Genomic DNA, 57,671 nt, shown 5'->3' with positions numbered 1-57,671 from the left:
AGAGAAAAGTAGCGTATCAGGCATGTTAATGTGAAGTTGATCACATTTTACAGCTGAGTGTTTGTCTCGTTATTGTGATTGAATTCACAAAATATTTTTATGCGGATTTCTCTGGATGTGATCGGCGGCAAACTCTGTATCGCCATCCAAATCCAGGACGAGGTCACACGAAAAGCTAAACTCATTTCATATTTTAGTTTATGGCGAAAAGTAAGAACCTGGATTACGCTCATTATGTAAACTTAAGTATATTTATTCTTCATGATATATTTTGTCACGTTTATAAACTTGCATGGAGATATAATAAAAAATCATACTCCTCCGCTCTGAAATATAAGCGCATAAGAATGTGCTTAAAACAAATTAATTTGGTTGCTTACCATTTAATTATTTTAATGAGTTGACGTTGTTTTGAGTGAGGCAAATATGTTTTTAAACTATTTTGCGCTGGGTGTATTGATTTTCGTTTTCCTTGTTATTTTCTATGGAGTCATTGCCATCCACGACATCCCTTATTTGATGGCAAAAAAGCGTAATCATCCCCACGCTGATGCAATCCATACGGCGGGCTGGGTCAGTCTGTTTACACTCCACATTATCTGGCCGTTCCTGTGGATTTGGGCCACGTTGTACCAGCCTGAGCGCGGATGGGGTATGCAAAACCACACGGTGCCAGGCCCGCAGCAACCGGATATTGATGCCCTGTCAAAACGCATTGCCGCACTGGAACAGCAGCTTGCTGCCGCGCCAACTCCCGCTGATAAAACGCCTGCAGATAAAAATATGGCGGAGGGCTAAGTATGGACCTGCTCATTATTTTGACTTACGTGGCGTTTGCGTGGGCAATATTTAAAATATTTCGCATACCGGTTAATCAATGGACGCTGTCTACTGCTGCATTAGGCGGGGTATTTATTGTCGCAGGTTTGATTTTATTAATGAACTACAACCATCCGTATACGTTCACGGCACAGAAAGCAGTCATTTCTATTCCGATTACCCCGCAGGTCACTGGGGTAGTAAGTGAAGTGACGGATAAAAATAATCAGCTCATTAAAAAAGGCGATGTGTTATTTAAACTAGACCCGGTGCGCTATCAGGCCAGAGTCGACAGACTCAAAGCGGATTTGGTGACGGCGACACACAATATTGATGTCCTGAAAGCGCAGCTTTCTGAAGCCGAAGCCAATACGACACGCGTGTCAGCCGAACGCGACAGGCTTTATAAAGATTTCCAGCGCTATCTGAAGGGCAGCCAGGCGAAGGTCAATCCCTTCTCAGAAAGCGACATTGATAACGCGCGGCAAAACTATCTGGCGCAGGATGCGATGGTCAAAGCGTCCATTGCGGATCAAGCGCAAATCAAAAGTCAGTTAGACAGCATGGTTAACGGCGAACAATCGCAAATTGTCTCGCTACGCGCTCAGCTGACGGAAGCCAACTACAATCTCGAACAAACCGTGGTGCGCGCGCCCAGCAACGGCTATGTCACTCAGGTGCTGATCCGTCCGGGGACGTATGCTGCCGCGCTGCCGTTACGTCCGGTGATGGTGTTTATTCCAGAGCAGAAACGTCTCATCGTGGCGCAGTTCCGCCAGAACTCGTTACTGCGCTTGAAACCGGGTGACGAAGCCGAAGTGGTATTCAACGCGCTGCCGGGCCAGGTTTTCAGCGGTAAGCTCACCAGCATTTTGCCGGTTGTACCGGGTGGCTCTTATCAGGCTCAAGGTGCGCTGCAATCTTTAACGGTGACTCCAGGTATGGATGGGGTGATTGGCACGATTGAGCTTGAGCCAAATGCGGATGTCGAAGCGCTGCCGGACGGCATCTATGCGCAAGTGGCCGTCTATTCCGACCATTTCTCCCACGTCTCGGTGATGCGAAAAGTGCTGCTGCGCATGACCAGCTGGATGCATTACCTCTACCTCGATCATTAAGATTCTGCCTTTTTTCGTTGCCTGATCCATACTTACCCTTTTGGGAGCATCAAGGATCAGGCAATGAAACTCATCGGCAGCTACACCAGCCCATTCGTGCGTAAAATTTCGGTTCTCCTGTTGGAAAAGGGCATCACGTTCGAGTTTGTGAATGAACAGCCTTACAACGCAGAGAATGGCGTGGCGCAGTATAACCCGTTGGGTAAAGTTCCAGCGCTGGTCACCGATGATGGCGAATACTGGTTTGACTCTCCGATTATTGCGGAATATATCGAACTGCTCGGCATTGCGCCTGCGATGGTGCCGCGAGAACCGAAAGCCGCGCTCGCCGTGAGGCAAATCGAAGCGCTGGCGGATGGCATTATGGATGCGGCGCTGGCGTCCGTGCGCGAGCAAGCCCGCCCTGCGGCGCAGCAATCCGAAACTGAGCTGTTGCGTCAGCGGGAAAAAATCAGCCGCAGTCTTGACTGGTGCGAACAGCTGCTGCATGACGGCCGTATTAAAACTGATACGCTGAATTTGGCCACGATTGCCATTGCCTGCGCGGTGGGTTATCTCAATTTCCGCCATGTTTCGCCTGGCTGGTGCGTAGAACGTCCGCTGCTGGTCAAACTCGCTGAAACGCTCTTCCAGCGCGAAAGTTTTGCGCGTACAGAACCGCCGAAGGCTTGATGCGGGTTATAACACTTCTCCTCTTTACCCTGTACAATCCCTTTAGACATTGACTCCCTCTCCCGTCGGGAGGGGGATAAATACCCCATTTCCAGGCATGACAATGACGACTCATCATTCTCTCTACAGCCAGATACCTGCGTCCGATCGCCTGCTGCGTGATCCTCGTTTCACTCCCCTTCTTGAACAGTTCGGACATACTCGCGCCGTCGCGTTATTACGTGTGTTACAGGATGAAGCCCGCCAGCATATTCAGGCTGAAAATGCACTGCCGCAGTGGTGTGCCGACTGGCCGCTGGAGGTAGAAAAGCGACTGAAGGCGAAATCGCAGAGCGCATTGCGCCCGGTCATTAATCTCACTGGGACCGTACTTCACACCAATTTAGGTCGTGCGCAACAGGCTGAAGAGGCGATTGAGGCTGTTACCCAGGCGATGCGTTCGCCCGTGACGCTGGAATACGATCTGGATGGCGCAGGCCGTGGTCATCGCGACCGGGCGTTGGCGGATCTGCTGTGCCAGATTACGGGCGCGGAAGATGCCTGCGTCGTGAATAACAACGCGGCGGCAGTGCTGCTGATGCTGGCGGCGACCGCAAGCGGAAAAGAGGTTGTGGTGTCGCGCGGTGAGCTAGTGGAGATTGGCGGGGCGTTTCGCATTCCGGATGTGATGCGCCAGGCCGGTTGCACGCTGCATGAAGTGGGAACGACAAACCGGACGCATGCGAAAGACTATCGCGCTGCGGTAAATGAAAACACCGCGCTGTTGATGAAAGTTCACACCAGTAATTATCAGATTGACGGTTTTACCAAAACCGTTGAAGAGGCGGAACTGGCAGAGATCGGCCGCGAGCTGAACGTGCCGGTGATTGCCGATCTGGGCAGCGGTTCGCTGGTGGATCTCAGTCTGTACGGCTTGCCGAAAGAGCCGATGCCGCAGGAGATGATCGCCGCAGGCGTCAGCCTGGTCAGTTTTTCAGGCGATAAGCTGCTGGGCGGTCCGCAGGCGGGCATTATCGTTGGCAAACGCGAGCTGATTGAAAAGCTACAGCAGCATCCGCTAAAGCGCGCGCTTCGCGCCGATAAAATGACGCTGGCGGCGCTTGAAGCCACGCTGCAACTGTATCTCCATCCAGAAAAACTGGCGGAACGGCTACCCACGTTGCGATTGCTGTCGCGTGATGCGGCGTCTATTCGTGCTCAGGCCGAGTTATTGCGCGCAAAAATCGCTGCGCATTTCGTGGCGTTTGATGTGCATGTCGAATCCTGTCAGTCGCAGATTGGCAGCGGATCGTTACCGGTTGATCGCCTGCCGAGTGCGGCACTGACGTTTACGCCACGCGACGGGCGCGGTAGCCAGCTCGAAGCGCTGTCATCTCGCTGGCGGGCCTTGTCTACGCCGATTATTGGCCGCATCTATGACGGACGGCTGTGGCTGGATCTGCGCTGCCTTGAAGATGAAGAACAGTTTCTGGAGATGTTGCTGAAATGATTATTGCCACTGCCGGTCATGTTGACCACGGGAAAACCACGCTGCTGCAGGCCATCACGGGTGTGAATGCCGATCGCTTGCCCGAAGAGAAAAAACGCGGCATGACCATCGATCTGGGATATGCCTACTGGCCGCAGCCTGATGGCCGGGTGCTGGGTTTTATCGATGTCCCTGGGCACGAGAAATTTCTCTCGAATATGCTGGCAGGCGTTGGCGGAATCGACCATGCACTGCTGGTGGTGGCCTGTGATGACGGCGTGATGGCGCAAACGCGCGAACATCTGACCATATTGCACTTGACCGGAAATCCGCAGCTCACGGTTGCGCTGACGAAAGCGGATCGCGTCGATGAGAGCCGTATTGATGAAGTACGCCAACAGCTTCAGGCGATATTACAGGAATACGGTTTTGCCAATGCGCCCATTTTTGTCACGGTCGCTACAGAAGGGCGGGGAATCGACGAACTTCGCGCACATCTTCAGCAGCTTTCCTCGCGTGAGCAAACCCGCGATCATCGCTTCCGTTTAGCGATTGACCGCGCCTTTACCGTGAAAGGGGCTGGACTGGTCGTCACCGGTACGGCGCTGAGCGGTGAAGTGAAAGTGGGGGACAGCCTGTGGCTGACGGGCGTCAACAAACCGATGCGTGTTAGGGGTCTGCACGCGCAGAATCAGCCATCTGAACAGGCACATGCCGGGCAGCGTATCGCGCTGAACATTGCGGGCGATGCCGAAAAAGAACAGCTCAACCGCGGCGACTGGCTGCTGTCCGACGCCCCACCGGAACCGTCCGAGCGCGTGATTGTTTCTCTGCAAACCCATACGCCGCTGACACAGTGGCAGCCGCTGCACATCCACCATGCCGCCAGCCACGTTACGGGCCGCGTTTCTCTGCTGGAAAACGATCTGGCAGAGCTGGTATTCGATACGCCGCTTTGCCTTGCTGATAATGACCGACTGGTGCTGCGCGATATCTCCGCGCGGACCACGCTGGCGGGGGCACGCGTGGTGACGTTAAACCCACCGCGTCGCGGCAAACGTAAAGCTGAATATCTGCAATGGCTGACGGCGCTCGCGCTGACAGAGACTGATAGCGCTGCGCTGTCGGTTCACCTTGAGCGTGGTGCGGTAAATCTTGCTGATTTTGCCTGGGCGCGCCAACTGAGTGACGACGGGCTGCACCGATTGTCGCAGCAGCCCGATTTTATCCAGGCGGGTAATAATTTACTGAATGCGACTGTCGCCGCGCGCTGGCAGCGTAAAGTGCTGACAACGCTTGCGACTTACCACGAACAGCATCAGGACGAGCCGGGGCCTGGGCGCGAACGGCTGCGCCGTATGGCTCTGCCGATGGAAGATGACGCGCTGGTTCTGCTGTTGATTGAAAAAATGCGTGAAAGCGGCGTCATTCAAAGCCACCACGGTTGGCTGCATCTGCCGGATCACAAAGCGGGCTTTACGCCTGAACAAGACGCGATATGGCAAAAAGCGGCGCCGTTATTTGGTGATGAACCCTGGTGGGTGCGCGATCTGGCCCAGAAAACGGGGACAGAAGAGCAGTTAATGCGCCAGGTATTGCGCCATTCAGCCCAGCAGGGGCTGATTACCGCGATCGTGAAAGATCGCTACTACCGCAACGATCGGATCGTGACGTTTGCTAATTTGATTCGCGAGTTGGATCAGGAAAAGGGATCGACCTGTGCGGCTGACTTCCGCGATCGGCTTAATGTCGGGCGTAAGCTGGCGATTCAAATTCTGGAATATTTTAACCGGATTGGTTTTACGCGTCGTCGTGGTAATGATCATCTATTACGGGATTCGTTATTATTTCCTGAGATAACATCATTCCATAATACAAATTAACAAAAAGATAAGTTTATATACTAAATAATATATTTCGCAGGCTTAAAAATAAAAAGTCTGCGAATATCTACGCAATATTACCGTTCTGATCATGTTTTTATATTCTCATTTTTGTATTCTGCCTTGAACTCTAACACCTTCGAGGTATTACTATGGCAGCATCCGTATTTTATATTCCTTCGGTGAATATTATAGGCCCTGATTCATTAGTTAGCGCAATGGATACTATGCGCGATTACGGCTGGCGTCGCGCCCTGGTTGTGACTGACGCGGTTTTAAAAAAAATGGGGATGGTTGCCGATATTCAAAACGCGCTTCAGGAACGCGATATTGTTAGCGTTGTATTTGATGGCACGCACCCTAATCCAACCACTGCTAATGTCGCTGCCGGGCTGAAAATATTAAAAGAAAATCACTGTGATTGCGTTATTTCGCTCGGCGGTGGTTCTCCACATGATTGCGCGAAAGGCATTGCGCTGGTCGCGGCAAACGGTGGGGATATTCGTGACTATGAGGGCGTCGATCGCTCGGCAAAACCGCAGTTACCCATGATTGCGATTAATACGACGGCCGGCACGGCATCCGAAATGACCCGTTTCTGCATCATTACCGATGAAGTGCGTCACATTAAAATGGCCATTGTCGATAAACACGTCACGCCTGTTTTATCCGTGAATGACTCTTCGCTGATGGTTGGCATGCCGAAATCCCTGACGGCCGCAACCGGCATGGATGCGTTGACCCACGCGATAGAAGCTTATGTTTCCACGGCAGCCACGCCAATTACCGACGCTTGCGCATTAAAAGCGATGACGATGATCGCCGAGAACCTGGCGCACGCGGTAGAAGATGGCAGCAACGCTGCCGCCCGTGAAGCAATGGCCTACGCGCAATTCCTCGCGGGTATGGCGTTTAACAATGCGTCTCTCGGGTATGTGCATGCGATGGCGCATCAGCTGGGCGGTTTTTACGATCTGCCGCACGGCGTGTGCAATGCGATACTGTTGCCACACGTGCAGACGTTTAACTGCAAAGTGGCGGCCTCGCGCCTGCGTGATTGCGCCCAGGCGATGGGTGTTGATGTCAGTCAAATGACAGCAGAGCAGGGCGCACAGGCGTGTATCGCAGAGATTCGCTCTCTGGCGCGTCAGGTGAATATCCCGGCCGGATTGCGTGACCTCAACGTGAAGGAAGCGGACTTCCCGATTCTGGCGACCAACGCGCTAAAAGACGCCTGTGGATTTACTAATCCAGTCCAGGCCACGCATGACGAAATTATGGCGATTTATCGTGCGGCGATGTAATCCGTGATTCCTGTCGTAAAGCTGTAAGCGGCTGGCAAAAAAATCGCCAGTCGTGACTACCCTTGTTAGACACCAACAGCAAGGAGACGGTCATGACGAATAATCCTCCCTCAACGCGTTTGCAGCCTGGCGAGTATGGTTATCCCCTCAAGTTAAAACCCCGTTACGACAACTTCATAGGCGGCGGCTGGGTTGCTCCCGTCGACGGCGAATATTACTCAAACCTGACGCCTGTCACTGGGCAACCGCTGTGCGAAATCGCCAGTTCAGGCAAAAAAGATATCGATCTGGCGCTGGATGCGGCGCATAAAGCGAAAGAGAAGTGGGGACATACCTCGGTTCAGGATCGCGCCGCCATTCTGTTGAAAATTGCCGATCGGATGGAGCAAAACCTCGAGCTGCTGGCAGCGGCTGAAACCTGGGATAACGGCAAACCGATCCGCGAAACCACCGGCGCGGACGTACCGCTGGCTATCGACCACTTCCGTTATTTTGCCTCCTGTATTCGTGCTCAGGAAGGGGGAATCAGCGAAGTAGACAGTGAAACGGTTGCCTACCACTTCCACGAGCCGCTGGGTGTCGTGGGGCAGATTATTCCATGGAACTTCCCGCTGCTGATGGCAAGCTGGAAAATGGCACCCGCGCTGGCGGCGGGCAACTGCGTGATCCTCAAACCGGCGCGCTTAACGCCGCTGTCCGTATTGCTGCTGATGGAAATCATCGGCGACCTGGTTCCGCCGGGTGTGATTAACGTTGTGAACGGGGCGGGCGGCGAAATCGGTGAATATCTGGCGACGTCTAAGCGCATCGCGAAAGTCGCGTTCACAGGCTCCACGGAAGTGGGCCAACAAATCATGCAGTATGCGACTCAAAATATCATTCCGGTCACGCTGGAGTTGGGTGGTAAATCGCCGAACATTTTCTTTGCCGATGTCATGGATGAAGAGGACGCTTTCTTCGACAAAGCGCTGGAAGGGTTTGCGCTGTTTGCCTTTAACCAGGGCGAGGTGTGCACCTGTCCAAGCCGTGCGCTGGTGCAGGAATCCATTTATGAACGCTTTATGGAACGGGCTATTCGTCGGGTGGAATCTATCCGCAGCGGTAATCCTCTGGACAGCGTCACGCAGATGGGGGCGCAGGTTTCTCAGGGACAGCTTGAGACCATCCTCAATTACATTGATATCGGTAAAAAAGAGGGCGCAGATATTCTGACGGGTGGGCGTCGAAAAATGCTTGAAGGCGACCTGAAAGATGGCTTTTACCTTGAGCCAACCATTCTGTTTGGCAAAAATGATATGCGCGTTTTCCAGGAGGAAATATTCGGTCCGGTGCTGGCAGTGACAACGTTTAAAACCATGGAGGATGCGCTGGAGTTGGCCAACGATACGCAATATGGCCTTGGGGCGGGCGTCTGGAGCCGCAACGGTAATCTGGCGTATAAAATGGGGCGCGGAATTCAGGCCGGACGCGTCTGGACAAACTGCTATCACGCCTATCCGGCTCATGCCGCATTTGGCGGATATAAGCAGTCGGGGATTGGGCGCGAAACGCATAAGATGATGCTGAATCATTACCAGCAAACGAAATGTCTGCTGGTCAGCTATTCTGATAAGCCGTTGGGATTGTTCTAATTATCTGGTGAAGGCCGTCCCTGGGCGGCCTGAGAAATATGCGTGCGTAAGCTGTTCAGAACGCCGTCAAGCACGTACTGGACACGCCACGGTTGATACTCTCGCTTACGGAAAATGGCGGTGAGATCGAGCCACCACTCCTCCCGATGCGGGAAGCAGGGAACCAGCGTTCCTTTATTGATCTCCTGCTGCAGGCTTTCTTTCGGCGCGAAGACAATACCTAAATTATTACGCGCTAATTCCAACGCGGTTTGCGTATTATCACAAATATAATTTCCGGTAACTTTGTAGTCGCGTATTTCATTGCTGTCATAAACACAAAATCGCCAAATATTAGCATTATCGACCAGCATTGAATCAATCAAAATACAGGAGTGATGAATTAAATCGTCTGGCCCTTGAATGGGGTGTTGCTTTAAATAGGCTTCAGTGGCGAACGCGGTCACAGAATATTTTGTCAGTACGCTGGCAACTAAATTTTCGTCTTTAGGTTGTGCATAGGTAATTAATATATCGCAATCATCCGGAAAGGACACGCCTTCGGCAAATTCGTTGCGATCAAGATTGTAGGTTTTCAACGCGAGATGAATATCCCCTATATCTTCAATCTCATGTACGACGTGACGCGCAAGATAGGTGATGATTCCGGTAGGGGCATAAATTGTTACGCGGCCGCTCTTTTCGTGTTTGTAATCGGCAATAAAATTAATGAGTTGGCTATTTTTATCCAGTGAAGCATTGACATAGGGCACCAACGCTTCCCCGAACTGAGTCAGCGCCAGCTGTCGCGTTGTCCGTTCGAATACTTTCAGCCCAACACGCATTTCAAAATCGGAAAGATATTTACTGACATTTGCCTGCGCCATGCCTAACAGGGCGGCGGCATCTCCGATACTGTGTGTTGCAGCAATGACGGAAATGATCTTTAACTCACGCAGTTTAATCTGTAAATCATTCATCGTGAAAAGCCATTTATATGATTTTGTATATAATATTATACTATTTGCGCCATTGCATAGATAAATTTGTAACCATTATTATTCGCCTGCTATTTGGCATTTAATGGATTACAGGGAATGAATATCAAAAAGAATTTACTTATCGTCGCGGCATTATTTTCTGCATCTTCAGCCATGGCCAGTGATTTTTCACTGGGTGCGGGGGCGGTATTTAATGAATCGGCTTATAAAGGGTATAACGAGAAAGTTTTAGGAGTTCCTTTAATCAGTTATGAAGGCGATAATTTCTATGTGCGTCAATTTACGGCGGGTTGGGCATTCTGGAAAGATAGCAAAAATGAATTAAGCCTGACGGCTTCATGGATGCCACTGCACTTCGATCCGGATGACAATGACGACCACGCCATGGCAAAACTCGATGAACGTAAAGCCTCTGCGATGCTGGGAGGTGCTTATTACCGTCATGAAAAATGGGGCAGCATGAAGTTTGCTGTCGCGGCGGACGCCATGGATGAAAGCGGTGGTGTGGTCGGCGAAATATCGTATTTCAAGCCGATTCGCATGGACTACCTGACTCTGATTCCATCGGTTGGCGTTCTGTATTATGACGAAAGCTTCAACGATTACTACTACGGTGTTTCAGGTAAAGAGTCACACCGCAGCGGCATGGAACGCTACTCCGCCGGAGATAGCTGGAACCCATACGTGGCTCTGGTTGCCAAATATGAGCTGACGGATACCTTTATCCTGAATGCCAGCGCCGCCTATACCGTATTACCTGATGACGTGAAGAACAGCCCAATGATTGACAAGCAAGACAGTCTCGCGCTGATGACTGGCTTGAGCTGGCGTTTCTAAGCCCCCTGCATTTGCCCTCAAGGATGAGGGCAATCCCACACTCTACCCGGTGGTGCTGTACCTACCCGGCCTGCGAAATACAGCCTGGGTATGTTTAGCGCCACCGGGTTTATTAAGTTGGCTTAAGAGGTCTGTTGAATGCTCATATCTAGTTTTGTTTACATTAATTGGGATTCTGTACTGATGAAAGTGGACGTTTACGAATCTCAAGGCAGCGGAAAGATAATATAAAGCGTATTAGCCTTTCTGACGCCGAAAACATCATTCAAAATGAGTAGTTTGGGAAGTGTTATTTAATTTCCTTACTATATATACAAGCTGGCAGTAGCTTTTAAAATATCTGCAAAAGAATAGATGTCATCTACCGTGCCTATAGGATGACGTGTCTCATTTTTCTCTATATCAAATAACCCTATGTATTTTTGCGATCTGTTAAAGTGCAGTCGGCAGATTGGCTTGCGATTATTATCATCAACAAGTATGCCAAAGTAACTTTTTGTGTCACGTTGAGTAATTCGAGATGCATCCAATACAGTCCTTGTGATCGCTTTGACTACATGATACCCCTCAAGTTCCTCGAGAGTTGTGACCACATCGCTATCATCTTTTTGAGTGTCTTCGTCTTCAGGTAATGCTTCACTTTGTGGCTCTGCGCTAATCGACGGAATTCCAGTGATAGCTGATTTCAATCTTTCGTTAATCTGATCGTTAATATATTGGCTTGCAGCTTTTTTTGTTAGATTTAGGAAAGACTCTCTCACTTTTTGCGTCAATATTCCATCATATACCCTTGAGGCAAAAAATTTTACAAAATCATCTTCTGGATTGTTTAGTTGTGTGTGAATGATTTTCTTAATTTGGCTGACGTATTTTAACTCGCCTGCTGCATTTATTATTGACTCAAGGTCAAAAGAAGCTTTAGTGAGTTTATTTAACTCAGGGATAATGTTTTCATCAATATCTAATAGATCAATTTCTAAAAAATGTTTCTCATCCATTTTATTCGGCGCATCCAAGTCCGTATAAAAGCGGTAGATTTGTCCATTAGTCAAAATGGATATTCGTGCATTAGTAACATGGAAGTATCTAAATAACTGTGAGGCATGATTAATATTCAGGGGTTCTCCTATTTTTTTGCATTCTATAAGTATTTGTACCTCATTGTTTTTAATTATCGCATAATCAATCTTCTCACCTTTTTTTGTTCCCACATCACAAACAAATTCAGGGGTAACCTCGGAAGGATCAAAAACATCATAACCGAGAACGTTATGAATAAATGGCATAACAAATGCTGTTTTTGTTGCTTCTTCAGTAGTAATAGCATTGAGTTGTTGTTTTATTTTAACAGATAAAACGTTGAGTCTCTCAGTAAAGTCCATTCTAAACCCTCAAGATTAGTTGTGTGATAAATGAGATATCATTAAATTTTATTTTTTTCAATAAGGTGTCCTGATGTTTTAGTTTTAATAAATGATTCCGAGGCAATGATCACAATTACGAATTAACAATAAAAATGTACTTACAAAGATAGATACATAAATAATGTTATATATGTAGATGATCACCATGCAGAATGTATCGCCTAAATCTCTTTATAACCTTGACTGGGCGGGCTGTGGACTGTGCCGCTACTGTGATTATTTCCACATAATTGAAATGATTAACATCACAGTGCTCAATTAAATCTCTGGCAAACGACCGTAAACGATGGCAGAAACCACAAATCTGATGCCTTCCCCGTTTAGGATCAAAGCACCCTGTCGTGCTTTTCGGGCACTCTGGTTTTTTTACCTGTTGCGCGGAGTAGGGGATGAACCGGTTTATCGTGGCGAATTCGGAAAAATGCATCGGCTGCCGCACGTGTGAGGTGGCCTGCGTCGTGGCACATCAGCAAGAACAGGACTGCGCGCAGCTTTCAGCAGAGGCTTTTCTCCCGCGAATCCAGGTGGTGAAAGGGGATACCTTTTCGACAGCGGTGACCTGCCATCATTGTGAAGATGCGCCATGTGGCAATGTTTGCCCAACGGGTGCCATTCGGCGTGAGCAGGGCAGAATAGCGGTGGATCAGCGCCAGTGTATTGGATGTAAAAGCTGCGTGATCGCGTGTCCGTTTGGCGCGATGCGTGTCGTGGTGAATCACCACCGTGCACAGGCGATCAAATGTGATTTATGTCATCACAGGACACAAGGACCAGCCTGTGTAGAGGCCTGCCCAACACATGCGCTCTCTTGTGTCGACGTCGCCCAACTGCGTTCTGAGAGATTACAGTAAGTTATTGAAGTTCCACGTCGCCGTTAGGCTGTAGCGCCAGTCGCGGTTGCTACTGTCTGACGGAATGTTTCCGACGGGACGCGCCGCTTCCACTGTTGGCAGAAAGAGAAAACGCGAGCAGGACCGCGACAGCAATAACGCTGATGCGGCTGACGTTATTAGATAGCATCACTTAATAAAATGCCGAGCGACGTATCAGCGAGCATATGTTTTATTTTTTGGGTTGGTTAAGGCCTATAACAATATCAACGGGCAGAAAAAATATATTGTTAGCAAGATGATGGAGATATGCTTGTGGGAATAACCGTCATTTTTCAAAAGCATTATTTGATCGATGCAGCGTAAGTAAAATCAACCATTTTTTAAGTTAATCATGGATATAAGGTGTTATAGGATTAAAGTATTTTATTTTCAACATGAGACCACAAAAAAATAAGGCACTTCAGTTGAAGCGCCTTATGTATGTGCGACTATTTTTCACTCCAGGCGATTTCAATTTCTTCAGCAAGAATTTTAACACCGGCCTCGATCTTTTCTGGGTCCGGGACGTAATTCATACGCATGCACTGGTGAGTGTGCGGCCATGGCTTATCCAGCCCAGGGAAAAAGTAATCGCCGGGCACCATCAATACACCGCGTTTTTTCAGGCGCTGATACAGCAGTTCGGTTGAAATCGGCAGATCTTTAAACCATAACCAAAGGAAAATGGCCCCTTCGGGTTTATGAATAAGACAACGATCTTCGGGAAGATAGCGGCGAATTGTCGCAATCGTTTCGTGAACGCGCTGATAGTAGAACGGCTTAATCACATCATTTGACAGGCGCAGCAGATCGTTACGCTTGATCATTTCACTCATCATTGCTGGGCCAATACCACCAGGTGCGAGGCTAATAATCCCGTTCATGTTGGTAATAGCGGAGATGATTTTTTCATTTGCAATAATAATGCCGCAGCGGCTGCCCGGCAGGCCAAGTTTAGACAGGCTCATGCAAAGGACGATATTCGGGTTCCACAGCGGGCGCGCTTCGCTAAAGATAATGCCCGGGAATGGCACGCCATAAGCATTATCGATCACCAGCGGAATGCCGTGCTGATTCGCCAACACATCCAGCTTCATCAGCTCTTCGTCTGTGATGACGTTGCCCGTTGGGTTGGTCGGTCGCGACACACAAATCATGCCGGTCTCTTCACCAATGTGCAGATGTTCAAAATCGACGTGATACTTGAACTGGCCTTCCGGCAGCAACTCTATATTGGGGCGTGCTGAGACAAACAGGTCCTCTTCCAGCCCGGAATCGGCATAGCCAATGTATTCAGGGGTCAGTGGGAAAAGCACTTTCCGGGTCGTACCGTCTGCGCGTCGTCCTGCGAAAAGATTAAACAAGTAGAAAAATGCGCTCTGGCTGCCATTTGTCAGTGCAATATTCTGTGGTTCGATATCCCAACCCAGTTCATCGCGCAGCATATTTGCCAGAAGCGACAGCAGCTCGGTTTTTCCCTGCGGGCCATCATAATTGCAAAGTGCATCAGCGGCTTTGCCGTTTTGCAGCATCTCCGTCAGCAGGTCCTGAAAATATTCATTCATGGCCGGGATTTGCGCCGGGTTTCCGCCGCCGAGCATGATGGCGCCCGGTGTGCGCAGGCCGTCGTTGAGATCCTCCATCAGGCGGGTAATGCCTGAATGGCGGGTGAATTTATCGCCGAACAGTGAAAAGGTCATAGCAGGTGATCTATCGTACTTATTCTAAGAGTGCGTCACCATAACGCTACAAATGCGCAGGTGCAAATCGTGAAAGGCGAAGCGGATTATTGTTTTGTGCTATGGATTTCTGGTTGGGTGGTCGATTATTCCAGGTGGGTCTCCGCTCTTTTGGGGAGCGGAGACGGAGCGGTTTACTGATTTCCCGCCCACACCACCATCACTTTGTCGGTCTGGTGTTGCCGGGTAAAACCATAGCCCTGTTTCATGGATAGCGTGGTTTGAGTGCCTGCGCCAATGGCGGGATGACGGGCGCGGAACTGCCCCAATATTTGCCAGTGAGCGACCGTTTGCGCCTGGCTGCCGGACACCGCTTGCCAGTTCATATCGGAGCGTGTCCCCTGAAGCGGATCGGAACCGGTCGGGCCAAACGGGCGTTCAGATTCGTCGCCATAGTAGAGTTGTACGGCACCTGGCGCGAGCAACAGCAGTTCGGCTGCACGCTGGCCACCTTCGCGGAACAAGCGCGTGTCGTGAGAAGAGAGATAGCTCAGGACGTTGAAACCCTGCAGTTTTTCGGCCATTTGTTGCCAGGTCAGGTCCATATCAGCCAGACAATTCACCGCTTTTGCTGCTTGTTCCTGATAATCAAAATTGATCATGGCGTCGAAACCATGGCGATAATAGTCGCTTTGCATCACGCCGTGACCCCAGGATTCGCCTGTCATCCAGAACGGAGCGTCATCGAGCTTTTGCTCTGGATTGGCTGTTTTCCAGTCTTTCAGCGCCGCAGTAGCCTGTTCTTTCAGCTGTTGCCAGCCCGCCATTTCGACATGTTTAGCGGTATCCACGCGAAAACCATCAATGCCGTAATCGCGAACCCATTGACTCAGCCAATGGGTTAAATAATCGCGCGGGGTATAACCAGCGATGGCTTTGGCGTGCGTGTCCGGCTTATGCCGATAGAAATTAGGCAGACCGGAAGGCGCAGCGGATTCCGTTTTGAGATCGGGTAAGAAGGCCAGCGACATGGTCAGATCATCGAAACCGGGGTTGTCGTAATCGCCAATGTCGGTGCGGATCCATTTTTTACCCCACCAGTTTTCCCATCCCGCTTTGTCGCTAAAATTAATGTAATCATTAAAGCTGTGCCAGCTTTGCCCCGCGCCTGGCTTCCAGTCGGTCCAGCGCTCGCCCAGCGTTTTTTTCAATTCATCACCCTGGACATACAACGCGCCGAACTGATATTCCTGCATATCCGCAAGGGTGGCGTAGCCGGTGTGATTCATGACCACATCAAAAAGAATGCGTATCCCGCGCTTGTGTGCCTCGTCGACCAGATGGCGTAAATCGTCCTCCTGGCCCATGTTCGCGTCGAGTCGTGTCCAGTCCTGCGTGTAGTAGCCGTGATAGGCGTAATGTGGGAAATCGCCCTTGGTTCCGCCGCCGACCCAGCCATGAATTTGCTCTAACGGCGAGCTTATCCAGAGCGCGTTGACGCCCAGATTTTGCAAATAATCCAGTTTAGTGGTGAGCCCTTTGAGATCGCCGCCGTGGAAAGTCCCAATCTCCTGCATACCGTCTTTGTGTCGGCCATAGCTGTTGTCGTTTGACGGATCCCCGTTTACAAAACGATCCGTCAGGACGAAATAAACGGTGGCGTTTTGCCAGCTAAAGGGCGCTGTTTTTTCAGTTTCGGCGCGCTCAAGCAGCAGTAGGCCATTGCTGTTGGCTGCAGGCTGAAGTGTGATTATACCTTGCTGCACCATAGCGGTTTGCTTGCTGTAGAAGTCTCGTACGACGGAGCCTTCCGGGAATGTATTCGTTACGTCAAGGGTGAGGGGCTTGCCGTCCCATTTAGGACATTGTCGAGTGACGTCCGTGACAGGTTTGTCGGTTACACTTTGCACGGTAAGCATCAGCGTAGGTGTGCCAGAGCGCGTATCAATGCGCATTTGGTAATCCCCTTCGCGGAATAAGCGCCATTGCGGTGGGGTTCCTTCGCACGGTTTAAGCGAGAGCATTTCGTTGAGTTTTACGGCTTCGGTTGGCTGCCAGCACGCATTGTCAAAACTGAGCGTAAGAGGACGCGTACCCTTCGCGAGCGTTGCATGGCCTGTGAAAAGTCCGGTTCCTTCTGCTTTAAACGTAGAGAAATCCGGGGATGACCAGCCAGCGTTTGCCATCGCGGGTAAGAGCAAGAGGGCTAAAGCGGAGCGTTTCATTCCTTTTTCCTGTTGTGGCAATTTTAACCAGTGTGCCACCAGGCGTATGTGCAGGACTCATCCCCAGACGCGATCTTTCAGGTGGAGGGGTAAGGATGAGTGATCTCGCGCAAAATTAGGCTGTTATCTGCGATATCGCACACAAATTTGCAGGAATGATGCTTATATGAGCAAGTTTCAGGTGACATAGTTTCGGAATTAGACTATTTCTTTGGATGCTCTTAAAGGTTATTTTTGCTATGATTTGAGATTCCGCTCTCAATTTTGTGAAAAAAATAAAGGGTTGGAACATAAATATCCGACCAGGAGACCTAATGATATCGACTCCCATACGACGATTTGGGGCTACGATACTCATGTTGCTCACCGTGACTTTTTCAGGTGAGGTGCTTGCTAAAACGCACACGGATACAACGAGTAAGAAAGCCCACGTCATAAAGACGACGACAACAAGCAGTAAGAGTAAGGTTAGCAGTAAGAAAGAGTATTCTCGCAATAGTGTTAAGAGTAGTTCACTGCCTGATTTGCGAAAATACCCTTCCGGGACACCAAGAAAAAAAGCGTTTCTCCGGACGGTAATGCCTTATATTACAAGCCAAAATTCTGCGATTACCGCGGATCGTAACTGGCTGATCTCAAAACAGTACGCTAGCCGCTGGTCGCCGACCGAGCGTACGCGTCTGAAAGAGATCGCTAAACGCTACAATGTGAGCTGGAACGGTAATACTCGTCGTGTTCCGTGGAACTCACTGCTTGAACGCGTAGACATTATTCCAGGCAGCATGGTGGCAACAATGGCTGCTGCGGAGAGTGGTTGGGGGACATCAAAACTGGCCCGCACCAACAATAATCTCTTCGGCATGAAGTGCACCAAAGGCCGCTGTACCAACGCGCCTGGCAAGGTGAAAGGGTATTCGCAGTTCGAATCGGTGAAAGATTCAGTGAATGCCTACGTGGTGAATCTGAACACGCATCCGGCGTACGCTTCATTCCGTAAATCACGCGCTCAGCTGCGTAAAGCCGATCAGGAAGTGACGGCGAGCACGATGATTCACAAGCTGAAAGGTTATTCCACCCAGGGACAGAGCTACAACAATTACTTGTTTGCGATGTACCAGGATAACCAGCGTTTGATTGCCGCCCATATGTAATCCAGTAATCCATAAAAAAGGCCTTCCATCGGAAGGCCTTTTTCTTTACTCAGCCAGCGCTAAATCAGCACCTCGCTGTACCGCTCCCGATACTCTTTCGGCGTGGTGTCATAATCTTTTTTAAACACCGAATAGAAATACTGTAACGATGGATAGCCGCACATCTGCGAAATTTCGTTGATCGACAGCGACGTCGACACTAACAGGCTGCGGGCTTTTTCCAGTTTCTCGGCGTGAATGACCGCATGAATCGTTTCCCCGACCTCTTCTTTGAATCGCTTCTCCAGATTCGAGCGAGAAATGCCCACGGCATCCAGCACCTGATCCACTTTGATACCCTTGCAGGCATGGTTACGGATGTAGTGCATCGCCTGGATCACCGCAGGATCGTTTAAAGAGCGGTAATCGGTAGACCGTCGTTCCACCACGCGGACAGGCGGCACCAGCAGACGCTGCAGCGGCAGGGTTTCGTTATCCAGCAATCGGTGAAGTAATTTCGCGGCCTGATAGCCCATCTGACGCGTTCCCTGCGCGACCGATGACAGCGCGACGCGTGACAAATAACGAGTAAGTTCTTCGTTATCGATGCCAATGACGCACAGTTTTTCAGGAACCGGAATGTGCAAATGGTCGCACACCTGAAGGACATGACGCGCACGCGCGTCTGTGACCGCAATAATACCCGTTTGCGGTGGCAACGTTTGCAGCCAGTCGGCCAGACGGTTTTGCGCGTGTTGCCAGTTTTCAGGTGCGGTCTCCAGCCCTTGATAAACGACGCCACGATACTTTTCCTGGGCCACAATCTGACAAAAAGCGTGTTCACGCTCCATCGCCCATCGCTTACCGCTGGACGCTGGCAAACCATAAAAGGCAAAGCGGTGAACGCCCTTTTCTTTTAAATGCAAAAATGCGCTTTCGACCAGCGCGTAGTTATCGGTCGCGATGTAATGTACCGGCGGATATTTTTCGGGCAAGTGGTAAGAACCGCCGACGCCCACAATGGGGACGTCGACATCGACAAGCATTTTTTGGATATCGGGGTCATCAAAATCTGCGATAACCCCGTCACCTAACCAGTCTTTAATTGTCTCGATGCTGGCACGAAAATCTTCTTCTATGAAGATGTCCCATTCGGATTGCGACGCCTGCAAATATTCACCCACGCCCTCCACGACCTGGCGGTCATAGGCTTTGTTGGCATTGAATAACAACGTAATGCGGTGACGCTTCTCAAACATGGCTTATCTTTCCCAAATTTGTGATTCTCAGGCCCGTCGCTTGGTTGCGGAGTCCATCCAGACCGCCAACAACAGGATGGCGCCCTTAACGATATACTGCCAGAAGGTCGGCACGTCCATCATACTCATTCCGTTATCCAGCGACGCCATAATAAATGCGCCCATCACGGCCCCGGCAACGCTACCGATCCCGCCTGCGAGGCTGGTTCCACCGATGACACAGGCTGCGATGGCATCCAGCTCGGCGATATTCCCGGCTGACGGCGAACCGGCCCCCAAACGTGAACTCAGAATGAGCCCAGCAATCGCTACCATCAGGCCATTGATCGCAAACACCGCCAGCTTAGTCCGTTCGACGTTAATACCTGACAGACGTGCCGCTTCGATGTTGCCGCCGATGGCGTAGATACGGCGACCAAAAGCAGTGCGAGTGGCCATAAACATACCTGCCAGTAACAGCAGCGTCAGTATCAACACGGGCGTTGGCACCCCACGATAATCATTCAGCAACCAGATCGCGCCCAGCACAATGACCGCCGTTAATGCCTGGCGTCCGACGACAGAAGTTGATGCGGGTGCGGCCAGTCCCAGCGCTTCACGGCGCATCCGCGCACGCCATTGCCAGGCGATAAACGCCATGAGACCGATGGCACCGAACGTAAAGCCAAGACCGTCAGAGAGGTAGCTTTGCCCAATTTGCGACATGGACGCGCTGGTGGGGGATACGGTTGTGCCATTGGTAATCCCAATCAGAATCCCGCGAAATGCCAGCATCCCCGCGAGGGTGACGATAAAGGACGGTACTTTGCGGTACGCGACCCACCAGCCGTTCCAGGTGCCGAGCAGCAGACCCAGCACAAGCGTTACGACGATGGTGAGCGGTAACGGCCAGCCTAGCCAGACGTCAAAGATGGCGGCAACGCCACCCAGCAGTCCCATCATCGAGCCCACTGAGAGGTCAATCTCAGCAGAGATAATGACGAAGACCATGCCGACGGCCAGAATGCCGGTAATTGCGGTCTGACGCAGCAGGTTGGAGATGTTACGTGCGCTCAAATATGAGCCGTCGGTCATCCAGGTGAAGAACAGCATGATGGCGATAATGGCCGCGATCATGACGAAAACCTGTAAATTGAGCGCCTTGAGCCCCGAAAACACACCGGGCGTGTGAACAGGGACTTTAAGATCAGACGGGTTGCTTTTCGACATGGCGTTCGCTCCTCAGGGCGGCTTCCATCACCTGTTCTTGCGTCAGGTTTTGGTTGTTCAAATTGGCTTTCAGTTTGCCTTCGTGCATCACAAGAACGCGATCGCTCAGGCCGAGAACTTCAGGTAGCTCAGACGAAATCACAATGACGGCAATGCCCTGCTGTACAAGCTGGTTAATCAGTTTGTAGATTTCGTATTTCGCACCGATATCGATCCCGCGAGTGGGTTCATCAAGAATCAGGATGCGAGGATTGAGCAGCAGGCAGCGGGCCAGAATGGCTTTCTGCTGATTGCCGCCGCTCAGTCGGCCAATCGCCAGTTCAGGCGAAGAGGTTTTGACCTTGAGGCGAGCGAGGGACTGGAGAATACATTGCTGTTCGGCAGCATCGTCCAGGCTGCTCAGCGGACCGGAAAACTGGTCAAGCGCAGCCAGCGTGATATTTTTGCCGACAGCCATTACCGGCACGATGCCGTCTTTTTTACGGTCTTCCGGCACCATCGCAATACCAAGCGCAATCGCCTGCTGACAGTTAGCGATCTGCACCGGTTGGCCGTCGATAAAAATTTTGCCCTCCCAGCGCCCGGGCCATACGCCGAATAGACACTGCACGGCTTCGGTACGCCCGGCGCCGACCAGCCCCGCAATCCCGAGGATTTCCCCGCGGCGCAGTGAGAAAGAGACATCGTTAACGCGTTTAATATGGCGATTGACCGGATGCCAGGCGGTGAGATTTTCAACGCGCAATATTTCATCACCCGTGGCGTGGGGTTCGTTCGGATAAAGGGCGGTGAGTTCGCGGCCCACCATCATTGTGATAATGTCATCTTCGCTCATGCCTGCTGCGTCGCGGGTGCCAATGTGCTGTCCGTCGCGGATAACACAGATGGTGTCCGATATCGCTTTAACCTCGTTAAGCTTGTGCGAAATATAAACGCAGGCAATGCCGTGGTTTTGCAGGTCGCGGATGATGTTTAACAGCACCGCGGTTTCCTGTTCGGTAAGGGATGCGGTCGGCTCATCAAGAATCAACAGGCGCACCTGTTTATTGAGTGCTTTGGCGATTTCAACGAGCTGTTGCTGGCCTAACCCCAAATCGCCAACACGCGTGTCGGGTGAGATAGCAAGGCTGACCTGCGCCAGCAGTTTTTCACAACGCAGCGTCATGGTGTCGTAATCCAGCACCCCGCGACGCGAAAGCTCAGCGCCGAGAAAAATATTCTCCAGCACGGTTAAATTCTTCACCAGCGCGAGTTCCTGGTGAATGATGGCAATACCTTTCCGCTCGGTATCGCGAATATGAGTCGCCTGCAGCGTCTCTCCGGCAAAAACGATTTCGCCCTCGTAACTTCCGTGCGGATAGATACCGCACAGCACTTTCATCAGCGTGGATTTTCCAGAGCCATTTTCACCACACAGCGAGACGATTTCGCCGGGATTCAAGCGCAGGCTCACATTGTCGACGGCTTTCACCGCGCCAAAAGCTTTGGTGATGCTTTTCATTTCCAGTAGATAAGACATAACTGCTCCACAAGACCCGAAGGAATACCCGTACAAGTCGGCATGCCCCTGCAGAACAGGGGCATAGCTGGATTACAATTGGCTCTTACTGTGGAAACCGTCTTTCACAACGGTGGCATCAATGTTGTCTTTGGTGACTTCAATCGGCGTCAACAGACGGGCGGGGACGTCTTTCAGACCGTTATTTAATGAGGAATCTGCCTTTGGCTGTTGACCATTACCCAACTCAACGGCAATTTCAGCTGCCGTATTGGCGAGTTCAGTGATCGGCTTATATACCGTCATGGTTTGGGTGCCATTAAGAATACGTTTTACGCCAGCCAAGTCGGCATCTTGTCCTGAGATAGCGACTTTACCTGCCAGGCCTTGTGCGCTAAGGGCCTGAATTGCCCCACCGGCTGTTGCATCGTTTGACGCGACGACTGCATCAATTTTGTTGTTGTTAGCGGTTAAAGCGTTTTCCATAATTTTGAGGGCGTTTTCTGGCAGCCAGCCGTCAGCCCATTGGTCGCCTACGATTTTAATTTTGCCGTCATCAATATACGGCTTGAGCACTTTCATTTGCCCTTCGCGGAACAATTTGGCGTTGTTATCAACAGGTGAGCCACCCATTAGGAAGTAATTCCCTTCAGGCACTTTTTTGATCAGACTTTGCGCCTGAATTTCACCGACTTTTTCGTTATCAAAGGAAATATAAAAATCGATATCGGCATTATTAATCATACGGTCATACGCCAAAACTTTAATGCCTTCTTGTTTGGCTTCTTTCACAACATTACTTAACACCTGACCGTTGTAAGGAATAATAACCAGCACATCAACGCCGCGGTTAATCATATTTTCGATTTGCGACATTTGTGTTTCTTCATTGCCGTTAGCCGATTGAACAAAAACAGATGCGCCAAGAGATTCTGCTTTTTTAACAAAAATATCGCGATCTTTTTGCCAGCGCTCAAGACGCAGGTCGTCGATAGCCATTCCGATTTTGACTTCTTTCGCATGGCCCGCAACGCTTGTCAGCAGCAGCGAAGCGCAGATTGTAAGGCACAGGTTTCTTATCTTCATAATTATTATTACCTTTTTCTGTAGGGTAGAGATTCAGAGAGAAAAGGATGATTCTTGTCAGATACGCAGCAAATTCTTAACGGGGAGCGACAAACTAGCAATTATAGATTTTTATCTTCTCATTACGATATTTGGTTTATTTGCGAATTTATGACCGTGATCTGATTTTAAAATGCATAACTTATTCATTACACAACATTCTGGAATAATCGCTGAGGAATCGTTTGCTTGCGTATTATTTTTTTTGGGAGCCAGCGCACGTTTGAGCATTCTCTCAATGCCAGTGTGAAATAACGTAATTGAGCAAATCACAATGAATATTCACTATTAGTTTTAGTATCGGTTATTCGCCGCACCTCTTGATTATGGAGTTAAATATGCAAGCTTATTTCGACCAACTCGATCGTGTTCGTTACGAAGGCCCGAAATCCACTAATCCTCTCGCATTTCGTCATTACAATCCCGACGAGCTGGTGCTGGGTAAGCGCATGGAAGATCACCTGCGTTTTGCTGCCTGCTACTGGCATACCTTCTGCTGGAACGGTGCGGATATGTTCGGCGTAGGCTCTTTTGACCGTCCGTGGCAGCAACCCGGCGAAGCGCTGGAGCTGGCGAAGCGCAAAGCGGATGTCGCGTTTGAATTCTTCCACAAGCTGAATGTGCCGTATTACTGCTTCCACGATGTCGATGTTTCCCCGGAAGGCGCCTCGCTGAAAGAGTATCTGAATAACTTTGCCCAGATGGTCGATTACCTGGGAGAAAAACAACAGCAAAGCGGCGTCAAACTGCTGTGGGGCACGGCGAACTGCTTTACCAATCCTCGCTACGGCGCGGGTGCGGCGACCAATCCGGATCCAGAAGTGTTTAGCTGGGCGGCAACGCAGGTCGTGACCGCGATGAATGCCACGCATAAACTCGGCGGTGAAAACTATGTTCTGTGGGGTGGCCGCGAAGGCTACGAAACCCTGCTTAATACCGATCTGCGCCAGGAGCGTGAACAAATCGGCCGCTTCATGCAGATGGTTGTGGAGCACAAACACAAAATTGGTTTCCGTGGCACGTTGCTCATTGAGCCTAAACCGCAGGAACCGACTAAACATCAGTACGATTATGACGTGGCGACCGTCTACGGCTTCCTCAAACAATTTGGTCTGGAAAAAGAGATCAAAGTGAATATCGAAGCGAACCACGCGACGCTGGCGGGGCACTCTTTCCATCACGAAATTGCGTCTGCTATCGCGCTAGGTATCTTTGGCTCTGTCGATGCCAACCGTGGCGATCCGCAGTTGGGCTGGGATACTGACCAGTTCCCAATCAGTGTCGAAGAAAATGCGCTGGTGATGTACGAAATTATCAAAGCGGGCGGCTTTACCACTGGCGGCCTGAACTTTGACGCCAAAGTACGCCGTCAAAGTACGGATAAATACGATCTGTTCTATGGACATATTGGCGCAATGGACACCATGGCGCTGGCGCTGAAAGTGGCGGCCCGCATGATTGAAGATGGCGAGCTGGATAAACGCGTTGCGAAGCGGTATGCCGGCTGGAACAGTGAGCTGGGCCAGCAAATTTTGAAAGGCCAGTTATCGCTTGCTGAGATAGCGAAGTACGCTGAACAGCACAGCCTGGCACCGAGCCATCAGAGCGGTCATCAGGAACTGCTTGAAAACCTGGTGAATCACTACCTGTTCGATAAGTAATCAGCATTGCCCGGTACCCCATTACCGGGCTTCTCTTTTAAGGAGTCACCGCATGTATATCGGGATTGATCTTGGCACGTCGGGTGTGAAAGCCATCCTGTTAAACGAACAGGGCGATGTGTTGGCTACGCAAACTGAAAAGCTGCACGTCTCGCGCCCACACCCGCTATGGTCTGAGCAGGATCCTGAAGAGTGGTGGCAAGCGACGGATCGCGCGATAAAAGCGCTGGGCGAACAGCACAGCTTACGGAATGTGAAAGCGCTGGGCATTGCCGGGCAAATGCACGGCGCGACGCTGCTGGATAAAGAGCATCGCGTTCTGCGTCCGGCGATTTTGTGGAACGACGGTCGCTGCGCTGAAGAGTGCGCCATTCTCGAAGAACGCGTGCCGACTTCTCGCGAGATCACCGGCAACCTGATGATGCCGGGCTTCACTGCGCCAAAACTGCTGTGGGTGCAACGTCATGAGCCTGAGATTTTCCGTCAGGTCGCAAAAGTGCTTCTGCCAAAAGATTATCTGCGTTTTCGTATGACCGGTGACTTTGCCAGCGATATGTCGGACGCGGCAGGCACCATGTGGCTGGATGTTGCTCAGCGCGACTGGAGCGAAGCGATGCTCGCCGCCTGTCAGCTTACGCGTCAGCATATGCCTGCCCTTTTCGAAGGCAGTGAAATGACGGGAACATTACAATCGTCCCTTGCCGAGCGCTGGAATATGCCTGCGGTGCCGCTTGTTGCGGGTGGCGGGGATAATGCGGCGGGTGCCGTCGGCGTTGGAATGGTTGATGCTGGTCAGGCAATGTTATCGCTGGGTACATCGGGCGTCTATTTTGCCGTGAGCGACGGTTATCGTAGCAATCCAGAAAATGCCGTTCACAGCTTCTGCCATGCGTTACCGGGTAAATGGCATTTGATGTCGGTGATGCTGAGTGCCGCTTCATGCCTGGATTGGGCTGCGAAGCTCACGGGTTTTGGCGATGTACTAGCGCTGATCGCCGCTGCACAACAGGCTGATGAAAGTGCCGGTGCCGTCTGGTTTCTGCCGTATCTTTCGGGCGAACGTACCCCGCACAACAACCCGCAGGCGAAAGGCGTTTTCTTTGGCTTAACGCATCAGCACGGTCCGGCGGAACTGGCGCGCGCAGTGCTGGAAGGCGTGGGTTTTGCGTTAGCAGATGGCATGGATGTGGTGCACGATTGCGGACTGAAGCCCCACAGCATTACGCTGATTGGTGGAGGCGCGCGCAGCAGCTACTGGCGGCAGATGTTGGCCGATATCAGTGGATTACAGCTGGACTACCGCACCGGTGGCGATGTGGGGCCCGCGTTGGGGGCCGCGCGTCTGGCGCAAATTGCAATGAATCCAGCAAAACCGCTCGCACAGCTGTTGCCACCATTACCCCTGGAGCAAGAGCATCACCCGGATTCCGTGCGTCATGCGCATTACGCTCAACAGCGCGACGTGTTCCGCAAAATCTATCAGCAGCTTCGGCCATTGATGTCGTGATCCCACGTTGTCCCGATGCGGCGTGAGGATGTCCTTTTTTGGTCTTCTCGTCCGTGCGTCTCCTCGTCAGTATAGGGTTACACCCACTGGCGAGGAGAATCACCATGTCACGTACCGCGTTAATCAACATCGATACTCAGCAGTCATTCCATCACCGTGAATACTGGCAGGAAAAAGGTTTCGCTGAGTTCCAGCAGGCGATGCTGGGGCTTATCGAAGGTTGTGAATCTCATGGCATCCCCGTTGTTGATATCTTTCACGTAGACGATACCGGGCCGTTCTCATTGGAAAGCGGTTTCGTTGAGCCAATGTCCTTTTTACGTCATCAGCCTGCGGTCGTTTTCCAGAAACATGTCCATAATGCCTTTACCGATACCGGCCTTGATCATTGGCTGCGTGAGCGGGATATTAATCATCTGATCATTTGCGGTCTTCGGACGGAACAGTGCTGCGAAACCACGGCGCGAGTCGCGTCCGATTTAGGCTATGCCGTCACTTTTGTCAGTGAAGCCACGCTGACATTCCCGATGACGCACAAGGGCATTACGCTGGATACCGATGACCTTCGCCATCGGACTGAAACGGTGCTGGATGGGCGTTTTGCTGAAATCAAAACCGTAGCGGAGACGCTGGAGTCACTTTGATGAGTACCGATGTCTGGTTTGTGATGTTGCCGGGAGTGTTGTCGTTGGACATGACCGGCCCGGCCGAAACCTTTGCGCTGGCGGGCGATGCGTTTCGCCTGCATTTCGTTGGCCCGCAACCAGAAGTGCTGACATCCATTGGCCTGACGATGAGCGGTATCCAACCGTTACCGGAAGCTCTGCCGGCGGGGAGCCTGCTGATTTTGTCGGGCGTCAGCGATTCCAGCCATCAGTTTTCCACACCTCAGGCGCTAAGCATTCAGCATTGGCTGATGCGCCTGCAGCCCGAGATCCATCGGCATCATATTACCGTGATGTGCGTCTGCTCCGGCGCGCTGCTGGCGGCGAAATCAGGTCTGCTTGATGGAAAACAGTGCACCACCCACCACGACGTCATTGGCCGTCTTCGTGCCGCAGCGCCAGGCGCATTGGTCAAAGAGAATCGTATTTTTGTGCAGGACCAAAACATCTGGACCAGCGCGGGGATTACGTCGGGAATCGATCTGGCGTTGCATATGATTAACCGCCTGTGTGGGCCAGAAAAGGCCCTGGCGGTGGCGCGCGAAATGGTGGTCTGGTTCCGGCGTTCAGGAGACGATCCGCAGCTTTCGCCGTGGCTGCGTTACCGCAATCATCTGCATCCGGCCATTCATCGTGCTCAAGATGCGCTGACGGCGGAGCCGCAAAGGGGCTGGCAACTGGCTGATATCGCGGATCTGGCGCACGTTAGCCCACGCCATTTAACCCGACTTTTTCAGGCACATTTAGGCATTAGCGTGCGCGATTATCTTGAACAGCTGCGGCTGGCGGTTGCTGAGCAGTGGCTAGTGCAAGGACGCGGTGTTGAACACGCGGCCACGGCTGCGGGATTTTCGTCCCCGCGTCAGTTTCATCGCGCCAGACAGCGTATCGCTAGCTGACAAAGCGGCGCGTATCGACTCGCTGTAACAGCATCGACAGGAGCAGGCTAATCAGTAATGTAGCGGTGAAAATCCATACGATGTCCAACAGCGGCCAGCTTTTAAACTCAACACCTCGCGTGCGCAGGGCGTGGATCACCAGCGCGTGAAAACCGTAAATCCCCAGCGAATGACGTGAAATCAACCCCAGCACCGGGAGTGGTCGCGCGTTTAACGTGTTCTTGACCAGCGTGAGCAGAGAAACCGCGCAGATAAACACCATTGGACCGCAGTACACATACCAGGTATCGGCAAAATTCCCACGCCAGCGCAACTCATGTAATGTCCCACGAGAAATCACAAAAACTGCGGTGATAAATAGTGCGGCACAGAGCCACGTCAGCCATGATTTGCGCGTGTCCATCATGCCGATTGCGCGCCCGAGCAGGCCGTAAATCACGTAGTAAAAGGTGTCACCATTGATATAAAGGTTTATGGGCAGCCACTCAAAACCGCCTATCTTTTGCGAGACAGTATTCGGGTTGGCGAGTACGCCAATGACGATCATGAGCGCCAACAGCATTTTACCCCCCACGTTTTTTACCTGAATCAGCGGTGAGACCAGATAAATCACGACGATGGCGAAGAAAAACCACAGGTGATAGAAAACGGGCTTTTGCAGTAAATTTCTGAGCGACAGTTCGCCGTTGATTGATGTAAAAAGGGTGATATAGAGGAGCGCAATGGCACTGTAAAACAGCAAACAAAGCCCGATGCGCAAAAAATGACGCGGCTGCGCGCTGCGCTCGCCAAAGAAGAGAAAACCAGAAATCATGAAAAACAGCGGAACGCTGACGCGGGACGCCGAGTTCAGAATATTCGCGACGTCCCAGTTTACCGGGCTGATACTGTGGGCATTAGTGATATACCAGGTGGTGGTGTGAATCATCACGACCATCAAACAGGCTATTCCTCGCAAATTATCAATCCAGTTAATTTTTGACTGCATCAGTTCCTCTGTTTATGCGGTAAATATGTTCTGACTCGTATTGTGTTCCAGCCTCTCACTGGATAAATCTGAGTTTGAATTATCGGACTTGTGTGAACATCGCGCTATTCGCAGAATGCGGGTCGATCAGCTATAAAAGCTTTACGATTAAAAATAACAGCCAGAAACCACGGCGGTAATAAAAATGATGATGAAGCGTGCTGCGTCACTGATTGTGATTGTTATGCTTGCAGGATGTGGTTCACAAGAAGAAGCACCGGCGCAAAGAGCGCAAAAAAGTAAAGTCAGCCCAGAACGCTCATTAAATATGGAGCAATTGTGCAAGGACCAGGCAGCACATCGGTACAACACGGGCGCGCAAAAAATTGACGTGGCCGGGTTCGAGCAATTTCAGGGCAGCTATGAAATGCGTGGGTATACCACGCGTAAAGAGAGCTTTGTCTGTTCTTTTGATGCGGAAGGGCAGTTTTTACATCTCTCTATGCGTTAACGCGCCTGCGTTCTTGCTGACCAGTGCGCTTGCTGCACTGGCTTGACGCCTTATTTCCCAATTTTCCCTAAACAAACCCGTTTCATACTGTATATCTTGCAGTCAGCGGGTATACTGATCGCTTCCATTCAAAACACACGTATCCAGCACGAAATACTATGCAAAAGTTTGATACCAAGACCTTCCAGGGCCTGATCCTGACTTTACAGGATTACTGGGCTCGTCAGGGCTGCACCATCGTTCAACCTTTGGACATGGAAGTTGGCGCCGGCACTTCACACCCTATGACCAGCTTACGTGCGTTGGGGCCAGAACCCATGGCAACGGCCTATGTGCAGCCATCTCGCCGTCCGACCGATGGTCGTTATGGCGAAAACCCAAACCGCTTACAGCACTATTATCAGTTCCAGGTGGTGATTAAACCTTCCCCGGACAATATTCAGGAACTGTATCTCGGCTCCCTGAAAGAGCTTGGCGTGGACCCGACCATTCACGATATTCGCTTCGTGGAAGATAACTGGGAAAACCCAACGCTGGGTGCCTGGGGTCTCGGCTGGGAAGTGTGGCTGAACGGCATGGAAGTGACGCAGTTCACTTACTTCCAGCAGGTTGGCGGTCTGGAATGTAAACCGATCACAGGTGAAATCACCTACGGTCTGGAACGTCTGGCCATGTACATTCAGGGCGTAGACAGCGTTTACGACCTGGTCTGGAGCGACGGCCCGCTGGGTAAAACCACGTACGGCGACGTGTTCCATCAGAACGAAGTGGAGCAATCCACCTATAACTTCGAATACGCGGATGTGGACTTCCTGTTCACCTGCTTCGAGCAGTACGAGAAAGAAGCGCAGCAATTGCTGGCGCTGGAAACCCCACTGCCGCTGCCAGCCTACGAGCGTATTTTGAAGGCCGCCCACAGCTTCAACCTGCTGGATGCCCGTAAAGCCATCTCCGTGACTGAACGTCAGCGCTACATTTTGCGTATTCGCACGCTGACCAAAGCCGTTGCAGAAGCTTACTACGCGTCCCGTGAAGCCCTTGGCTTCCCGATGTGCAACCGAAATAAATAAGAGGCGGCCATGTCTGATAAAACTTTCCTGGTGGAAATCGGCACTGAAGAGCTGCCACCAAAAGCCCTGCGCAGCCTTGCGGAATCCTTTGCTGCGAACGTAACCGCTGAGCTGGATAACGCTGGCCTGACGCACGGTAAAATCGAATGGTTTGCTGCACCGCGCCGCCTGGCGCTGAAAGTGGCGAATCTGGCGGCTTCTCAGGCGGATCGCGAAGTTGAAAAACGCGGCCCGGCGATTGCCCAGGCGTTTGACGCTGAAGGGAAACCGAGCAAAGCGGCGGAAGGCTGGGCACGTGGTTGCGGTATCACCGTTGACCAGGCCGAGCGTCTGACAACCGATAAAGGCGAATGGCTCCTGTATCGCGCGCACGTTAAAGGCGAAAGCGCAGAGGCGCTGCTGCCAAACATGATTGCAACGTCGCTGGCGAAGCTGCCTATTCCTAAACTGATGCGCTGGGGTGCGTCCGACGTACACTTTGTGCGTCCGGTTCACACGGTGACCCTGCTGCTGGGCGATACCGTTATTCCGGCAACGATTTTGGGTATTCAGTCCGATCGCGTGATTCGCGGCCATCGCTTTATGGGCGAGCCGGAATTCACCATCGACAATGCCGATCAGTATCCGCAAATCCTGCTTGAGCGCGGTAAAGTCATTGCGGATTACGAACTGCGTAAAGCAAAAATCAAAGCGGACGCTGAAGAGGCGGCGAGCAAAATCGGTGGCAACGCCGATCTGAGCGAAAGCCTGCTGGAAGAGGTGACCTCTCTGGTCGAGTGGCCAGTGGTTCTGACGGCGAAGTTTGAAGAGAAATTCCTCGCGGTTCCGGCTGAAGCGCTGGTTTACACCATGAAGGGTGACCAGAAGTACTTCCCGGTTTACGCGGATGACGGCAAACTGCTGCCGAACTTTATCTTCGTGGCGAACATCGAATCCAAAGATCCGATTCAGATTATCTCCGGTAACGAAAAAGTGGTGCGCCCGCGTCTGGCGGATGCAGAGTTCTTCTTTAATACCGACCGCAAAAAGCGTCTGGAAGATCACCTGCCGCGTCTGCAAACCGTTCTGTTCCAGCAACAGTTGGGTACGCTGCGCGACAAGACTGACCGTATCGCGGAGCTGTCCGGCTGGATCGCCCGTGAAATCGGTGCCGACGTGAATCACGCTACCCGCGCAGGTCTGCTGTCCAAATGCGACCTGATGACCAACATGGTGTTCGAGTTTACCGACACCCAGGGCGTGATGGGTATGCACTATGCCCGTCATGACGGCGAAGCCGAAGATGTGGCCGTTGCGTTGAACGAACAGTATCAGCCGCGCTTTGCGGGTGATGATCTGCCGTCTAACCCTGTTGCGTGTGCCGTCGCGATTGCCGACAAAATGGACACCCTCGCGGGTATCTTCGGTATCGGCCAGCATCCGAAAGGCGATAAAGATCCGTTTGCGCTGCGTCGTGCTGCACTGGGTGTGCTGCGTATCATCGTTGAGAAGAACCTGAATCTGGATCTGCAGACCCTCACCGAAGAAGCGGTGCGTCTGTACGGTGACAAGCTGACCAACGCGAAAGTGGTGGATGATGTTATCGACTTTATGCTGGGTCGCTTCCGCGCCTGGTATCAGGACGAAGGTTATACCGTCGACACTATTCAGGCTGTTCTGGCGCGTCGTCCAACCCGTCCGGCAGATTTTGATGCGCGCATGAAGGCGGTTTCGCATTTCCGTACGCTGGAAGCCGCGTCAGCGCTGGCTGCGGCCAACAAACGCGTATCCAACATTCTGGCGAAATCCGATGAAACGCTGAACGAGCGTGTTAACGCTGCGACCCTGAAAGAGCCCGAAGAAATTGCGCTGGCGCTGCAGGTTGTGGTGCTGCGTGACAAGCTGGAGCCATTCTTCGCTGAAGGCCGTTATCAGGAAGCGCTGGTGGAACTGGCTGAACTGCGTGAAGTGATTGATGCCTTCTTCGAGAAAGTGATGGTAAATGTTGAAGATAAAGAGCTTCGCATTAACCGTCTCTCTATGCTCGAAAAATTGCGCGAGTTATTCCTGCGCGTGGCGGATATTTCGCTACTGCAGTAATTCATGTCACGTTAAAAAACCCGCCTCTGATGGCGGGTTTTTTTATGGCCCCTTATTCGATCGCGATCAAACCGATCTCGGTTTTTAGCCAGCGCAGTGCTTTCAGTGTGTCGGCAAAGTAGTCGATCAGCTCGCAGAGTAAGTCTTCCATCACGATAGCCGATTTTGGCTGAAGTGAACCGTTTATCAGTAGCTGGGTGATTTCCTGGTGGTAGCGTCCCAATTGTGTCGCATCAGGTTTAAAGGCTGGCGTGCGAGAAGGTAGGTCTTCTACGGTCAGATTCTCTTTTAAATATTCGGGAATGGGATCGAGGAGTGTCTGTTGCAGCAGTTCCAGACAGGTGGAAAGTCGTGCGCAAAGCGCCATTTATGTTCGGAATCTTCACTCTCGACTAACGCCTCTGTGAAGCGTTCACAGTTATCAGTCAGCTCGATAAATTCGGTGCCATGGTTGAAGGGAAGGGTGAATAACGAGTGAGTCGCAGATATAACAATAAACCTCAGTGAGTTGCGTTTTAACCACCACCAGAGGTTCCAATCTCATAGCGGCGGAACCGAACAGGGTTGGAACTACTGGCCTCACTGACACCAGCGCGCTTTACAGCGCCCCCGCCCGGCCCACCATTGAGATGTAGCAGGCCGCACGACACAAAAAAGCGGTGTCGCCAGTGAAGTGAGTCAGGGTTCCAATCCTGACACCTGATTTTGCAGGTGTGGGGAGAACATACTGCTGACTGAAGCGGGCGACAATCGATATTGTCTATGCAGATGAAGATCTTACCATTTCTGGAAAGATGCTCGCAAAATTTAGCGCGTTAGGGATGAAAAATAGAAAGGCTTTTAAACACAAACCCCCGCAATTGCGGGGGCGATACGAATCTATCTTTAAAGACTATGCGCTTAGCGTTGGGGCCGCCTGTATCAGACGCATCAGCTTTAACTCGGTCATAGAGGGTTTAACACGTTTTGATTCCCACTCTTGCACCGTCGCCACGCTGACACCCATTTCTCTTGCAAAATCAATAGTCTTCAGTCCTGTCCCTTTGCGCAATCGCTCAAATTCTGTAAAGGGATTGGATTTTTGGGACAGGGTTACTGTTTGCGACAGATCCTTAAAAACGATTTGTTCCAGGCTGGTTAACAGCTCAAACATTGTATCTTTAGATTCCATTAAGAACTCCTCATAAATCACACCGCAGGATCATGAACTTCATAGAGCTTGTTAAGAATAGACTGTAAAGGAGGCAACGGATCGTCACGGGCGTGATTAATTGTGCGGTAAGTATTGCCTTACTCGTTTCAGCAAAGCGGATAGTTATGCTAATTACCTGATTAATCATAAGCAGGCTTCGTATGGTATTTTTTTGTAAATCGTCAGAAAGAAACCGGCAATAGCCGTTTTGCATGAAAAGAGTATCTTGCGCGGCGTACCTGGACTATTCTTGTCCACGTCAGGCACGCCAGTGCCAGTATGTGCTTTTTTGGGTGAAAGGAGTAATAAAATGGCGACAGGAAAGTCCTGCTCTCGCTGGTTCGCGCCTGTTGCGGCGTTGTTGATGGTAGTTAGCCTGAGCGGGTGTTTTGATAAAGAAGGCGATCAGCGTAAAGCGTTTATCGATTTTCTTCAGAATAACGTGATGCGCAGTGGTGAGCATTTACCAACGCTGACTGCGGATCAGAAAAAACAGTTTGGCCCCTTCGTTTCCGATTACGCCATCCTTTATGGTTATTCACAACAAGTGAATCAGGCAATGGATTCTGGCCTTCGTCCCGTTGTGGATAGCGTCAATGCGATTCGCGTCCCGCAGGATTACATGACCCAGCGCGAGCCTCTTCGCCAGTCTAACGGTGCGCTTGGCGTGCTGAGCCAGCAGTTGCAGAATGCAAAAATGCAGGCAGATGCGGCGCGATCCGCACTGAAGCAAGGCGAAGATCTGAAGCCTGTATTCGATAAAGTGTACGAGAAAGTGGTGACTAAACCCTCAGATGCGATGCAGCCGTTGATTCCGGCCGCGCAGATATTTAGTCAGCAACTGGTCCAGGTGGGTGATTTTATCTCTCAGCAGGGAACCCAGGTGAGCTTTGTCTCTAACGGCATCCAGTTCCCGACGTCTCAGCAAGCCAGCCAGTACAACACGCTGATTGGGCCGCTAGCCTCGCAGCACCAGGCCTTCAGCCAGGCATGGAGTTCGGCAGTGACCGCGACGGAATAACATAAAAAACCCGCTGAGAAGCGGGTTTTTTATGATTGTTGAAAATAAAACTTGTCATCTCCACCCCACTTATGGTTTTATAGCTTCGTCGGTTTGTTACACAGACCTAAAGCAGTTTAGTTAAGTAAGTAGTCCAGATGAGTTATCCAAAGATACCCTTCGTAGTGACCCTTCCTTCATCGCTTAAAAATCTGTAACACATTCCATCATCGCGCCGGAAGGCAAAACAAATATTTAAAAGGTAAAATCTATGTCTGGTAAAATGACTGGTCTGGTAAAATGGTTCAACGCTGATAAAGGTTTCGGCTTCATCACTCCTGACGATGGCTCTAAAGATGTATTCGTACACTTCTCTGCTATCCAGAACGAAGGCTACAAATCTTTGGACGAAGGCCAGAAAGTTTCCTTCACCATCGAAAGCGGCGCTAAAGGCCCAGCAGCTGGTAACGTTGTAAGCCTGTAAGCTTCCAACTCAGCAGCAAAGAATTTTAAAACCCGCCTCTGGCGGGTTTTTTCGTTTCAGGCATTAACCTGCGGATTCACACAGTTTTTCTCAACGTTTCCGTTGAGTGCGTTGATCAGATTATCCACAGCCGTTGCGGCCATATTGTAGCGGGTTTCATGCGTAGCAGACCCAATGTGCGGCAGGGCAACGACATTCGGCAATGTCAGCAGCGGGGAATCAACCGGCAGCGGCTCTTGCTCAAACACGTCCAGACCGGCAGCATGGATCTCACCGTTCTGCAGCGCCTCAATCAACGCCTTCTCATCCACCACGGGCCCGCGCCCGGCATTAATGAAAATCGCCGACTTCTTCATTTTCTCAAATTCTGCTTTACCGATCAGATGATGCGTCTCATCCGTCAGCGGCAGGATCAGGCAAACATAGTCAGCTTCCTGTAGCAGCGTCTCTAATTCGCAGTAACGTGCGTTGAAACGCTCTTCCGCTTCTCTGTGATGGCGGCGGGCGTTGTACAGAATCGGCATGTTGAAACCGAAATGCGCGCGCTGGGCTAACGCCAGTCCAATGCGGCCCATCCCCACGATCCCCAGCGTTTTGCCATGCACGTCCACACCAAACCAGTCGGGACCAATACTTTTCGTCCATTCGCCCGCTTTTACACGTTCAGCAACTTCTACCACACGGCGCGCCGTGCTTAGGACCAACGCCATCAGCGTATCTGCGACCGTTTCGGTCAGCGCATAAGGCGTGTGCATGAGCAGGATTTTGCGTGCGTTTAAGGCATCGACATCAAAATTGTCGTAACCGACTGAAATGGTGGACGTCGCACGAAGCTTCGGCATTTTTTCCAGCAATGCGGTATCCACTTTTTCGCTTGATCCCAACAATCCTGCTGCGCTGGCGAATACGTCAGCATGCTCTGCGACGGTCTCCGGATTAAGATTCTTCACCTGGGTGACGGTGAAGTGTTCTTCAAGACGTTTTTGCAGATCCTCGGGCAGTGCTTTATACAAAATGACGGACGGCTTCATGCTAATCTCCGTTGATGTTAAAGGGTTCAGGCGTGGCGTGCGCCAGCAGGGACGTGTTGATTATTAGCAGGCTTAACAATCAAAGTAAGCCACACTGAAGCGAAAAGTGCCACCCCCATAAAAATGTACGAGGCGGACGGGCTGCCGGTCGTACCGTTCAGATAACCCACAAACCACGAGCCGAAGAACGATCCCAGCGCGCCCATACTGTTGATGAGCGCCATCGCGCCGCCCGCAACGTTACGCGGCAGCATCTCGGGAATGATGGCGAAGAAAGGACCGTAAGGCGCGTACATCGCGGCTCCTGCGATGACCAGCAGGGTATAAGAAATCCAGAAGTGATCGGGTCCTACTGCCCATGAACCTATAAACGCGAATGCGGCAATCAGCAGCAGCGGCCAAACGAAAAGCTTACGGTTTTGCAGTTTGTCCGATGCCCAGGACACCACAATCATCGCAATAGTCGCCGCCAGATAAGGCACGGATGACAGCCAGCCCACTTCGACCATGCCGAGGTTTTCTCCGCCGCTGCGAATGATGGACGGCAGCCACAGCACAAATCCGTATACACCAATACTCCACGTGAAGTACTGCATGCAAAGGAGCACCACGTTGCGGGAGCGGAATGCTTCGCCGTAGTTACGTACCGGTTTCAGCCCCTGTTGCTCTTTCTCCAGTTCCGCCTGAAGCGCGGCTTTTTCGCTTTCGGAGAGCCATGTCGCCTGCGACGGTTTATCTTTTACCAGCACCCACCAGCAGAAGGCCCAGATAATCGCGGGGATCCCTTCAATGATGAACATATGACGCCAGCCGAATGACTGAATCAGGTAGCCAGAGACGACGGACATCCACAGTACCGTGACCGGGTTACCGAGGATCAGGAAAGTATTGGCGCGCGAACGTTCGGATTTGGTAAACCAGTTGCTGATGTAAATCAGCATCGCAGGCATCACGGCGGCTTCTACCACGCCAAGAATAAACCGAATGGCGGCCAGCGCCGGAATATTGTTGACCATACCGGTGAGCGATGCACAGGCTCCCCACAAAATCAGACACACGAAGATCAGTTTGCGCACGCTGCGGCGTTCGGCATATATCGCGCCTGGGATCTGGAAGAAGAAATAGCCCAGGAAGAACAACGCGCCGAGCAGGGAAGAGACCCCTTTGGTGATCCCCAGATCTTCGGTGATCCCCGCGGCGGAAGCGAAACTGAAATTCGCGCGATCGAGATACGCCAGGCTGTACGTGATAAACACGATCGGCATGATGTACCACCAGCGTTTGACTGCATTGGTCGATTTGTTCATAGACTTGCCTCTGTTGTTGAGGTGACTTCCGCCGCTGTATGTAGGGTACGCGGGGCTGTGTTTTTAATTCGCGGTTGCGAGGATTGATTCCCCTAAGGCTTCCCGCGTCGGTAATCCTTCGCTATCGCCCTGAACCTGAATGGCGAGCGAGCCAATTTTGTTACCGCGTGCGACGGCCTGCGGTAACGTTTTCCCTTCGAGTAGGGCGCTGATCACGCCAACAGCGAAACCATCGCCAGCGCCGACGGTATCGACAACATTCTCGACTTTCATCGCGGCAACCGTCCCTTTTTCACCCTTTTCTGTCTTGAACCATGCACCCTCGGCTCCCGTTTTCAGCACCACGGCTTTCACACCTTGATTTAGATAAAAATCGGCGATCCCTTCTGGGGATGATTCTCCGGTCAAAATCATCCCTTCTTTTATACCAGGCAAAACCCAGTCAGCCTGGAAGGCGAGGTGATTGAGCTGATTAATCATCTCGGCCTCGCTTTTCCACAGCACTGGACGCAGATTGGGATCGAATGAAATCGTCTTACCCTGAGCTTTCATGGTGCTGGCCGCGTGATCGAGTAGCTCATACGAACTGCTCGACAATGCCGCCGCCACTCCGCTCAAATGCAGGTGGCGTGCTGACGAGAAGTACGCAGAGTGATAATCGGCAAGGGAAAGATGACTGGCCGCCGATCCTTTGCGGAAATACTCCACGATGGGATCGGTTCCATTTTCAACTTTAGACTTTAGCTGGAAACCTGTGGCGAAACGGCTGTCGAGCGTGACGCCAGCCGCGTCGATCCCCTCTTTTTTGAGCGAATCTACGACAAATTGACCGAAGCTGTCGTTGCCTACGCGGCTGACCCAGCCGACGTTCATACCCAGGCGCGCCAGTCCGGTCGCCACGTTGAGTTCTGCGCCTGCCACACGTTTGATAAAGTGTTCAACAGCGCTTAACGTACCCGTTTCGGTGGCAACGAACATCGCCATTGCTTCACCGATGGTGATGACGTCCAAAGTCTTAGACATGGCGTGACTCCTCGCGCAGCAGATTGACGTAATGGCGGGTCACTGCGGCTAAATCCGGACCCTCCAGTGGGAATTCAATCCCGCGCGGTGCATCTGCGGGAAGTTGATCCAGAAGCGCCATCCAGCGCGCATCGGCGTTATCCGGCGCGATAGCGCGGTAGTGTTGATTGTGCGGGATGGCCGCTTTGACGTGGATATAGCTCACGGCAGGGGCGAGAAGACGAGCGGCTTCTTCAGGCGAATCGCCCACCCACAACCAGTTGCCCGTATCGAACGTCAGCGTGACGGGCAATTGCATCACCCGACAGGCCGCTTTGAATCGCTGCATCGGTGCCAGTTGGCCACAGTCGGTTTGATCGTTTTCAACCACCAGCGCCATGCCGCTGTCATTGAGTAATTCACGTAATGCTTCCAGCGACGCCTTATCGCGGAAATGGCCCAAAGAAACCTTTAACCACAAGGCATTTAACGCGTTGGCTTCGGCAAGATAACCTGGCAGATCCGGGTTAAGCGTCCCATCGGGCATTAGCAATGCGGCTGGTGCTGAGTAACAGGCCAGCAAGCCAAGCAGCTCGATAGATTGGGCCAGCATGGGAAGGGTTTGCAGCTCTTGCTCGCTGAAGAGTTCGCGACGTATTTCGACACCATCTGCGCCACCCGCTGCGATGACGGGCAGGATGGCCCGCTGGCCGCCTGCCTGACGTACCTGATCCGCACCGTATGCCGCGGTCACGACGATAATTTTTCTGCCCATTGGCTGACTCCCATTCGTAGCTGATAGTTATCACGCTAGATGGAACCGGTTCCAAAGAAAAGCCCAGGTTGTTGAATTTATGATCGCCATCACGAAGGGAATTTAGCGGGAAGTCGAACCGCGTACGATCAGCTCGCCAGAGAAAACCTGCTCGCGAACGGCGTCCGTCATGCCTTCAATACGGCGAACCACCTGTTCTACTGCGGCATAGCCTATCTGCCAGGTCGGCTGTTTAAGCGTGGTGATTCCTACGCCTGCCAGCTCTGCCCATTCCAGTTCGTCAAAGCCTAGCAGGCCAATATCGCTACCCCAGTGGAGGCCAATGCGTTTGAGGGATCGCGCCACCTGGAGCGTGAGTGCCCCGTTGGCAGAAATCACGGCTTTACGCATCCCGCGATGGCGGGTGTGAAATTGACGTAGCGCGTTATCCATCTGGTCGGCTTCATGCAGCGGAATTTCGATATTCTCGGCGATCACGCCGGGATAGCGCGCCAGAGTTGCACGAAAAGCGCTGAGGCGATCGCGACGGGTATTGACCATCCCCAACGGTTCGCTCATAAACAAAATCGCTTCAAAACCTTGCTCGATGAGGTGTTCCGTGGCGGTCGTGGCGGCTTGAGTGTTATCCAGTCCGACAACATCGCAGGCAAATTCCGGTATTTTACGGTCAATGAGTACCATCGGAAGCGCGGACTGCTGCAGACGATTAAGCCCCTCTTCGCGCATACCCACGGCATTGACCACGATACCTTCCACCTGATAGCTGCGCAGCAGATCGAGGTAGTGCAATTCCTGATTCAGCTCGTTATTCGTATTACAGACCAGCGGCGTAAAGCCTTTTTCACGACACGCAGCTTCGATGCCGCTCAGCACATTGACGGAGTAGGGGTTGGTGATATCGGCGATAATCAGGCCGATGAGGCGGGTACGGCCATGCTTTAGCCCGCGAGCCATGAGGCTTGGGCGATAGTCGAGTTCAGCAATAGCATGTTCGATACGGGCCAGCAGCGCGTCGGAAAGCAGATGTTTCTCGCCATTCAGATAGCGTGAAATACTGGTTTTACCGGTTTTTGCAGCTTTCGCCACGTCGCTGATGGTGGACCGTGTTGATTTGCTCATCGCTGATTTCTCTGAATTAAGTGAGAACACCTTAACGTGAAAATCAGCGATGGCAAGTGCTTCATATCGGATGATACAGGCGGCAGATGCCCTCATCCGACCCTCTCCCAGAGGAAGAGGGGAGCACAAAAACTTACTGAATCGGGCTGAGGGTGATTTCGACCCGACGGTTCTGGGCTTTGCCTTCTGCCGTGCTGTTGCTGGCGATTGGATTTGCCGGCCCCATCCCGCTAGTGCGGATGCGGTTGGCCGCCACGCCCTGAGTGATCAGGGAGCTGGCAACGGAGTCCGCGCGCTGCTGAGACAGACGCATATTCAGATCCTGGCTGCCGGTGCTGTCGGTATAGCCGATCACATTGACTGCGGTTTTACTGTACTCTTTCAGGACCATCGCGACGCCCGTCAGGGTGTTCGCCCCGGCAGGTTTCAGCGTGGCACTGCTGCTGTCAAAGGTCACATTGCTCGGCATGTTTAAAATGATGTTGTCGCCATTTCGCGTCACGCTCACGCCGGTTCCCTGCATTTTGTCACGCAGTTTTGCTTCCTGAACATCCATGTAATAACCGGCACCGCCACCCAGCGCCGCTCCCGCCGCTGCACCGATCAGCGCGCCTTTGCCGCGATCTTTCTTCGATGAGGAGAGCACGCCAACACCCGCGCCAACTAATGAGCCGATACCTGCGCCAATGCCGGATTTACCCGCTTCACGCTCGCCGGTGTAAGGGTTTGTTGTGCAGCCAGAAACCGCCAGTGCGCCACTCACCAGAGCGGCAATAACCAATACGCGTTTATTCATCTTATTTCCTTAATCCTTTTTATTCTTTGCCACGACGGACGTGGCGGTTGATTATGACGCCCAGTTATGCAGAAAATTCCGGGGATAACTCTGAAATTTGTGTCAAACCATAAACGGCTTCAAAGAAGGCCGTGAAACCTGCAACAGGCAGCCCAGGAGCGCACGCTTTGACCACCTCAATAAAAACCATTCTGACCGCAGCCCACTGGGGGCCTATGCTGGTTGAAACCGACGGCGAGAACGTGCTGTCTTCACGCGGGGCGCTGCCCACCGATCATCCCAATTCATTACAAACTGCGGTGCGCGATCAGGTGCACAGTAAAACCCGTGTGCGCTGGCCGATGGTGCGTAAAGGTTTTTTAGCGTCGCCGGATAATCCGCAGGGCGTGCGTGGGCAAGATGAATTTGTACGCGTGAGCTGGGACGATGCGCTGGCGCTCATCCACGGGCAACACAAACGCATCCGCGACAGCTACGGCGCGTCGTCTATCTTTGCCGGGTCTTACGGCTGGCGCTCCAACGGCGTGCTGCATAAAGCGGCGACGCTGTTGCAACGCTATATGAGCCTGGCGGGCGGCTACACGGGGCATCTGGGTGATTATTCAACCGGTGCGGCCCAGGCGATCATGCCGTATGTCGTGGGGGGCAATGAGGTGTATCAGCAGCAAACCAGCTGGCCGCTGGTGCTGGAACATACGGACGTCGTGGTGTTGTGGAGCGCCAACCCGCTTAACACGCTGAAGATTGCGTGGAATGCCAGCGATGAGCAGGGCATTGCCTATTTTGATGCGCTGCGTAAAAGCGGTAAGCGGTTGATCTGCATCGATCCTATGCGTTCTGAAACGCTCGATTTTCTTGGGGACAGCGCCGAGTGGATCGCGCCGCATATGGGCACCGATGTCGCGATGATGCTGGGTGTGGCGTATACGCTGGTGGAAAACGGTTGGCATGACGCTGAATTCCTGGCGCGCTGTACAAGCGGTTTCGACACCTTTACGCAATATCTGACCGGTAAATCTGACGGAGTGGCGAAAACCGCTGAATGGGCTGCCGAGATTTGTGGCGTTGATGCCGCTAAAATTCGCGAACTGGCGGCGTTATTCCATCAAAACACCACCATGTTGATGTCGGGCTGGGGAATGCAGCGTCAGCAGTTTGGCGAGCAAAAGCACTGGATGCTGGTGACGCTTGCCGCGATGCTTGGCCAGATTGGTACGCCGGGCGGCGGTTTTGGCCTGTCGTATCACTTTGCCAACGGCGGGAATCCGACACGCCGCGCGGCGGTGCTGGCCTCGATGCAGGGTTCTGTGCAAAACGGGATTGATGCGGTCGATAAAATTCCGGTTGCTCGTATCGTTGAAGCGCTGGAAAACCCAGGCGGTTTTTATCAGCACAACGGCATGGATCGGCATTTCCCGGATATCCGTTTTGTCTGGTGGGCGGGCGGCGCAAACTTTACCCATCATCAGGATACCAACCGCCTGATTCGTGCGTGGCAGAAACCAGAGCTGGTGGTCATTTCAGAGTGCTTCTGGACCGCAGCGGCGAAGCACGCTGATATTGTGCTGCCAGCGACCACCTCATTTGAGCGTAACGATCTGACCATGACTGGCGATTACAGCAATCAGCACATGGTGCCGATGAAGCGTGTGGTTCCGCCGCGTGACGAAGCGCGTGACGATTTTGAGGTGTTTGCAGCATTGAGCGAGCTGTGGGAGCCGGGCGGTCGCGAGCGCTTCACGGAAGGCAAAACGGATCTGGAATGGCTCGAGACGTTTTACCAGATTGCCGGGCAGCGCGGTCAATCACAGGGCGTAACGTTGCCGCCGTTTGCAGAGTTCTGGCAAGAGAATGCTATTTTTGAAATGCCGGAGAGCGAACAGAACGCGCAGTTTGTCCGTTTTGCTGATTTCCGCCGTGACCCGCAGAGTCACCCGCTAAAAACGGAAAGTGGCAAAATCGAGATCTATTCACAGCGTATCGCCAGCTTTAACTATACCGATTGCCCACCCCATCCGATGTGGCTTGAGCCCGATGAGTGGCACGGTAACGCGCAGCCGAAGCAGCTACAGGTGCTGTCCGCGCATCCGGCACATCGTCTGCACAGCCAGCTTAACTATTCGTCACTGCGTGAACAGTACGCCGTGGCGGGACGTGAGCCGATCACCTTGCATCCGGATGACGCCAACGCGCGTGGAATTGCCGACGGTGATGTGGTACGGGTCTGGAACACGCGCGGACAGGTGCTCGCGGGAGCCGTGGTCAGTACGGGGATTAAACCTGGTGTGATCTGTATTCACCAGGGCGCGTGGCCCGATCTGGATCGCGATGAAGGCGGAATTTGTAAAAACGGCGCGGTGAACGTGTTAACCAAAGATCTCCCCAGCTCGAAGCTGGGGAATGGTTGCGCGGGAAATACGGCGCTCGCCTGGGTGGAGAAATATCAGGGACCGGAACTTACGCTGACGGCGTTTGATCCGCCTGCCAGCTCATAATCCACGTCGGGTGTTGCGTCTCTTCCTGCCAGGCGCTGTCTTCAATGCGAAAACCCTGAGCATGGTAGAAATTCACCGCCCGACTGTTTTTCTGGTAAACCTCAAGACTTAAGGACGGGTACGTCTGCTGAACATGCTGAATCAGCGCGTGCCCGATCCCTTTCCCCAGATGGGGCGTGGCGACAAATAGCGCGCCGATGAACTGAAACTGCATGACGCTGATAAAGCCTCTGATTTCACCAGACTCTTCCCAAACCCACGTTTCCGCTGACGGCAGATAAGCATCACGGACCAGCGCTTCGCTTTCAACCCAGTACTGCGCATCGATAAACGGATGCGCATCGGTGGTGCTTTCCAGCCATAAACTCAGCAGCGGCGCGGTGTTCTCACTTTGCCATTTGCGAATCATGTTGTCCTCCAGGATGGCAGAAGCAGCCCGTCACATGATCGTTAACCAGGCCGCACGCTTGCATGAAAGAGTAGCAAATTGTGGTGCCAACAAACTTGAATCCACGTTTTTTCAACGCTTTAGAAAGGGCATCGGATGCAGGCGTGGATGTGTCGATTTCAGCCAGCGTCGCGGACTGGGTGATTTTCGGGGTATGGTCGACAAACGACCAGACAAAATCTGAAAAAGGCTCGCCGTTTTCTTCCATTGCCAGGTATGCACGCGCGTTGCCGATAATGGCTTGAATCTTACCGCGATGACGGATGATACCGGCGTCCAGCACCAGTCTTTCGACATCTTCTTCCGTCATCGCGGCAACGCGTACCGGGTCGAAATGATGGAAGGCGTTACGGTAATTTTCCCGTTTTTTCAAGACGGTAATCCACGATAATCCCGCCTGTTGCCCCTCCAGGCAGATCATCTCAAAGAGATTCTTGCCGTCTTTTTCCGGCACGCCCCACTCTTTATCGTGATAATCGATATAAAGCTGATCCTGGCTTACCCATCCGCAACGTTGCATAGGTTATTTCCCTTATTGATTGTGAATCCGCAAAAATTCAGCCAACCTGGCTTGACGTGAGTGTTAAAAAGACAATATTTAATTAAGGGTTATGCCCTCATATCTCTTCTTAAACAATGACAAATATCGCCGAACTCGGCTCTCTCTGGAGTCGCTTTGATGATGATAAAAAAAATCAGTGGTCGCCATGCTGTTTCTGGCCTGGTGGGTGTATCAGTCTGTTTGTTTTTTTGTAGCACAGCCTCTGCCTGGCAACAGGAATATATCGTTTCAGATGCGCAAAGTCATACGACAGAACGCTATACATGGGACGCCGATCACCAACCGCGCTATGACGATATTCTTGCGGAGCGAATTCGTTCTTCGCAGAACGTACCGGGACTGGCCCTCAATATGCCGGATAATTACCCGGCGGAATCGGCGAGCACCCTGAGCGTGGGGTTGAATATGCCGGTCACCCGCAATACCACAACCGGGCCTGTGGCGGCGTGGCACTACGATGGTTCAACGCAAATGATGTACAACGAGTTTGGTGATAACGGCAGTTCAACGTCGCTCACCGATCCGCTCTGGCACGCCAGCGTTAGCACGCTTGGCTGGCGGGTGGATACGCGCGTGGGTGATTTACGGCCCTGGGCGCAGGTGAGCTATAACCAGCAGTTTGGTGATAACCAATGGAAATCGCAGTCCGGGATGAGCCGACTGCCTACATCATTGCAGTATGACAACTGGATGGACGTGACGGTGGGGGCAGACGTGCTGCTTTATCCCCATCTGGCGGCGTATGCGTCGTTATCCCAGGCGGAAAGTACGATGACAGGCGAAGACTATCTTTATACCCTGGGGGTGAGTGCGAGATTCTAAAATTATTATTTCCGGTAACGCTTCCATAACATCTTGAACACAATAACAGCAAGCCCTGTGGCGATAGCAGTCACTAACAAAGGCGCGTTGCGAAATCTGGCAAGGTCATTCATTCCTGATTTCAGGCATTTCATTCCGTCTCTACTGCATTTCATGCCGTTTCTCCCCTGGCAATAAAGGGATTTGTATATCGTTGTCTGCAGCGAATTCCCTTAATTTCTCTTGCAGGACAACTGCCATGAACACATCAACCTATAACCGCACTCGTTGGCTGACACTCTTCGGCACCATCGTGACGCAATTTGCGTTGGGATCGGTTTATACCTGGAGCCTGTTTAACAGCGCGCTGTCCGACAAACTGGGAGCACCGGTCAGTCAGGTGGCATTTTCCTTCGGCTTGCTGAGCCTGGGGTTAGCGCTTTCGTCTTCCGTCGCAGGCAAATTGCAGGAGCGTTTCGGTGTGAAGCGCGTGACTATGGCCTCCGGTATTATGCTGGGTGTGGGCTTTTTCCTGACTGCGCATTCTAATAGCCTGATGATGCTATGGCTCAGTGCGGGCGTGCTGGTTGGCCTGGCGGACGGTGCGGGCTATCTGTTGACGCTGTCCAACTGCGTGAAATGGTTCCCGGAGCGTAAAGGCTTAATCTCCGCATTCTCAATCGGTTCTTACGGCTTGGGCAGCCTTGGTTTTAAATTTATCGACTCGCATTTACTGGAATCTGTTGGTCTGGAAAAGACATTCATGATCTGGGGCGCAATTGTGCTGGTGATGATTCTTTTCGGTGCCACGCTGATGAAAGATGCGCCTCAGCAGGCAGTCAAAACGGTGAATGGCGTGGTGGAAAATGACTTCACGCTGGCGCAGTCCATGCGTCAACCGCAGTACTGGATGTTGGCCGTGATGTTCCTGACCGCCTGTATGAGTGGCCTGTATGTCATCGGTGTGGCGAAAGATATTGCTCAGGGAATGGTGAAACTGGATGTGGCAACCGCAGCCAATGCAGTGACGGTGATTTCCATTGCTAACCTGTCAGGCCGACTGGTGCTGGGTATCCTGTCTGACAAAATCTCGCGTATCCGTGTCATTACCATGGGACAGGTCGTGTCGTTGGTTGGTATGGCCGCGCTGCTGTTCGCGCCGCTGAATGAAATGACCTTCTTTGCCGCTATCGCCTGCGTTGCCTTTAACTTTGGCGGCACCATTACCGTCTTCCCTTCACTGGTGAGCGAATTCTTTGGCCTGAACAATCTGGCGAAGAATTACGGCGTGATTTATTTAGGGTTTGGGATCGGCAGCATTTGCGGTTCGCTTATCGCGTCGCTGTTTGGCGGCTTCTATGTGACCTTCTGCGTGATATTTGCCTTACTGATTATTTCGCTGGCGCTGTCGACGACGATTCGCCAACCGCAGCGCGAAGTCTATAGTGAGGCGCATGCGTAAACAAACAACGAAAAAGGCCGGGTTTCCGGCCTTTTTTAGCGATGAAATCTAAGGAAAACTTAAGGTTGGATACCTTTAGTTTGTTTTTTTGTAAATATCCGCTTCAATCACACACTCTCCTGCCACTTTTTTCCATCGTTGTGGTCTACTTACCACGCTTTAGACATTTCTGATAATGGATTCCTGAGCGCATATATAGTCTGTTCACTTTTCATATGAAGTGAAGCGGGGTTACTCTCCCTTTTTCCGGGTTGAATGCATGAAATACATCAAATCGATGACACAACAAAAGCTGAGCTTTTTGCTGGCGTTGTACATCGGCCTGTTTATGAATGGTGCTGTTTTTTTCCGTCGGTTTGATGGTTACGCACAAGATTTTACTGTCTGGAAAGGAATCTCCGGAGTGGTTGAACTGGTCGCTACCGTTCTGGTGACGTTCTTCCTGTTACGCCTGCTCTCACTATTTGGTCGACGCATGTGGCGTGTGCTCGCCTCGCTGGTGGTCGTGTTCTCTGCGGGTGCCAGTTATTACATGACTTTCATGAACGTGGTCATTGGCTACGGCATTATTGCCTCGGTCATGACGACGGATATTGACCTCTCGAAAGAGGTGGTGGGCCTGCACTTTATTCTCTGGTTGGTGTGCGTGAGCGCGCTGCCGCTGCTGTTCATCTGGAGCAACCGCTGCCGCTATACTTTGCTTCGGCAAATGCGCACACCTGGGCAACGCATCCGAAGCGTTACGCTGGTGGTGCTGGCGGGATTGATGGTTTGGGGGCCGATTCGCCTGCTGGATGTGAAGCAAAAATACGATGAGCGTACCTCTGGCGTAGATATGCCGAGCTACGGCGGCGTCGTGGCTAACTCCTATCTTCCTTCTAACTGGATATCGGCGCTGGGCCTTTACGCCTGGGCGCAGGTCGACGAATCATCTGATAATAAATCGTTAAAGAATCCCGCCAAATTGTTTACATACCAGGCGCCTAAAGACATCGATGATACCTATTTTATCTTTATTATCGGTGAAACGACGCGCTGGGATCACATGGGCATTCTTGGCTACGATCGTGACACGACACCAAAACTGTCGCAGGAAAAGAACCTGATTGCCTATCGTGGATATTCCTGTGATACCGCCACTAAACTCTCGTTGCGCTGCATGTTTGTGCGCGAAGGCGGGGCGGATGATAACCCTCAGCGTACGCTGAAAGAGCAAAACGTCTTCTCGGTTCTGCGCCAGCTTGGGTTTACGTCCGATCTTTACGCCATGCAGAGCGAAATGTGGTTCTACAGCAACACCATGGCGCAGAACATTGCTTATCGCGAGCAAATCGGTGCCGAGCCGCGTAACCGCGGTAAGAGCGTGGATGACATGCTGCTGATTGACGAAATGAAGAACTCGTTGAATGGCAATCCTGATGGCAAGCACATGATTATCTTGCATACCAAGGGATCACACTTCAACTATACGCAGCGTTATCCGCGTAATTTCGCCAAATGGACGCCGGAGTGCGTAGGTGTGGATAAAGACTGCACCAAAGACGAGCTGGTTAACTCGTTTGATAATTCGGTGCTGTATGTCGATCATTTCATTGATAGCGTAATTGATCAGGTGCGCGATAAGAAAGCCATTGTGTTCTATGCCGCCGACCATGGTGAGTCAATCAATGAGTTTGAGCACTTGCACGGAACCCCGCGTAAAATGGCACCGCCAGAGCAGTTCCGCGTGCCGATGATGGTCTGGATGTCAGATAAATATCTGGAGAACCCGGATAAAGCGAAAATGTTCGCTCAGCTGAAACAAGAGGCAGAAATGAAGGTGCCGCGCCGCCACGTTGAGCTGTACGACACGATTATGGGTTGCCTCGGTTATACCTCGCCGAATGGCGGGATTAACGAAAATAACAACTGGTGTCATATCCCTGATAGTGCAACAAAAGCCACGCAATAACCGGTCTGGCGAGTTTATCGCCAATCGAATGGCTTTTTCATGATAAGGGATTGACGGGAGCGCACCCCAGCAGTAAGATGCGCTCCGCATTCGGCGAGTAGCGCAGCTTGGTAGCGCAACTGGTTTGGGACCAGTGGGTCGGAGGTTCGAATCCTCTCTCGCCGACCACATTTAAAAAAGGGCTAACCGTAAGGTTGGCCCTTTTTGCATTCTGCGAACGTAAAAGGATGAGAACCTCCGAAGGAGGTTTGACTCGCGCGAAGCGAGAGAACGTTGCTTCAGCAACGGCCCGAAGGGCGAGCCGCGAAGCGGCAAGTCATCCTCTCTCGCCGACCACATTTAAAAAAGGGCTAACCGCAAGGTTGGCCCTTTTTGCATTCTGCGAATGGAAAAGCATTAGCCAAATGTGAAACTCACCCTCAAGCGAGGTTTTGCGTTAGGGACTTACCTATGGCAACCTGTCAAAACAGACCTTACCTCTCGTTTACCCCTGCCTGTTAACGATTTTGTGACATAATCCATTGTATTTTTTTATATATAGATTGATCTTTTTTCGCGTTGCTTATGGATAACCTCAGCATTTTCCGCTGTGCGTTTTAACGTTCATGGCATTAAGTGCTCAGATAATCGCCATTCTGTAAGAAAATTTACGCGATATGAATAAATGTTAATCACTGATTGTTGCGAAATATGAAGAGGTTTGTGCTGCAAGATGGCGAGTAGCATAAATTTCCCTGCTGAAAATAGATGCCTGGAGTTTTTTTAATCTTTGTTTGCCGTTTCTCACCCTCAACGTAAATCCCCGCCACCTGTATTGACGTTTTCACATTCTGTTGACAGATTGTAGGGCACGAGGGGCATTTCAGGGACGATCTGCGCTGCAACTCTGTCGCTCTTCTGAAAGGATTCTCCATCCCTTATAACGCCTTCGGGCATCACCGACCGGACCGGGTAAATAATAAATAAAGGTCAGGCGGCGTAACACAACAAAGCAAAACATCACATTGGAGCAGAATAATGAGTATTTCCTTGAAGAAGTCAGGGATGCTGAAGCTTGGTCTGAGCCTGGTTGCTCTGACCGTCGCGGCAAGCGTAAATGCGAAAACCCTGGTTTACTGTTCTGAAGGCTCGCCGGAAGGCTTTAACCCACAGCTCTTCACCTCGGGTACCACGTACGACGCAAGCTCTGTGCCTATCTATAACCGTCTGGTTGAATTCAAAATCGGTACCACGGAAGTTATTCCGGGTCTGGCGGAGAAATGGGAAGTCAGCGAAGACGGCAAAACCTATACCTTCCACCTGCGTCAGGGCGTGAAGTGGCAGGATAGCAAAGATTTTAAACCCACTCGCGATCTGACTGCCGACGACATTGTGTTCTCATTTGATCGTCAGAAAAATGCCCAGAACCCGTACCATAAAGTGTCTGGCGGCAGCTACGAATACTTCGAAGGTATGGGTCTGCCAGACCTGATTACCGAAGTGAAAAAAGTTGACGATAAAACCGTTCAGTTTGTTCTGAGCCGTCCGGAAGCACCATTCCTGGCTGACCTGGCAATGGACTTCGCGTCTATTCTGTCGAAAGAATATGCGGATAACATGCTGAAAGCGGGCACGCCGGAAAAAGTGGATCTGAATCCAATCGGTACCGGTCCGTTCCAGCTGCTGCAATACCAGAAAGACTCGCGCATTCTGTACAAAGCGTTCGAAGGTTACTGGGGTACTAAGCCGCAGATCGACCGTCTGGTCTTCTCCATCACGCCTGACGCCTCTGTGCGTTACGCAAAACTGCAGAAAAACGAATGCCAGGTTATGCCATACCCGAACCCGGCTGATATCGCGCGTATGAAGCAGGACAAAAACATCAACCTGCTGGAGCAGGCGGGCCTGAACGTAGGCTACCTGTCCTTCAACACCGAGAAGAAACCGTTTGATGACGTGAAAGTGCGTCAGGCGCTGACTTACGCGGTAAACAAAGAAGCCATCATCAAGGCGGTTTATCAGGGTGCTGGCGTTGCCGCGAAAAACCTGATTCCACCAACCATGTGGGGTTATAACGACGACGTTAAGGATTACACTTACGACGTTGAGAAAGCGAAAGCACTGCTGAAAGAAGCGGGTCAGGATAAAGGCTTTACCGTTGAGCTGTGGGCGATGCCTGTACAGCGTCCATACAACCCGAACGCTCGCCGTATGGCTGAGATGGTTCAGGCTGACTGGGCTAAAATCGGCGTTCAGGCCAAAATCGTGACCTACGAGTGGGGCGAGTATCTGAAGCGTGCTAAAGCCGGTGAGCACCAGGCGGTGATGATGGGTTGGACCGGGGACAATGGGGATCCGGATAACTTCTTCGCGACCCTGTTCAGCTGTGATGCAGCAAAACAAGGCTCCAACTACTCTCGCTGGTGCTACAAGCCGTTTGAAGATCTGATTCAGCCGGCGCGTGCGACCGACGACCACAACAAGCGTATCGAACTGTACAAACAGGCTCAGGTAGTGATGCATGACCAGGCTCCGGCGCTGATCGTGGCTCACTCCACCGTGTACGAGCCAGTGCGTAAAGAAGTGAAAGGCTACGTGGTAGATCCACTGGGCAAACACCACTTCGAAAACGTATCGGTTGAATAATAAGTAGGGTGTCCCCCTCTCCTGATGGGAGAGGGTCGGGGTGAGAGGGATTTAACCGTTCCTCTCACCCTTATCGTCTCCCAAGAGGAGAGGATATTTACATTTGTGAGCAATAAAGACGTCACGCTTTTGATGGTGCGTCATTACAGAGAATCCGGGTTATGTTGCAGTTCATCCTCCGACGTCTGGGACTTGTCATCCCCACGTTTATCGGTATCACCCTTCTCACTTTTGCCTTCGTCCATATGATCCCCGGCGACCCGGTAATGATTATGGCAGGTGAGCGTGGTATCTCCCCTGAACGCCATGCGCAGCTGTTGGCCGAACTCGGCCTGAACAAGCCGCTGTGGCAGCAGTACCTCAATTACATTTGGGGCGTGCTGCACGGTGATTTAGGGATTTCGCTGAAAAGCCGTCTTCCTGTGTGGGACGAGTTTGTGCCGCGTTTTAAAGCGACGCTTGAACTCGGTGTCTGCGCCATGATGTTTGCCGTCGCTGTCGGTATTCCAGTCGGCGTACTGGCTGCCGTGAAGCGTGGCTCTATTTTCGATCACACCGCCGTTGGCCTCGCGCTGACCGGTTATTCCATGCCTATCTTCTGGTGGGGCATGATGATGATCATGTTGGTCTCAGTCCAATGGAACCTGACACCGGTTTCCGGGCGCGTCAGCGATATGGTCTTCCTGGATGATTCGAATCCGCTTACCGGTTTTATGCTGATCGACACCGCCATCTGGGGTGACGAGGGCAACTTCATTGATGCCGTCGCGCATATGATTTTGCCTGCGATAGTGCTGGGAACCATTCCACTGGCGGTCATCGTGCGTATGACGCGTTCTTCCATGCTGGAAGTGCTGGGCGAGGATTATATCCGCACCGCTCGCGCCAAAGGGTTGACCCGTATGCGCGTCATCATCGTTCACGCCTTACGTAACGCGATGCTGCCCGTGGTGACCGTTATCGGTCTGCAGGTGGGGACGTTGCTCGCAGGGGCGATTTTGACCGAAACCATTTTCTCCTGGCCTGGCCTGGGGCGCTGGCTGATCGATGCGCTGCAACGCCGTGACTATCCGGTAGTGCAGGGCGGCGTGTTGCTGGTGGCGACGATGATTATCCTCGTCAACCTGCTGGTCGATCTGCTTTACGGCGTGGTGAACCCGCGTATTCGTCATAAGAAGTAAGGGGCCATCATGTCACAAGTTACTCAAAATAAAGTTATTGCTGCCCCGGTGCCTATGACGCCGCTGCAGGAGTTCTGGCACTACTTCAAGCGTAACAAAGGCGCGGTGGTCGGTTTGGTGTATGTCATCATCATGCTGATCATTGCGGTTTTCGCGAATTTCCTGGCACCGTATAACCCGGCGGACCAGTTCCGGGACGTGCTGCTTTCTCCGCCAGCCTGGCAGGACGGCGGGACGTTTGCGCATCTTCTGGGAACGGATGATGTGGGCCGTGATGTGCTATCTCGCCTGATGTACGGTGCACGTTTGTCGCTGCTGGTTGGCTGTCTGGTGGTGGTACTGTCGCTGATTCTGGGCGTTATCCTCGGGCTGATTGCCGGTTACTTCGGTGGTCTGATCGACAACATCATCATGCGTGTCGTTGATATCATGCTGGCGCTGCCAAGTCTGTTGCTAGCCCTGGTGCTGGTGGCGGTGTTCGGGCCCTCGATAGGCAACGCCGCGCTGGCGCTGACGTTCGTCGCGTTACCGCACTATGTGCGATTAACCCGAGCGGCGGTGCTGGTCGAAGTGAACCGCGATTACGTAACCGCGTCTCGCGTTGCGGGCGCGGGCGCGCTGCGTCAGATGTTCATCAATATTCTCCCAAACTGCCTTGCACCGCTGATCGTTCAGGCGTCGCTTGGTTTCTCTAACGCCATTCTCGATATGGCTGCTCTTGGCTTCCTGGGCATGGGTGCGCAACCGCCAACACCGGAGTGGGGCACCATGCTCGCCGATGTGTTGCAGTTCGCGCAAAGCGCCTGGTGGGTCGTCACCTTCCCGGGTCTGGCGATTCTGCTCACGGTGCTGGCATTTAACCTGATGGGTGATGGTCTGCGTGATGCACTTGACCCCAAACTGAAGCAGTAAGAGGCACGAGATGGCGTTATTAAATGTAGATAAATTATCGGTGCACTTCGGTGACGTTGGCTCCGAATTTCGTGCCGTAGACCGTATCAGCTACAGCGTGAATCAAGGTGAAGTGGTCGGTATTGTGGGGGAGTCTGGTTCCGGTAAATCGGTCAGCTCGCTGGCGATCATGGGACTGATTGACTATCCAGGCCGCGTGATGGCGGAAAGCCTTGAGTTTAACGGTCAGGACCTGAAGCGTATCTCCGAGAAGCAGCGCCGCCAGTTGGTGGGTGCCGAAGTGGCGATGATCTTCCAGGACCCAATGACCAGCCTGAACCCTTGTTACACCGTCGGTTTCCAGATTATGGAAGCGATTAAAGTGCATCAAGGCGGCAATAAGAAAACCCGTCTTCAGCGTGCGATTGACCTGCTCACGCAGGTGGGAATTCCCGATCCGGCCTCACGTCTGGATGTCTATCCGCATCAGCTTTCGGGCGGTATGAGCCAGCGCGTAATGATCGCCATGGCGATTGCGTGTCGACCAAAACTGCTGATTGCCGATGAACCTACGACGGCACTGGATGTGACCATTCAGGCGCAAATCATTGAACTTCTGCTGGAGTTACAGCAGAAAGAGAATATGGCGCTGGTTCTGATTACGCATGATTTGGCACTGGTCGCGGAAGCCGCGCACAAGATCATCGTGATGTACGCCGGGCAGGTGGTGGAAACCGGAAGCGCGAACGCGATTTTCCGCGCACCGCGTCACCCGTATACGCAGGCGCTATTGCGTGCGCTGCCGGAGTTTGCTCAGGATAAAGCGCGTCTGGCATCACTGCCGGGCGTCGTTCCGGGCAAATATGACCGCCCGACGGGTTGCCTGCTGAATCCGCGCTGTCCGTATGCGACGGATAAATGCCGTGCCGAAGAGCCAGAACTCTTTACCCTGAACGATGGTCGTCAGTCTAAATGTCATTACCCACTCGATGATGCCGGGAGGCCTACACTATGAGTACGCAAGAGGCCGCCAAACAACAACTTTTGTTGCAGGCCATCGACCTGAAAAAGTATTACCCGGTGAAGAAGGGGCTTTTTGCCCCTGAACGCCTGGTCAAAGCATTGGACGGGGTGTCGTTTACCCTTGAACGCGGCAAAACGCTGGCCGTGGTGGGTGAGTCCGGCTGTGGTAAATCAACGCTGGGCCGTCTGCTGACGATGATTGAGGTACCTACCGGTGGCGAACTCTATTATCAGGGCCAGGATCTGCTCAAGCATGACCCGCTAGCGCAGAAACTGCGTCGGCAAAAAATCCAGATCGTGTTCCAGAACCCGTACGGTTCTTTGAACCCACGTAAAAAAGTGGGACAGATTCTGGAAGAGCCGCTGCAAATTAACAGCACGCTCAATAAAGAGCAGCGCCGCGAAAAAGCGTTGGCGATGATGGCGAAAGTGGGGCTCAAAACGGAGCATTACGATCGTTATCCGCATATGTTCTCAGGTGGACAGCGCCAGCGTATCGCGATTGCACGTGGTTTGATGTTAGATCCAGATGTGGTGATTGCGGACGAACCCGTTTCTGCACTCGACGTGTCCGTACGTGCGCAGGTGCTGAACCTGATGATGGATTTGCAGCAGGATCTGGGGTTGTCATATGTGTTCATCTCCCATGACCTGTCTGTGGTTGAGCATATCGCCGATGAAGTGATGGTGATGTATCTGGGCCGTTGCGTGGAGAAGGGGACGAAAGATCAGATCTTCAATAATCCTCGACATCCGTATACGCAGGCGCTTCTCTCGGCAACGCCGCGTCTGAATCCGGATGACCGTCGCGAGCGTATCAAGCTGACCGGCGAGTTACCAAGCCCGTTGAATCCGCCGCCGGGCTGCGCTTTCAACGCCCGTTGCCGTCGTCGCTTTGGGCCGTGCACGCAGTTGCAGCCACAGTTGAAAGAGTATGGTGGTCAGCTGGTTGCCTGCTTTGCGGTCGACCAGGATGAAAACGCTGAGAAACCGCACCCATAATGCGTAAACAAAAAAACCGGCGATAATCGCCGGTTTTTTTATGTCTGCACGTTTGCTATTTCCGCAACCGCACTTGGTCAACGGCGTGATTCTCACTCTTGGTCAGAATCAGGCTGGCTCGCTCACGTGTCGGCAGGATGTTCTCTTTCAGGTTCACGTAGTTGATCTCATTCCAGAGCGCGGTGGCGACATTAACGGCCTCGTCTTCGGAAAGCTGGGCGTAGTTATGGAAGTAAGAATCAGGATCGGTGAATGCCCCTTCGCGGAACTTCAGGAAGCGGTTGATATACCAGTTTTGCAGCAGATTTTCGGGAGCGTCGACATAGATAGAGAAATCGACGAAATCGGAGACAAAGACATGGTGCGGGTCATGGGGATAATCCATGCCGCTTTGCAAAACATTTAACCCTTCCAGAATCAGAATATCTGGCTGGGCCACGGTTTTATCGCCATCGGGGATACGATCGTAAATAAGATGAGAGTAAACCGGTGCCGTGACGTTTGGCGCGCCAGACTTCAAATCGGAAACGAATTTCACCAGACGGTGCATATCATAAGAAAGCGGAAAACCTTTCTTCTTCATTAGACCGCGTTCTTTTAACACCTCGTTCGGGTGCAGAAAGCCGTCAGTCGTTATTAACTCCACGCTGCGATGTTCTGGCCAGCGGCTCAGCAATGCCTGTAAGACGCGTGCGGTGGTGCTTTTACCTACCGCCACGCTGCCCGCAATACTGATGATATAAGGAATGCGTTGCCCGTTGGTACCGAGGAACTGTTCCAGTACGGCCTGGCGGCGCAGGTTGGAGCTTATATAGAAGTTAAGCAAGCGGGACAGTGGCAGATAAATCTCGGCAACTTCTTCCAGCGACAGATCTTCGTTTATCCCTTTTAAACGCGCGATCTCACCTTCCGTGAGCGTCATGGGAACCGAATCACGCAGGGCGGCCCACTGGCTGCGGTTAAATTGAAGATAAGGTGTCATTAACGATTGCTCTTTTTTGCTCATAAGCAGGCTTCAGTGAACCATTTATCTGCACATTTACGAACTGTCACAGGTAATAGCCCATCACTTAGTAGTTAATTTTGGACAATGGGCAGGAGGTTAACACCAGATGACGCGAATAATAAGAAAAAATATGGGCGAGTGATGCTTAACGCGGAGGGCATCACGGTACGCTTTCACAGTGTATTTGGGCTCGATATGCTGAATATTTAGCCTGCTTTGCATGAAATAACAGCGTTTTTCCCTGTTTGCGCACAAAATGTGAGCGAATGAACAATTTATGCAATTTTTTAGTTGCATGACTGCCCATGTCTCCATAAAATGCGCGCTACTTGATGCCGACTTAGCTCAGTAGGTAGAGCAACTGACTTGTAATCAGTAGGTCACCAGTTCGATTCCGGTAGTCGGCACCATCAAGTCCGGTGGGGTTCCCGAGCGGCCAAAGGGAGCAGACTGTAAATCTGCCGTCACAGACTTCGAAGGTTCGAATCCTTCCCCCACCACCACTTTCTGGCAGCGTAATCGCCGCCTGAGCTGGCTAAAACATTAATCAGCTCAAACATAAAAAGAGAGAAATCTCTTTTTTGTTACAGAAAGAACTGGGTAGCCGAGTTTCAGGATGCGGGCATCGTATAATGGCTATTACCTCAGCCTTCCAAGCTGATGATGCGGGTTCGATTCCCGCTGCCCGCTCCAAGACGTGCTGATATGGCTCAGTTGGTAGAGCGCACCCTTGGTAAGGGTGAGGTCCCCAGTTCGACTCTGGGTATCAGCACCACTTCACTTCTCCCTCCCGTTTCTCTCTGTTAACTTTTAAAAAACATTCAACAGTTCAGGCATTTTGCCTGGTTGATGTGGTGATATCACCGATTTATCCGTGTCTTAGAGGGACAATCGATGTCTAAAGAAAAGTTTGAACGTACAAAACCGCACGTTAACGTCGGTACTATCGGCCACGTTGACCATGGTAAAACAACGCTGACTGCTGCAATCACTACCGTTCTGGCAAAAACCTACGGTGGTTCTGCG

General features: G+C 52.0%; 48 protein-coding genes, 5 tRNA genes, 1 other RNA gene and 1 pseudogene. 35 read left to right on the top strand and 20 right to left on the bottom strand.

Annotated elements, in window-relative coordinates; genetic code table 11:
- The first annotated feature begins 426 nt into the window (after positions 1–426).
- The 7 genes from AC0LWE_RS18660 (at position 427) to exaC (ending at position 8,895) form a co-directional block, all read left to right on the top strand.
- Entirely contained in the window at positions 427–798 is a 372-nt protein-coding gene (locus AC0LWE_RS18660; protein ID WP_202668306.1) for a DUF3302 domain-containing protein, read from the top strand.
- A gap of 2 nt (positions 799–800) precedes the next feature.
- Positions 801–1,937 (top strand): HlyD family secretion protein, encoded by a 1,137-nt coding sequence (locus AC0LWE_RS18655; RefSeq protein ID WP_202666139.1) that lies wholly within the window; start codon positions 801–803, stop codon positions 1,935–1,937.
- A 63-nt stretch (positions 1,938–2,000) separates the two neighbouring features.
- Positions 2,001–2,609: a glutathione S-transferase gene (locus AC0LWE_RS18650; RefSeq protein WP_059180452.1), complete on the top strand. Its 609-nt coding sequence runs from the start codon at positions 2,001–2,003 to the stop codon at positions 2,607–2,609.
- Between the two features lie 103 nt (positions 2,610–2,712).
- A complete protein-coding gene (selA, locus tag AC0LWE_RS18645; RefSeq protein ID WP_219347188.1) occupies positions 2,713–4,098 on the top strand; it encodes an L-seryl-tRNA(Sec) selenium transferase in 1,386 nt (461 codons plus the stop codon).
- Positions 4,095–5,960 (top strand): selenocysteine-specific translation elongation factor, encoded by a 1,866-nt coding sequence (gene selB, locus AC0LWE_RS18640; RefSeq protein WP_219347187.1) that lies wholly within the window; start codon positions 4,095–4,097, stop codon positions 5,958–5,960. The genes selA and selB overlap by 4 nt, the downstream gene beginning before the upstream one ends.
- Before the next feature lie 152 nt (positions 5,961–6,112).
- The gene (yiaY, locus tag AC0LWE_RS18635; protein ID WP_219347186.1) at positions 6,113–7,264 is read left to right on the top strand and encodes an L-threonine dehydrogenase; all 1,152 of its coding nucleotides are present in this window, start codon (positions 6,113–6,115) and stop codon (positions 7,262–7,264) included.
- A gap of 92 nt (positions 7,265–7,356) precedes the next feature.
- Entirely contained in the window at positions 7,357–8,895 is a 1,539-nt protein-coding gene (gene exaC, locus AC0LWE_RS18630) for an acetaldehyde dehydrogenase ExaC (RefSeq protein ID WP_059180448.1), read from the top strand.
- On the opposite strand, the gene AC0LWE_RS18625 is transcribed toward exaC, so the two are convergent.
- Positions 8,892–9,854 (bottom strand): LysR family transcriptional regulator, encoded by a 963-nt coding sequence (locus AC0LWE_RS18625; RefSeq protein ID WP_219347185.1) that lies wholly within the window; start codon positions 9,852–9,854, stop codon positions 8,892–8,894. The genes exaC and AC0LWE_RS18625 overlap by 4 nt on opposite strands.
- Before the next feature lie 117 nt (positions 9,855–9,971).
- On the opposite strand from AC0LWE_RS18625, the gene AC0LWE_RS18620 reads away from it, so the two are divergent.
- Positions 9,972–10,712 (top strand): MipA/OmpV family protein, encoded by a 741-nt coding sequence (locus AC0LWE_RS18620; protein WP_219347184.1) that lies wholly within the window; start codon positions 9,972–9,974, stop codon positions 10,710–10,712.
- 305 nt (positions 10,713–11,017) lie between these two features.
- Here the strand turns inward: AC0LWE_RS18620 and AC0LWE_RS18615 are convergent, their stop codons facing one another.
- The gene (locus tag AC0LWE_RS18615) at positions 11,018–12,094 is read right to left on the bottom strand and encodes a type I restriction endonuclease (protein WP_219347183.1); all 1,077 of its coding nucleotides are present in this window, start codon (positions 12,092–12,094) and stop codon (positions 11,018–11,020) included.
- A gap of 431 nt (positions 12,095–12,525) precedes the next feature.
- Here AC0LWE_RS18615 and AC0LWE_RS18610 point away from each other — a divergent pair, with 431 nt between their 5' ends.
- A complete protein-coding gene (locus AC0LWE_RS18610) occupies positions 12,526–12,987 on the top strand; it encodes a 4Fe-4S dicluster domain-containing protein (protein WP_202694542.1) in 462 nt (153 codons plus the stop codon).
- Between the two features lie 470 nt (positions 12,988–13,457).
- Here the strand turns inward: AC0LWE_RS18610 and avtA are convergent, their stop codons facing one another.
- Together avtA and AC0LWE_RS18600 are read right to left on the bottom strand one after the other, a co-directional pair.
- Complete coding sequence (gene avtA / locus AC0LWE_RS18605; protein WP_202666133.1) at positions 13,458–14,708, bottom strand: valine--pyruvate transaminase; 1,251 nt, start codon at positions 14,706–14,708, stop codon at positions 13,458–13,460.
- 173 nt (positions 14,709–14,881) lie between these two features.
- A complete protein-coding gene (locus AC0LWE_RS18600; RefSeq protein ID WP_219347182.1) occupies positions 14,882–16,912 on the bottom strand; it encodes an alpha-amylase in 2,031 nt (676 codons plus the stop codon).
- Positions 16,913–17,226: 314 nt separating this feature from the next.
- Between AC0LWE_RS18600 and AC0LWE_RS18595 the strand changes: the two genes are divergently transcribed.
- Positions 17,227–18,063, top strand: a complete 837-nt coding sequence (locus AC0LWE_RS18595; RefSeq protein WP_059180442.1) for a protein bax — start codon at positions 17,227–17,229, stop codon at positions 18,061–18,063.
- Between the two features lie 59 nt (positions 18,064–18,122).
- Here the strand turns inward: AC0LWE_RS18595 and xylR are convergent, their stop codons facing one another.
- The 4 genes from xylR to xylF form a co-directional block, all read right to left on the bottom strand.
- On the bottom strand, positions 18,123–19,301 hold the full coding sequence (gene xylR, locus AC0LWE_RS18590; protein ID WP_059180441.1) for a D-xylose utilization transcriptional activator XylR: 1,179 nt from the start codon (positions 19,299–19,301) through the stop codon (positions 18,123–18,125).
- Positions 19,302–19,328: 27 nt separating this feature from the next.
- Positions 19,329–20,510, bottom strand: coding sequence for a xylose ABC transporter permease XylH (gene xylH / locus AC0LWE_RS18585; protein WP_059180440.1), 1,182 nt, complete (start codon positions 20,508–20,510; stop codon positions 19,329–19,331).
- Positions 20,488–22,029 (bottom strand): xylose ABC transporter ATP-binding protein, encoded by a 1,542-nt coding sequence (locus tag AC0LWE_RS18580; protein ID WP_202666481.1) that lies wholly within the window; start codon positions 22,027–22,029, stop codon positions 20,488–20,490. The genes xylH and AC0LWE_RS18580 overlap by 23 nt, the downstream gene beginning before the upstream one ends.
- Before the next feature lie 72 nt (positions 22,030–22,101).
- Positions 22,102–23,094 (bottom strand): D-xylose ABC transporter substrate-binding protein, encoded by a 993-nt coding sequence (xylF, locus tag AC0LWE_RS18575; protein WP_202668316.1) that lies wholly within the window; start codon positions 23,092–23,094, stop codon positions 22,102–22,104.
- A 377-nt stretch (positions 23,095–23,471) separates the two neighbouring features.
- Between xylF and xylA the strand changes: the two genes are divergently transcribed.
- The 4 genes from xylA (at position 23,472) to AC0LWE_RS18555 (ending at position 27,865) form a co-directional block, all read left to right on the top strand.
- Positions 23,472–24,794, top strand: a complete 1,323-nt coding sequence (xylA, locus tag AC0LWE_RS18570; protein WP_011915422.1) for a xylose isomerase — start codon at positions 23,472–23,474, stop codon at positions 24,792–24,794.
- A gap of 52 nt (positions 24,795–24,846) precedes the next feature.
- Positions 24,847–26,301, top strand: coding sequence for a xylulokinase (xylB, locus tag AC0LWE_RS18565; RefSeq protein ID WP_216980632.1), 1,455 nt, complete (start codon positions 24,847–24,849; stop codon positions 26,299–26,301).
- 104 nt (positions 26,302–26,405) lie between these two features.
- Positions 26,406–26,945 (top strand): isochorismatase family protein, encoded by a 540-nt coding sequence (locus tag AC0LWE_RS18560; RefSeq protein WP_059180436.1) that lies wholly within the window; start codon positions 26,406–26,408, stop codon positions 26,943–26,945.
- Positions 26,945–27,865, top strand: a complete 921-nt coding sequence (locus AC0LWE_RS18555) for a GlxA family transcriptional regulator (RefSeq protein ID WP_219347181.1) — start codon at positions 26,945–26,947, stop codon at positions 27,863–27,865. The genes AC0LWE_RS18560 and AC0LWE_RS18555 overlap by 1 nt, the downstream gene beginning before the upstream one ends.
- Here AC0LWE_RS18555 and AC0LWE_RS18550 read toward each other — a convergent pair.
- Positions 27,858–28,853, bottom strand: coding sequence for an acyltransferase (locus AC0LWE_RS18550; RefSeq protein ID WP_059180434.1), 996 nt, complete (start codon positions 28,851–28,853; stop codon positions 27,858–27,860). The two genes, AC0LWE_RS18555 and AC0LWE_RS18550, sit on opposite strands and share 8 nt — an antisense overlap.
- A 184-nt stretch (positions 28,854–29,037) precedes the next feature.
- Here AC0LWE_RS18550 and AC0LWE_RS18545 point away from each other — a divergent pair, with 184 nt between their 5' ends.
- The 3 genes from AC0LWE_RS18545 (at position 29,038) to glyS (ending at position 32,492) form a co-directional block, all read left to right on the top strand.
- Positions 29,038–29,343, top strand: coding sequence for a YsaB family lipoprotein (locus tag AC0LWE_RS18545; protein ID WP_474265992.1), 306 nt, complete (start codon positions 29,038–29,040; stop codon positions 29,341–29,343).
- Positions 29,344–29,501: 158 nt separating this feature from the next.
- Positions 29,502–30,413, top strand: a complete 912-nt coding sequence (glyQ, locus tag AC0LWE_RS18540) for a glycine--tRNA ligase subunit alpha (protein WP_011915428.1) — start codon at positions 29,502–29,504, stop codon at positions 30,411–30,413.
- 9 nt (positions 30,414–30,422) lie between these two features.
- On the top strand, positions 30,423–32,492 hold the full coding sequence (gene glyS, locus AC0LWE_RS18535; protein ID WP_219347180.1) for a glycine--tRNA ligase subunit beta: 2,070 nt from the start codon (positions 30,423–30,425) through the stop codon (positions 32,490–32,492).
- 52 nt (positions 32,493–32,544) lie between these two features.
- Here glyS and AC0LWE_RS18530 read toward each other — a convergent pair.
- Both AC0LWE_RS18530 and AC0LWE_RS18525 read right to left on the bottom strand, forming a co-directional pair.
- Positions 32,545–32,981 (bottom strand): annotated as a pseudogene (locus tag AC0LWE_RS18530) (hypothetical protein).
- Between the two features lie 403 nt (positions 32,982–33,384).
- On the bottom strand, positions 33,385–33,663 hold the full coding sequence (locus AC0LWE_RS18525; RefSeq protein ID WP_059180431.1) for an HTH-type transcriptional regulator: 279 nt from the start codon (positions 33,661–33,663) through the stop codon (positions 33,385–33,387).
- A gap of 331 nt (positions 33,664–33,994) precedes the next feature.
- Between AC0LWE_RS18525 and AC0LWE_RS18520 the strand changes: the two genes are divergently transcribed.
- Positions 33,995–34,705, top strand: coding sequence for a DUF3053 domain-containing protein (locus tag AC0LWE_RS18520; protein WP_011915431.1), 711 nt, complete (start codon positions 33,995–33,997; stop codon positions 34,703–34,705).
- Between the two features lie 250 nt (positions 34,706–34,955).
- A complete protein-coding gene (gene cspE / locus AC0LWE_RS18515; protein ID WP_006177792.1) occupies positions 34,956–35,168 on the top strand; it encodes a transcription antiterminator/RNA stability regulator CspE in 213 nt (70 codons plus the stop codon).
- 56 nt (positions 35,169–35,224) lie between these two features.
- On the opposite strand, the gene ghrB is transcribed toward cspE, so the two are convergent.
- The 6 genes from ghrB to AC0LWE_RS18485 form a co-directional block, all read right to left on the bottom strand.
- Positions 35,225–36,199, bottom strand: coding sequence for a glyoxylate/hydroxypyruvate reductase GhrB (gene ghrB, locus AC0LWE_RS18510; protein ID WP_202694547.1), 975 nt, complete (start codon positions 36,197–36,199; stop codon positions 35,225–35,227).
- A gap of 26 nt (positions 36,200–36,225) precedes the next feature.
- Positions 36,226–37,506, bottom strand: coding sequence for an MFS transporter (locus tag AC0LWE_RS18505; protein ID WP_059180428.1), 1,281 nt, complete (start codon positions 37,504–37,506; stop codon positions 36,226–36,228).
- 63 nt (positions 37,507–37,569) lie between these two features.
- Positions 37,570–38,529, bottom strand: a complete 960-nt coding sequence (locus AC0LWE_RS18500; protein ID WP_219347179.1) for a sugar kinase — start codon at positions 38,527–38,529, stop codon at positions 37,570–37,572.
- Positions 38,522–39,283 (bottom strand): sugar phosphate isomerase/epimerase family protein, encoded by a 762-nt coding sequence (locus AC0LWE_RS18495; RefSeq protein ID WP_202668323.1) that lies wholly within the window; start codon positions 39,281–39,283, stop codon positions 38,522–38,524. The genes AC0LWE_RS18500 and AC0LWE_RS18495 overlap by 8 nt, the downstream gene beginning before the upstream one ends.
- 102 nt (positions 39,284–39,385) lie before the next feature.
- Positions 39,386–40,402 carry a LacI family DNA-binding transcriptional regulator gene (locus AC0LWE_RS18490; RefSeq protein ID WP_059180425.1) on the bottom strand — a complete coding sequence of 339 codons (1,017 nt, stop codon included), beginning with the start codon at positions 40,400–40,402 and terminating at the stop codon, positions 39,386–39,388.
- Positions 40,403–40,535: 133 nt separating this feature from the next.
- Complete coding sequence (locus AC0LWE_RS18485) at positions 40,536–41,198, bottom strand: OmpA family lipoprotein (RefSeq protein WP_133632046.1); 663 nt, start codon at positions 41,196–41,198, stop codon at positions 40,536–40,538.
- A 167-nt stretch (positions 41,199–41,365) separates the two neighbouring features.
- Here AC0LWE_RS18485 and AC0LWE_RS18480 point away from each other — a divergent pair, with 167 nt between their 5' ends.
- The gene (locus tag AC0LWE_RS18480; protein WP_219347178.1) at positions 41,366–43,693 is read left to right on the top strand and encodes a molybdopterin guanine dinucleotide-containing S/N-oxide reductase; all 2,328 of its coding nucleotides are present in this window, start codon (positions 41,366–41,368) and stop codon (positions 43,691–43,693) included.
- On the opposite strand, the gene AC0LWE_RS18475 is transcribed toward AC0LWE_RS18480, so the two are convergent.
- Together AC0LWE_RS18475 and tag are read right to left on the bottom strand one after the other, a co-directional pair.
- Positions 43,656–44,102, bottom strand: coding sequence for an N-acetyltransferase (locus tag AC0LWE_RS18475; RefSeq protein WP_059180423.1), 447 nt, complete (start codon positions 44,100–44,102; stop codon positions 43,656–43,658). The two genes, AC0LWE_RS18480 and AC0LWE_RS18475, sit on opposite strands and share 38 nt — an antisense overlap.
- The gene (gene tag / locus AC0LWE_RS18470; RefSeq protein WP_011915440.1) at positions 44,080–44,661 is read right to left on the bottom strand and encodes a DNA-3-methyladenine glycosylase I; all 582 of its coding nucleotides are present in this window, start codon (positions 44,659–44,661) and stop codon (positions 44,080–44,082) included. The genes AC0LWE_RS18475 and tag overlap by 23 nt, the downstream gene beginning before the upstream one ends.
- A gap of 159 nt (positions 44,662–44,820) precedes the next feature.
- Here tag and AC0LWE_RS18465 point away from each other — a divergent pair, with 159 nt between their 5' ends.
- The 10 genes from AC0LWE_RS18465 to dppF all read left to right on the top strand — a co-directional run bounded on the left by AC0LWE_RS18465 (position 44,821) and on the right by dppF (position 55,639).
- Positions 44,821–45,525 (top strand): autotransporter domain-containing protein, encoded by a 705-nt coding sequence (locus AC0LWE_RS18465; protein ID WP_174343365.1) that lies wholly within the window; start codon positions 44,821–44,823, stop codon positions 45,523–45,525.
- A 238-nt stretch (positions 45,526–45,763) separates the two neighbouring features.
- On the top strand, positions 45,764–46,966 hold the full coding sequence (locus tag AC0LWE_RS18460; protein WP_131489020.1) for an L-lactate MFS transporter: 1,203 nt from the start codon (positions 45,764–45,766) through the stop codon (positions 46,964–46,966).
- Between the two features lie 259 nt (positions 46,967–47,225).
- Complete coding sequence (gene eptB / locus AC0LWE_RS18455; RefSeq protein WP_219347177.1) at positions 47,226–48,917, top strand: kdo(2)-lipid A phosphoethanolamine 7''-transferase; 1,692 nt, start codon at positions 47,226–47,228, stop codon at positions 48,915–48,917.
- A 91-nt stretch (positions 48,918–49,008) separates the two neighbouring features.
- Positions 49,009–49,085, top strand: a tRNA-Pro gene (locus AC0LWE_RS18450).
- Positions 49,086–49,123: 38 nt separating this feature from the next.
- Positions 49,124–49,253: non-coding RNA, RtT sRNA (locus AC0LWE_RS18445), on the top strand.
- Between the two features lie 681 nt (positions 49,254–49,934).
- Positions 49,935–51,542 (top strand): dipeptide ABC transporter periplasmic-binding protein DppA, encoded by a 1,608-nt coding sequence (dppA, locus tag AC0LWE_RS18440; RefSeq protein WP_202668832.1) that lies wholly within the window; start codon positions 49,935–49,937, stop codon positions 51,540–51,542.
- Between the two features lie 161 nt (positions 51,543–51,703).
- Complete coding sequence (dppB, locus tag AC0LWE_RS18435; RefSeq protein WP_219347176.1) at positions 51,704–52,723, top strand: dipeptide ABC transporter permease DppB; 1,020 nt, start codon at positions 51,704–51,706, stop codon at positions 52,721–52,723.
- 9 nt (positions 52,724–52,732) lie between these two features.
- On the top strand, positions 52,733–53,635 hold the full coding sequence (gene dppC, locus AC0LWE_RS18430) for a dipeptide ABC transporter permease DppC (protein WP_059180412.1): 903 nt from the start codon (positions 52,733–52,735) through the stop codon (positions 53,633–53,635).
- 10 nt (positions 53,636–53,645) lie between these two features.
- The gene (gene dppD / locus AC0LWE_RS18425; RefSeq protein WP_059180411.1) at positions 53,646–54,629 is read left to right on the top strand and encodes a dipeptide ABC transporter ATP-binding protein; all 984 of its coding nucleotides are present in this window, start codon (positions 53,646–53,648) and stop codon (positions 54,627–54,629) included.
- A complete protein-coding gene (dppF, locus tag AC0LWE_RS18420) occupies positions 54,626–55,639 on the top strand; it encodes a dipeptide ABC transporter ATP-binding subunit DppF (protein WP_202668834.1) in 1,014 nt (337 codons plus the stop codon). The genes dppD and dppF overlap by 4 nt, the downstream gene beginning before the upstream one ends.
- A 55-nt stretch (positions 55,640–55,694) precedes the next feature.
- Here dppF and coaA read toward each other — a convergent pair whose 3' ends face one another.
- Complete coding sequence (gene coaA / locus AC0LWE_RS18415) at positions 55,695–56,645, bottom strand: type I pantothenate kinase (RefSeq protein WP_059180409.1); 951 nt, start codon at positions 56,643–56,645, stop codon at positions 55,695–55,697.
- Between the two features lie 334 nt (positions 56,646–56,979).
- On the opposite strand from coaA, the gene AC0LWE_RS18410 reads away from it, so the two are divergent.
- The 5 genes from AC0LWE_RS18410 to AC0LWE_RS18390 all read left to right on the top strand — a co-directional run.
- Positions 56,980–57,055 (top strand) — tRNA-Thr (locus tag AC0LWE_RS18410).
- A gap of 8 nt (positions 57,056–57,063) precedes the next feature.
- Positions 57,064–57,148: transfer RNA gene (locus AC0LWE_RS18405), tRNA-Tyr, on the top strand.
- Between the two features lie 115 nt (positions 57,149–57,263).
- A tRNA-Gly gene (locus AC0LWE_RS18400) sits at positions 57,264–57,338 on the top strand.
- A gap of 6 nt (positions 57,339–57,344) precedes the next feature.
- A tRNA-Thr gene (locus AC0LWE_RS18395) sits at positions 57,345–57,420 on the top strand.
- A 119-nt stretch (positions 57,421–57,539) separates the two neighbouring features.
- Positions 57,540–57,671 (top strand): GTP-binding protein (locus tag AC0LWE_RS18390; RefSeq protein ID WP_004146313.1); only part of this gene is annotated, 132 nt, incomplete at its 3' end.

This window comes from Lelliottia sp. RD5 (assembly GCF_056032945.1).
The sequence above is the reverse complement of the archived record's forward strand: the minus strand, read 5'-3'. Positions and strand labels throughout refer to the sequence as shown.

Coding starts and splice junctions, on each gene's coding strand:
- AC0LWE_RS18660 (WP_202668306.1), top strand. CDS start 427: ATGTTTTTAAACTATTTTGCGCTGGGTGTATTGATTTTCGTTTTCCTT.
- AC0LWE_RS18655 (WP_202666139.1), top strand. CDS start 801: ATGGACCTGCTCATTATTTTGACTTACGTGGCGTTTGCGTGGGCAATA.
- AC0LWE_RS18650 (WP_059180452.1), top strand. CDS start 2,001: ATGAAACTCATCGGCAGCTACACCAGCCCATTCGTGCGTAAAATTTCG.
- selA (WP_219347188.1), top strand. CDS start 2,713: ATGACGACTCATCATTCTCTCTACAGCCAGATACCTGCGTCCGATCGC.
- selB (WP_219347187.1), top strand. CDS start 4,095: ATGATTATTGCCACTGCCGGTCATGTTGACCACGGGAAAACCACGCTG.
- yiaY (WP_219347186.1), top strand. CDS start 6,113: ATGGCAGCATCCGTATTTTATATTCCTTCGGTGAATATTATAGGCCCT.
- exaC (WP_059180448.1), top strand. CDS start 7,357: ATGACGAATAATCCTCCCTCAACGCGTTTGCAGCCTGGCGAGTATGGT.
- AC0LWE_RS18625 (WP_219347185.1), bottom strand. CDS start 9,854: ATGAATGATTTACAGATTAAACTGCGTGAGTTAAAGATCATTTCCGTC.
- AC0LWE_RS18620 (WP_219347184.1), top strand. CDS start 9,972: ATGAATATCAAAAAGAATTTACTTATCGTCGCGGCATTATTTTCTGCA.
- AC0LWE_RS18615 (WP_219347183.1), bottom strand. CDS start 12,094: ATGGACTTTACTGAGAGACTCAACGTTTTATCTGTTAAAATAAAACAA.
- AC0LWE_RS18610 (WP_202694542.1), top strand. CDS start 12,526: ATGAACCGGTTTATCGTGGCGAATTCGGAAAAATGCATCGGCTGCCGC.
- avtA (WP_202666133.1), bottom strand. CDS start 14,708: ATGACCTTTTCACTGTTCGGCGATAAATTCACCCGCCATTCAGGCATT.
- AC0LWE_RS18600 (WP_219347182.1), bottom strand. CDS start 16,912: ATGAAACGCTCCGCTTTAGCCCTCTTGCTCTTACCCGCGATGGCAAAC.
- AC0LWE_RS18595 (WP_059180442.1), top strand. CDS start 17,227: ATGATATCGACTCCCATACGACGATTTGGGGCTACGATACTCATGTTG.
- xylR (WP_059180441.1), bottom strand. CDS start 19,301: ATGTTTGAGAAGCGTCACCGCATTACGTTGTTATTCAATGCCAACAAA.
- xylH (WP_059180440.1), bottom strand. CDS start 20,510: ATGTCGAAAAGCAACCCGTCTGATCTTAAAGTCCCTGTTCACACGCCC.
- AC0LWE_RS18580 (WP_202666481.1), bottom strand. CDS start 22,029: ATGTCTTATCTACTGGAAATGAAAAGCATCACCAAAGCTTTTGGCGCG.
- xylF (WP_202668316.1), bottom strand. CDS start 23,094: ATGAAGATAAGAAACCTGTGCCTTACAATCTGCGCTTCGCTGCTGCTG.
- xylA (WP_011915422.1), top strand. CDS start 23,472: ATGCAAGCTTATTTCGACCAACTCGATCGTGTTCGTTACGAAGGCCCG.
- xylB (WP_216980632.1), top strand. CDS start 24,847: ATGTATATCGGGATTGATCTTGGCACGTCGGGTGTGAAAGCCATCCTG.
- AC0LWE_RS18560 (WP_059180436.1), top strand. CDS start 26,406: ATGTCACGTACCGCGTTAATCAACATCGATACTCAGCAGTCATTCCAT.
- AC0LWE_RS18555 (WP_219347181.1), top strand. CDS start 26,945: ATGAGTACCGATGTCTGGTTTGTGATGTTGCCGGGAGTGTTGTCGTTG.
- AC0LWE_RS18550 (WP_059180434.1), bottom strand. CDS start 28,853: ATGCAGTCAAAAATTAACTGGATTGATAATTTGCGAGGAATAGCCTGT.
- AC0LWE_RS18545 (WP_474265992.1), top strand. CDS start 29,038: ATGATGATGAAGCGTGCTGCGTCACTGATTGTGATTGTTATGCTTGCA.
- glyQ (WP_011915428.1), top strand. CDS start 29,502: ATGCAAAAGTTTGATACCAAGACCTTCCAGGGCCTGATCCTGACTTTA.
- glyS (WP_219347180.1), top strand. CDS start 30,423: ATGTCTGATAAAACTTTCCTGGTGGAAATCGGCACTGAAGAGCTGCCA.
- AC0LWE_RS18525 (WP_059180431.1), bottom strand. CDS start 33,663: ATGGAATCTAAAGATACAATGTTTGAGCTGTTAACCAGCCTGGAACAA.
- AC0LWE_RS18520 (WP_011915431.1), top strand. CDS start 33,995: ATGGCGACAGGAAAGTCCTGCTCTCGCTGGTTCGCGCCTGTTGCGGCG.
- cspE (WP_006177792.1), top strand. CDS start 34,956: ATGTCTGGTAAAATGACTGGTCTGGTAAAATGGTTCAACGCTGATAAA.
- ghrB (WP_202694547.1), bottom strand. CDS start 36,199: ATGAAGCCGTCCGTCATTTTGTATAAAGCACTGCCCGAGGATCTGCAA.
- AC0LWE_RS18505 (WP_059180428.1), bottom strand. CDS start 37,506: ATGAACAAATCGACCAATGCAGTCAAACGCTGGTGGTACATCATGCCG.
- AC0LWE_RS18500 (WP_219347179.1), bottom strand. CDS start 38,529: ATGTCTAAGACTTTGGACGTCATCACCATCGGTGAAGCAATGGCGATG.
- AC0LWE_RS18495 (WP_202668323.1), bottom strand. CDS start 39,283: ATGGGCAGAAAAATTATCGTCGTGACCGCGGCATACGGTGCGGATCAG.
- AC0LWE_RS18490 (WP_059180425.1), bottom strand. CDS start 40,402: ATGAGCAAATCAACACGGTCCACCATCAGCGACGTGGCGAAAGCTGCA.
- AC0LWE_RS18485 (WP_133632046.1), bottom strand. CDS start 41,198: ATGAATAAACGCGTATTGGTTATTGCCGCTCTGGTGAGTGGCGCACTG.
- AC0LWE_RS18475 (WP_059180423.1), bottom strand. CDS start 44,102: ATGATTCGCAAATGGCAAAGTGAGAACACCGCGCCGCTGCTGAGTTTA.
- tag (WP_011915440.1), bottom strand. CDS start 44,661: ATGCAACGTTGCGGATGGGTAAGCCAGGATCAGCTTTATATCGATTAT.
- AC0LWE_RS18465 (WP_174343365.1), top strand. CDS start 44,821: ATGATGATAAAAAAAATCAGTGGTCGCCATGCTGTTTCTGGCCTGGTG.
- AC0LWE_RS18460 (WP_131489020.1), top strand. CDS start 45,764: ATGAACACATCAACCTATAACCGCACTCGTTGGCTGACACTCTTCGGC.
- eptB (WP_219347177.1), top strand. CDS start 47,226: ATGAAATACATCAAATCGATGACACAACAAAAGCTGAGCTTTTTGCTG.
- dppA (WP_202668832.1), top strand. CDS start 49,935: ATGAGTATTTCCTTGAAGAAGTCAGGGATGCTGAAGCTTGGTCTGAGC.
- dppB (WP_219347176.1), top strand. CDS start 51,704: ATGTTGCAGTTCATCCTCCGACGTCTGGGACTTGTCATCCCCACGTTT.
- dppC (WP_059180412.1), top strand. CDS start 52,733: ATGTCACAAGTTACTCAAAATAAAGTTATTGCTGCCCCGGTGCCTATG.
- dppD (WP_059180411.1), top strand. CDS start 53,646: ATGGCGTTATTAAATGTAGATAAATTATCGGTGCACTTCGGTGACGTT.
- dppF (WP_202668834.1), top strand. CDS start 54,626: ATGAGTACGCAAGAGGCCGCCAAACAACAACTTTTGTTGCAGGCCATC.
- coaA (WP_059180409.1), bottom strand. CDS start 56,645: ATGAGCAAAAAAGAGCAATCGTTAATGACACCTTATCTTCAATTTAAC.